At 69.5% G+C, this 49,832-nt stretch carries 40 protein-coding genes, 1 pseudogene and 1 riboswitch; of the genes and pseudogenes, 16 read left to right on the top strand and 25 right to left on the bottom strand.

The genetic code is table 11. From position 1 onward, the window contains the following. The 3 genes from WU80_RS09855 to WU80_RS09845 form a co-directional block, all read right to left on the bottom strand. Nucleotides 1–897 (bottom strand): hypothetical protein (locus tag WU80_RS09855; protein ID WP_055405753.1); only part of this gene is annotated, 897 nt, incomplete at its 3' end. After that, on the bottom strand, nucleotides 890–2,668 hold the full coding sequence (treS, locus tag WU80_RS09850) for a maltose alpha-D-glucosyltransferase (RefSeq protein WP_055403894.1): 1,779 nt from the start codon (nucleotides 2,666–2,668) through the stop codon (nucleotides 890–892). The genes WU80_RS09855 and treS, both read right to left, overlap by 8 nt. A 121-nt stretch (nucleotides 2,669–2,789) precedes the next feature. Beyond that, on the bottom strand, nucleotides 2,790–3,839 hold the full coding sequence (locus WU80_RS09845) for a S1C family serine protease (RefSeq protein ID WP_055403877.1): 1,050 nt from the start codon (nucleotides 3,837–3,839) through the stop codon (nucleotides 2,790–2,792). 142 nt (nucleotides 3,840–3,981) lie between these two features. Here WU80_RS09845 and WU80_RS09840 point away from each other — a divergent pair, with 142 nt between their 5' ends. Further along, nucleotides 3,982–4,398 (top strand): TIGR03668 family PPOX class F420-dependent oxidoreductase, encoded by a 417-nt coding sequence (locus tag WU80_RS09840; protein ID WP_055403878.1) that lies wholly within the window; start codon nucleotides 3,982–3,984, stop codon nucleotides 4,396–4,398. A gap of 130 nt (nucleotides 4,399–4,528) precedes the next feature. Continuing rightward, nucleotides 4,529–6,688: an elongation factor G-like protein EF-G2 gene (locus WU80_RS09835; protein WP_055403879.1), complete on the top strand. Its 2,160-nt coding sequence runs from the start codon at nucleotides 4,529–4,531 to the stop codon at nucleotides 6,686–6,688. Between the two features lie 4 nt (nucleotides 6,689–6,692). On the opposite strand, the gene WU80_RS09830 is transcribed toward WU80_RS09835, so the two are convergent. Further along, nucleotides 6,693–8,258, bottom strand: coding sequence for a FadD7 family fatty acid--CoA ligase (locus WU80_RS09830; RefSeq protein WP_055403880.1), 1,566 nt, complete (start codon nucleotides 8,256–8,258; stop codon nucleotides 6,693–6,695). Between the two features lie 252 nt (nucleotides 8,259–8,510). Here WU80_RS09830 and oxc point away from each other — a divergent pair, with 252 nt between their 5' ends. Then, nucleotides 8,511–10,235, top strand: a complete 1,725-nt coding sequence (gene oxc, locus WU80_RS09825; RefSeq protein ID WP_055403881.1) for an oxalyl-CoA decarboxylase — start codon at nucleotides 8,511–8,513, stop codon at nucleotides 10,233–10,235. A 3-nt stretch (nucleotides 10,236–10,238) separates the two neighbouring features. On the opposite strand, the gene WU80_RS09820 is transcribed toward oxc, so the two are convergent. Further along, nucleotides 10,239–11,171 (bottom strand): LysR family transcriptional regulator, encoded by a 933-nt coding sequence (locus tag WU80_RS09820; protein ID WP_055403895.1) that lies wholly within the window; start codon nucleotides 11,169–11,171, stop codon nucleotides 10,239–10,241. Between the two features lie 236 nt (nucleotides 11,172–11,407). Between WU80_RS09820 and WU80_RS09815 the strand changes: the two genes are divergently transcribed. Genes WU80_RS09815 through WU80_RS09805 form a run of 3 tightly spaced genes read left to right on the top strand, consistent with a single transcriptional unit; the run spans nucleotide 11,408 to nucleotide 13,993 of the window. Beyond that, the gene (locus WU80_RS09815; protein ID WP_055403882.1) at nucleotides 11,408–12,163 is read left to right on the top strand and encodes a L,D-transpeptidase family protein; all 756 of its coding nucleotides are present in this window, start codon (nucleotides 11,408–11,410) and stop codon (nucleotides 12,161–12,163) included. 31 nt (nucleotides 12,164–12,194) lie between these two features. Then, on the top strand, nucleotides 12,195–13,334 hold the full coding sequence (gene macS / locus WU80_RS09810) for a MacS family sensor histidine kinase (protein ID WP_055403883.1): 1,140 nt from the start codon (nucleotides 12,195–12,197) through the stop codon (nucleotides 13,332–13,334). Then, on the top strand, nucleotides 13,331–13,993 hold the full coding sequence (locus WU80_RS09805) for a response regulator transcription factor (protein WP_055403884.1): 663 nt from the start codon (nucleotides 13,331–13,333) through the stop codon (nucleotides 13,991–13,993). The genes macS and WU80_RS09805 overlap by 4 nt, the downstream gene beginning before the upstream one ends. A gap of 48 nt (nucleotides 13,994–14,041) precedes the next feature. On the opposite strand, the gene WU80_RS09800 is transcribed toward WU80_RS09805, so the two are convergent. The 4 genes from WU80_RS09800 to WU80_RS25810 form a co-directional block, all read right to left on the bottom strand. Beyond that, entirely contained in the window at nucleotides 14,042–15,358 is a 1,317-nt protein-coding gene (locus WU80_RS09800; protein ID WP_055403885.1) for an acyltransferase, read from the bottom strand. Nucleotides 15,359–15,495: 137 nt separating this feature from the next. Beyond that, on the bottom strand, nucleotides 15,496–15,786 hold the full coding sequence (locus tag WU80_RS09795; protein WP_055403896.1) for a YiaA/YiaB family inner membrane protein: 291 nt from the start codon (nucleotides 15,784–15,786) through the stop codon (nucleotides 15,496–15,498). Nucleotides 15,787–15,856: 70 nt separating this feature from the next. Beyond that, nucleotides 15,857–16,468, bottom strand: a complete 612-nt coding sequence (locus tag WU80_RS09790) for a hypothetical protein (protein WP_055403886.1) — start codon at nucleotides 16,466–16,468, stop codon at nucleotides 15,857–15,859. 94 nt (nucleotides 16,469–16,562) lie between these two features. Continuing rightward, entirely contained in the window at nucleotides 16,563–16,784 is a 222-nt protein-coding gene (locus tag WU80_RS25810) for a hypothetical protein (protein ID WP_156349594.1), read from the bottom strand. A 268-nt stretch (nucleotides 16,785–17,052) separates the two neighbouring features. Continuing rightward, nucleotides 17,053–17,230: riboswitch (M-box (ykoK) riboswitch) on the bottom strand. Nucleotides 17,231–17,342: 112 nt separating this feature from the next. On the opposite strand from WU80_RS25810, the gene WU80_RS09785 reads away from it, so the two are divergent. Continuing rightward, nucleotides 17,343–18,002, top strand: coding sequence for an O-methyltransferase (locus WU80_RS09785; protein WP_055403887.1), 660 nt, complete (start codon nucleotides 17,343–17,345; stop codon nucleotides 18,000–18,002). Here WU80_RS09785 and WU80_RS09780 read toward each other — a convergent pair. The 8 genes from WU80_RS09780 to WU80_RS09745 form a co-directional block, all read right to left on the bottom strand. Then, complete coding sequence (locus tag WU80_RS09780; RefSeq protein ID WP_055403888.1) at nucleotides 17,999–20,002, bottom strand: acyltransferase family protein; 2,004 nt, start codon at nucleotides 20,000–20,002, stop codon at nucleotides 17,999–18,001. The two genes, WU80_RS09785 and WU80_RS09780, sit on opposite strands and share 4 nt — an antisense overlap. 200 nt (nucleotides 20,003–20,202) lie before the next feature. Further along, complete coding sequence (locus WU80_RS09775; RefSeq protein WP_055403889.1) at nucleotides 20,203–21,639, bottom strand: aldehyde dehydrogenase family protein; 1,437 nt, start codon at nucleotides 21,637–21,639, stop codon at nucleotides 20,203–20,205. A 14-nt stretch (nucleotides 21,640–21,653) separates the two neighbouring features. After that, on the bottom strand, nucleotides 21,654–23,360 hold the full coding sequence (locus tag WU80_RS09770; RefSeq protein WP_055403890.1) for a thiamine pyrophosphate-binding protein: 1,707 nt from the start codon (nucleotides 23,358–23,360) through the stop codon (nucleotides 21,654–21,656). Between the two features lie 2 nt (nucleotides 23,361–23,362). Then, a complete protein-coding gene (locus WU80_RS09765) occupies nucleotides 23,363–24,547 on the bottom strand; it encodes a CaiB/BaiF CoA-transferase family protein (RefSeq protein ID WP_055403897.1) in 1,185 nt (394 codons plus the stop codon). Nucleotides 24,548–24,560: 13 nt separating this feature from the next. Continuing rightward, nucleotides 24,561–25,496 carry an SDR family NAD(P)-dependent oxidoreductase gene (locus tag WU80_RS09760; protein ID WP_055403891.1) on the bottom strand — a complete coding sequence of 312 codons (936 nt, stop codon included), beginning with the start codon at nucleotides 25,494–25,496 and terminating at the stop codon, nucleotides 24,561–24,563. Continuing rightward, on the bottom strand, nucleotides 25,493–27,352 hold the full coding sequence (locus WU80_RS09755; protein WP_055403892.1) for an NAD(P)/FAD-dependent oxidoreductase: 1,860 nt from the start codon (nucleotides 27,350–27,352) through the stop codon (nucleotides 25,493–25,495). The genes WU80_RS09760 and WU80_RS09755 overlap by 4 nt, the downstream gene beginning before the upstream one ends. 5 nt (nucleotides 27,353–27,357) lie before the next feature. Next, nucleotides 27,358–28,734, bottom strand: a complete 1,377-nt coding sequence (locus WU80_RS09750; protein WP_055403893.1) for an SRPBCC family protein — start codon at nucleotides 28,732–28,734, stop codon at nucleotides 27,358–27,360. Then, a complete protein-coding gene (locus tag WU80_RS09745; protein ID WP_055405752.1) occupies nucleotides 28,734–29,588 on the bottom strand; it encodes an SDR family NAD(P)-dependent oxidoreductase in 855 nt (284 codons plus the stop codon). The genes WU80_RS09750 and WU80_RS09745 overlap by 1 nt, the downstream gene beginning before the upstream one ends. A 214-nt stretch (nucleotides 29,589–29,802) precedes the next feature. Here WU80_RS09745 and WU80_RS09740 point away from each other — a divergent pair, with 214 nt between their 5' ends. Genes WU80_RS09740 through WU80_RS09725 form a run of 4 tightly spaced genes read left to right on the top strand, consistent with a single transcriptional unit; the run spans nucleotide 29,803 to nucleotide 34,564 of the window. Further along, nucleotides 29,803–31,422 carry an SMP-30/gluconolactonase/LRE family protein gene (locus WU80_RS09740; protein ID WP_055404702.1) on the top strand — a complete coding sequence of 540 codons (1,620 nt, stop codon included), beginning with the start codon at nucleotides 29,803–29,805 and terminating at the stop codon, nucleotides 31,420–31,422. Further along, a complete protein-coding gene (locus WU80_RS09735) occupies nucleotides 31,422–32,171 on the top strand; it encodes a GntR family transcriptional regulator (RefSeq protein ID WP_055404703.1) in 750 nt (249 codons plus the stop codon). Before WU80_RS09740 ends, WU80_RS09735 begins: the two co-directional genes overlap by 1 nt. Before the next feature lies 1 nt (nucleotide 32,172). Beyond that, the gene (locus WU80_RS09730; RefSeq protein WP_055404704.1) at nucleotides 32,173–33,789 is read left to right on the top strand and encodes an AMP-binding protein; all 1,617 of its coding nucleotides are present in this window, start codon (nucleotides 32,173–32,175) and stop codon (nucleotides 33,787–33,789) included. Then, nucleotides 33,782–34,564 (top strand): SDR family NAD(P)-dependent oxidoreductase, encoded by a 783-nt coding sequence (locus tag WU80_RS09725; protein ID WP_082459942.1) that lies wholly within the window; start codon nucleotides 33,782–33,784, stop codon nucleotides 34,562–34,564. The genes WU80_RS09730 and WU80_RS09725 overlap by 8 nt, the downstream gene beginning before the upstream one ends. A 6-nt stretch (nucleotides 34,565–34,570) precedes the next feature. Here WU80_RS09725 and WU80_RS09720 read toward each other — a convergent pair whose 3' ends face one another. From WU80_RS09720 to WU80_RS09710, 3 genes are read right to left on the bottom strand one after another with little or no spacing between them, the layout of a single operon-like run. Next, nucleotides 34,571–35,731, bottom strand: a complete 1,161-nt coding sequence (locus tag WU80_RS09720; RefSeq protein ID WP_255353605.1) for an NDMA-dependent alcohol dehydrogenase — start codon at nucleotides 35,729–35,731, stop codon at nucleotides 34,571–34,573. Continuing rightward, nucleotides 35,728–36,207 (bottom strand): SRPBCC family protein, encoded by a 480-nt coding sequence (locus WU80_RS09715; RefSeq protein WP_055404706.1) that lies wholly within the window; start codon nucleotides 36,205–36,207, stop codon nucleotides 35,728–35,730. Before WU80_RS09715 ends, WU80_RS09720 begins: the two co-directional genes overlap by 4 nt. Continuing rightward, entirely contained in the window at nucleotides 36,204–37,070 is an 867-nt protein-coding gene (locus WU80_RS09710) for a rhomboid family intramembrane serine protease (protein ID WP_055404707.1), read from the bottom strand. Before WU80_RS09710 ends, WU80_RS09715 begins: the two co-directional genes overlap by 4 nt. Nucleotides 37,071–37,169: 99 nt before the next feature. Between WU80_RS09710 and WU80_RS09705 the strand changes: the two genes are divergently transcribed. Together WU80_RS09705 and WU80_RS09700 are read left to right on the top strand one after the other, a co-directional pair. Then, a complete protein-coding gene (locus WU80_RS09705) occupies nucleotides 37,170–37,532 on the top strand; it encodes a nuclear transport factor 2 family protein (RefSeq protein WP_055404708.1) in 363 nt (120 codons plus the stop codon). Nucleotides 37,533–37,592: 60 nt separating this feature from the next. Continuing rightward, a complete protein-coding gene (locus WU80_RS09700; protein ID WP_055404709.1) occupies nucleotides 37,593–37,817 on the top strand; it encodes a hypothetical protein in 225 nt (74 codons plus the stop codon). 78 nt (nucleotides 37,818–37,895) lie between these two features. Here WU80_RS09700 and WU80_RS09695 read toward each other — a convergent pair whose 3' ends face one another. Together WU80_RS09695 and WU80_RS09690 are read right to left on the bottom strand one after the other, a co-directional pair. Next, on the bottom strand, nucleotides 37,896–38,633 hold the full coding sequence (locus WU80_RS09695; protein WP_055404710.1) for a DUF899 domain-containing protein: 738 nt from the start codon (nucleotides 38,631–38,633) through the stop codon (nucleotides 37,896–37,898). Nucleotides 38,634–38,664: 31 nt separating this feature from the next. Then, nucleotides 38,665–39,423, bottom strand: coding sequence for an SDR family oxidoreductase (locus WU80_RS09690; RefSeq protein WP_055404711.1), 759 nt, complete (start codon nucleotides 39,421–39,423; stop codon nucleotides 38,665–38,667). 123 nt (nucleotides 39,424–39,546) lie between these two features. Here WU80_RS09690 and WU80_RS09685 point away from each other — a divergent pair, with 123 nt between their 5' ends. Together WU80_RS09685 and WU80_RS09680 are read left to right on the top strand one after the other, a co-directional pair. Beyond that, a complete protein-coding gene (locus WU80_RS09685; RefSeq protein WP_082459943.1) occupies nucleotides 39,547–40,524 on the top strand; it encodes a sigma-70 family RNA polymerase sigma factor in 978 nt (325 codons plus the stop codon). 160 nt (nucleotides 40,525–40,684) lie between these two features. Next, a complete protein-coding gene (locus WU80_RS09680; RefSeq protein WP_055404713.1) occupies nucleotides 40,685–45,508 on the top strand; it encodes a cation-translocating P-type ATPase in 4,824 nt (1,607 codons plus the stop codon). Between the two features lie 14 nt (nucleotides 45,509–45,522). Here the strand turns inward: WU80_RS09680 and WU80_RS09675 are convergent, their stop codons facing one another. Together WU80_RS09675 and WU80_RS09670 are read right to left on the bottom strand one after the other, a co-directional pair. Continuing rightward, nucleotides 45,523–47,088, bottom strand: coding sequence for an AMP-binding protein (locus WU80_RS09675; protein ID WP_055404714.1), 1,566 nt, complete (start codon nucleotides 47,086–47,088; stop codon nucleotides 45,523–45,525). After that, nucleotides 47,085–47,975 (bottom strand): SDR family NAD(P)-dependent oxidoreductase, encoded by an 891-nt coding sequence (locus WU80_RS09670; protein ID WP_197281298.1) that lies wholly within the window; start codon nucleotides 47,973–47,975, stop codon nucleotides 47,085–47,087. Before WU80_RS09670 ends, WU80_RS09675 begins: the two co-directional genes overlap by 4 nt. A gap of 287 nt (nucleotides 47,976–48,262) precedes the next feature. Between WU80_RS09670 and WU80_RS09665 the strand changes: the two genes are divergently transcribed. Next, nucleotides 48,263–49,003, top strand: a complete 741-nt coding sequence (locus WU80_RS09665; protein ID WP_055404716.1) for a cutinase family protein — start codon at nucleotides 48,263–48,265, stop codon at nucleotides 49,001–49,003. Nucleotides 49,004–49,010: 7 nt separating this feature from the next. Here WU80_RS09665 and WU80_RS26090 read toward each other — a convergent pair. Beyond that, nucleotides 49,011–49,832: pseudogene (locus WU80_RS26090) on the bottom strand (aldehyde dehydrogenase); the annotation flags it as partial.

The following is a 49,832-nucleotide window of genomic DNA, read 5'->3' as shown; positions in this document are numbered from 1 at the left end:
GTCAGATGTGTATAAGAGACAGTACTCCTGCAGCTCGGGAACCTTCGCCACCGTCGCCGACAGCCGCGCCAGCACGGTGTCGACCGGGAAGGCCGACTGCGCCGTTCCCAGGGATTCGGCCAGGGTGGCGTGCACCGACGCCACGGCCTCGCCCAGCCGGTAGGACTCGCCCGCGAAGTCACCCCCGACTTCGTACGCGTAGAGGTCGGCCTCGGCGAACAGGTCGCGGACGCTGGCGGTGGCCATCGCCCAGCCCTCCGCGGCGTTGGCCGCGAACTCGGTCACCATGCCCAGCGGCCACGCCGCGTCGGGGGTCCCCGCCGAGCCGGGCATCTCGTAGGTGCCCAGCAGCCGGGCCACATGCGGGTTGCCGGCCCGGCCCAACACCCGATTCAGTTCGATGTCGGGGTTGATGCCGCCGCTGACCCGGCGAAACGCCTTGAAGATCGCGTCCCGGTCGAAGATGACGCTGGTGTTGCTCTGCTCGGCGTCGGAGACGTGCGGCATGGCCTCCAGTGGCAGGCCGACGTCGGGTTCCTTGACGAACCGCACCTCGGCGCCCGACGAACCGCGGACGGCCGATTCGTCGATCAACGACAGCAGGAATTTCGGCGCATCGGTGTCGTACAGGGCGTCGAAGCCGGTGCGGTCGCCGGCTGCGCCGATGGTGGCCACGGTGCTGTACTCGGATACCGGCGCGGCATCCCATCGCACGATCACCTGGTAGCGCTCGGACGAACCGTCGGCGTACTGGACGTCGACCAGAACCAGGTCGAGGTCGTCCCGGAGCGGGATGATCACGGCGGCTTCGGCTGAGGTCAGCTCCCGGTTGCGTCCGGCGTACCACCGTTGCTGTGGGAGCCAGTCCGACCACGGCAGTTTGGCTGGGTCAGTCACGCGAGTCCTCCTCACATGCGGTCAGCTGGAACCAATAGAACCCGTGCCCCGGCAAGGTCAGCAGGTAGGGCAGGTGCCCGATCCGCGGAAACTCGACGTGGCCGGTCAGTTCCACCGGCGTGCAACCGCTCCAGTGCTGCAGATTGAGTTCGATCGGCTGCGGGAAGCGCGACAGGTTGTTGACGCACAGCACCGTGTCGCCGCCGTCGCGCACCTGCCGCACGAACGCCAGCACCGACGGGTTGGAGCCGCCCAGCTCCTCGAACGAGCCGATCGCGAAGGCCTCGTGGCGGCGCCGCACGGCCAGCATCATGCGGGTGAAGTTCAGCAGCGACGTGGAGGTGTCCCGCTGGGCCTCCACGTTGACCGCCTGGTAGCCGTAGACCGAGTCCTGGCTGGCGGGCAGGTAGAGCCGGCCCGGGTTGGCCTTGGAGAACCCGGCGTTACGGTCCGGCGTCCACTGCATCGGGGTGCGCACACCGTCGCGATCACCCAGCCAGATCACGTCGCCCATGCCGATCTCGTCGCCGTAGTACAGCACCGGCGAGCCGGGCAGCGACAGCAGCAGCGCGGTGAACAGCTCGATCTGGTTGCGGTCGTTGTCCAGCAGCGGCGCCAGCCGGCGCCGGATTCCGACGTTCGCCTTCATCCGCGGATCCTTGGCGTACTCGGAGTACATGTAGTCGCGCTCTTCGTCGGTGACCATCTCGAGCGTCAGCTCGTCGTGGTTGCGCAGGAAGATTCCCCATTGCGCCATGTCGGGGATCTCCGGCGTCTGCGCCAGGATCTCCGAGATCGGAATGCGCGATTCCCGGCGAACCGCCATGAAGATGCGCGGCATCAGCGGGAAGTGAAACGCCATGTGGCATTCGTCGCCGCCGGTGCTGGTGTCGCCGAAGTACTCGACGACGTCGGCCGGCCACTGATTGGCCTCGGCGAGCAGCACCCGGCCCGGGAATTCGTCGTCGATCACCTTGCGGACGCGCTTGAGGAAGGCGTGCGTCTCGGGCAGGTTCTCGCAGTTGGTGCCTTCGCGCTCGAACAGGTAGGGCACGGCGTCCAGCCGGAACCCGTCGATGCCCAGGCCCAGCCAGAAGCGAAGCACGTCGATCATGGCTTCCTGCACGGCCGGGTTGTCGTAGTTCAGATCCGGCTGATGCGAGAAGAACCGGTGCCAGTAGAACTGGCGGCGCACCGGATCGAAGGTCCAGTTGGACTCCTCGGTGTCGACGAAGATGATCCGGGCGTCGGTGTAGCGCTCGCTGGTGTCGCTCCAGACGTAGAAGTCGCCGTACGGGCCGTCCGGGTCGTGCCGCGACTCCTGAAACCAGGGGTGCGACTCCGACGTGTGATTCATCACCAAATCGGTGATGACGCGGATGCCCCGCTCGTGCGCGGCGTTGAGCAGCGCGACGAAATCCTCGACCGTGCCGAACTCGGGCAGCACCTTGTAGAAGTCCCGGATGTCGTAACCGCCGTCGCGCAGCGGCGAGTCATAGAACGGCGGCAGCCAGATGCAGTCGATGCCCAGCCACTGCAGGTAGTCCAGGCGCGAGAGCAACCCCCGCAGGTCACCCGAGCCGTCGGCGTTGGCGTCGAAGAACGCCCGGACCAACACCTCGTAGAACACGGCGTGCTTGAACCACGTCGGGTCGGTGGGCAGGGCGGCGGCGTTGTCGAAGTCATCGGAGTCGGGGTGCTCGACCACGCCGTCCTGAACGTGACTGCCCCCCGCGGGATGGTGCTCGACAGCTTCTCTTGCGTCGTTCATCAAATCCACGATGCCACGGGTACCCGAGGCGCGACATTCGAAATCACGCCAACGCACATGTCGCGAAAAACGCCCGCTGGCAAGCCATTTGGCCGCCAGCCGGGGGTTATCGGCGCGGGTGTCAGGCCGGAGGTCCGTCCGCCAGCGTCACATTCGTGGTGCGGTCGCCGCCACCGGCGGAGCGGTAGTGGACCGCGATGTTGTCCCCGGGGTGGTGCGGGACCAGCACGTCCGTCATCGACGTGGCCCCGGTGATCGCGACGTTGTCGACGCCGGTGATGACGTCACCGGGTGAGATCCCGGCCGACGCGGCGGGGCCGCCGGTGACCACCCGCTCGACGCGCGCGCCGCTGCCGTTGCTGTCGGTCACGCCCAGGCCGAGGAAGGCGGTGGGGCCGATGTGCACGGTGTTCGAGCCGGCGCCCGACCGGATCTGGCCGGCCACGCCCATCGCCCGGCCGATCGGGATGGCGAAGCCCTGCCCGCCGCCCGACATCTTGTAGTTGTCGGTGGCGGCGGTGTTCACGCCGACGACCTGGCCGGCGTTGTTCACCAGCGGGCCGCCCGAGTCCCCGGGCCGGATCGGCGTGTCGGCCTGGATCAGCCCGCCCAACGACTCGTTCGCGCCGGTCAGGGTGTCGGTCGCCGAGACGGACTGGTTGAGCGCAATGACCTTGCCGGACACGGCGCTGGGCGTTCCGCCCTGGCCGCCGGCGTTGCCCATCGCGACCACCGGCTCGCCCACCGAGACCCCGCCACCGATCGCGGCGGTAGGCAGCCCGGCGGCCCCGCGAAGCTGCAGCACCGCGATGTCCTGACTGCGGTCGTAGCCGACCACGTCGACGGCGTACGTCTGCCCGTTGCCGACGTCGAACGCGCTGATGTCCGTCGCCCCGGAGATGACGTGGTTGTTGGTCAGCACGACGCCGTTGGGGTCGATGACGATGCCGGTGCCGGCGCCCACCGCGTTGTTGTAGCCGAACTTGGTGTTGATGTTGACCACCTGCGGCCCCACCTGGCCGGCCAATGCCGCCGGGTCGAGGGGCGCCTGCGGCGCGGTGAACGGCGACGCGGCCGCCGGTACGGTGCCCAAACCGAGGCCCAGTCCGACCGCCGCCAACACGCTGACCAACCATGACCACCGGACCGAGCGGTGGTGCGATTTGCTCATCCCGTCACCCTTCCTGCGTCGCGGTAACACCAAGCTGCCCCGGCCGTGCGATTCTGGGCGGCACAATTGTCTGTATATAACCGTAATGCAGGTAGCTATTCATGGCAGTGGGTAGGTTGCGTTCTGCGCCTAGGCTGACACGGTGGGCGAATTCGACCCCCAGGCCAGGTTCAGCCAATCCCCGGTGGCCCGGCTGGGCACGATCACGCCCGACGGTCTCCCCCACCTGGTGCCGGTGGTATTCGCGGTAGCCGGGGATCACCCCGAGGTGGTGTACACCGCCGTCGACGCCAAACCCAAGACGACGCGGCGGCTGCGCCGGCTGGCCAACATCGAAGAGAACCCGCACGTGAGCCTGCTGGTCGACCACTACGCCGATGACTGGACGCGGTTGTGGTGGGTTCGGGCCGACGGTGCGGCCACCATCCACACCGGCGGGGCGGCGGTGGCGGCCGCATATCGGCTGCTGCGCGCCAAATACCCGCAGTACCAAACTGTTCCGCTGGACGGGCCGGTGATCGCGATCGCGGTGCGCCGCTGGTCGAGCTGGCACGCCTGACAGCCGGCGCAATTGTGGCCGTCCCGTGGCCTTGTGTTGGGCCGCGGTTGGGGGAAAAGTTGCTTGTGGCCCTGTGAGCTAGCGCACACCGCGTCGGCGCACGGCGATGGCGGAGAACTGGAGGAACGGCATGGCGGACAAGGCGAATGCTTCCCAGGGCGCAGCGGCCGCTCCCACCGCGAACGGTCCCGGCGATGTGCGCAACATCGTCCTGGTCGGGCCCTCGGGCGGCGGCAAGACCACCCTGGTCGAGGCGCTGTTGGTCGCCGGCGGGGTGCTCACCAGGGCGGGCTCCGTCACCGACGGCAGCACGGTGTGCGACTACGACGAGGCCGAGATCCGCCAACAGCGGTCCGTCGGGCTGGCCGTCGCCTCGCTGGCGCACGACGGCATCAAGATCAACCTGGTGGACACCCCCGGGTACGCGGATTTCGTCGGCGAGCTGCGGGCCGGCCTGCGCGCCGCGGATTGCGCGCTGTTCGTGATCGCCGCCAACGAGGGCGTCGACGAGCCCACCAAATCGCTGTGGCAGGAATGCGATCAGGTCGGCATGCCGCGCGCCGTGGTGATCACCAAGCTCGATCACACCCGCGCCAACTATTCCGAGGCGCTGGCCGCCGCGCAGAATGCGTTCGGCGACAAGGTGTTACCGCTGTACCTGCCGACTCACCTACCGTCCTGTGAAGGCCTGATCGGGTTGCTGTCGCAGACCCGCTACCAATACGCCGGCGGCAAGCGGACCATGCAACCGCCCGAGGTGTCCGACGCCGATCGGATCGAGGAGGCCCGCGGCACCCTGATCGAGGGCATCATCGAGGAATCGGAGGACGAGTCGCTGATGGATCGCTACCTCGGCGGTGAATCCATCGACGAGGCGGTGCTCATCGAGGACCTGGAGCGGGCTGTCGCCCGCGGGTCGTTCTTCCCGGTGATCCCGGTCTGCAGCAGCACCGGCGTCGGCACCCTGGAATTGCTGGAGGTCGCCACCCGCGGATTCCCGTCGCCGATGGAACACCCGCTGCCGGAGGTGTTTACGCCGCAGGGCGCCACCCACGCGACCCTGACCTGTGACCCCGACGCGCCGCTGCTGGCCGAGGTGGTGAAGACGACGTCGGACCCCTACGTCGGACGGCTCAGCCTGGTCCGGGTCTTCTCCGGGACCATCAGGCCCGACACGACGGTTCATGTGTCGGGCCATTTCGCGTCGTTCTTCGGCGCGGTCAACGGGAACGGCCACACGCATCCCGACCACGACGAAGACGAACGCGTCGGAGTGCTGTCCTTCCCGCTCGGCAAGCAGCAACGCCCCGCCCAGGCCGTGGTCGCGGGCGACATCTGCGCGATCGGCAAGCTCAGCCGGGCCGAGACCGGGGACACCCTTTCCGACAAGGCCGAGCCGCTCGTGCTGAGACCGTGGACGATGCCCGAGCCCCTGCTCCCGGTGGCCATCCAGGCGCACGCCAAGACCGACGAGGACAAGCTGTCGGTGGGGCTGGGCCGGCTGGCCGCCGAGGACCCGACGCTGCGGATCGAGCAGAATCAGGAAACCCACCAGATCGTGTTGTGGTGCATGGGCGAGGCCCACGCCGGCGTGGTCCTCGACGCGCTGGCCAACCGGTACGGCGTCACCGTCGACACCGTGGAACTTCGGGTGCCGCTGCGAGAGACGTTCGGCGGCAAGGCAAAGGGGCACGGCCGCCATGTCAAGCAATCCGGCGGGCATGGTCAATACGCGGTGTGCGACATCGAAGTTGAGCCGCTGCCGGAGGGCTCGGGATTCGAGTTCCTCGACAAGGTGGTCGGCGGCGCGGTGCCCCGGCAATTCATCCCAAGCGTGGAGAAGGGTGTGCGCGCGCAGATGGAAAAGGGCGTGCACGCCGGCTATCCCGTCGTCGACATCCGGGTGACCCTGCTCGACGGCAAGGCGCACAGCGTGGATTCGTCGGACTTCGCGTTCCAGGCGGCGGGCGCGCTGGCGCTGCGGGAGGCCGCCGCGGCGACGAAGGTGAGCCTGCTCGAGCCCATCGACGAGATCTCGGTGCTGGTGCCCGACGACTTCGTCGGCGCGGTCATGGGCGACCTGTCGGGTCGCCGCGGTCGCGTGCTGGGCACCGAGACCGCGGGCAACGAACGCACGCTGGTCAAAGCCGAGGTGCCCCAGGTGGAGTTGACGCGCTACGCGATCGACTTGCGGTCACTGGCCCACGGGGCCGCGTCGTTCACTCGTGGCTTCGCCCGCTACGAACCCATGCCGGAGGCCGCGGCCACCCGCGTGAAGGCCGGCGTCTGAGGCGTTACGCCCCGCCGCCGAATCGCTGCGCGACGGCGCGACGGTCCAGCGAGCCCTTCGCGGTGTGCGGTAGCTCCGTAGCCTGCTGGAAGCTGGCCGGCACCTCGAAGGGGGCCAGCCGGTCGCCGGCGAACGCCGCGAGTTCCTCCGAGGTCGGCGCGGCGGAACCCCGCGGCACGATCACCGCCGCCACCGCCTCGCCGTACAGCTTGTCCGGCACGCCGAAGACGGCCACCTCCAGCACGTCGGGGTGGCTGCCCAGCACGCCCTCCACGCGTTCCGGGGAAATCTTCTCCCCGCCCCGGTTGATGAGTTCCTTGATCCGGCCGCGGATGACGAGTTCGCCCGCCGCCGAGAGCGTTCCGAGGTCGCCGGTGCGCAGCCAGCCGTCGGTGAAGTTGGCCGCGGTGATCGCCGGGTCGCCGAGGTAGCCGCGGACCACACTCGGTCCGTGCAGCCAGACCTCCCCGACCTCGCCCGCCGGCACCGGGCGGCCGTCGGGACCGACGATCCGAATCTCCGGTCCGGTCGAGCGGCCGACGAGACCCGGTGTGGCAGCCGGGTTTTCGGTGTGGCCGACCTCGGTCGTCGCGACCTGGTGGGTGGCTTCGGTCATGCCGAAGGCGCACACCACCGGGGCCGAGAAGGTGCCCTGCAGCGCCTGCGCCGTCTCGGCCGTCAGGGGCGCGCTGCAACTGCGGATGAACCGCAATGCCGCGTTGCCGGGTCGGTCGGTTTCGGCCCGCTCCAACAAGATCTGGTGGATGGTCGGGACGGCCGTGTACCAGGTGGCGCCGACCGCGCCGATGTCGTCCCAGAAGGTGTGCGCGGAGAACCGTCCGCGCGCCGGCAGCAGCACCGCGCCCCCGGAGGCCAGGGTCGCGAGCAGCGCGGCCAGCAGCCCGTGGCCGTGGTAGAGCGGCATCACGGCAACGGTGGCGTCCGCGGGCCCGAGCCCGTATCCGGCGATGATGGCCCGCACCGAGGCCGCGAGGTTGCCGCGGGTCCAGGGCACCATCTTCGGCACCCCGGTGGTGCCGCCGGTGAACATGATCATCGCGTCGTCGTCACGCAGGCCCTCGGGTGTCGAAAAATCTTGCGCGGGAGCGGCGTTCACGTCCACCCGCACCGTCGGGCCACCGACCGTCACCGCGAGCGGCCACCACGGCAGGGCCCCTTCGTCGTCGGGCGCGTCACCGTCGATCAGCACCGCCCGGGCACCCACCGCCTCGCTGCGGGCGAGCTGCTCCCCGACCGGCAGGGCCGGATCCAGCGGGACCGCGACCAGGTCGGCCCGCGAAGCCGCCAGCAGCCCAACGACGAATTCGGCGTTGCTTGCGAAGCGCAGCGCGACGCGGTCACCCGGCAGTAGGCCGCCCCGCATCAGCTGCCCGGCCAGGTCCTCCACCAATCGGAGTAGCTCGCGATAGCTGACCGGGATCCGATCGGCGCTGACGATAAGCGCGGGCGCCTCCGGGTATCGGCGTGCCGCGTCCTGGACAAGGTCGGCGATGCGGGGTCCCGCGATCTGCCTCGCCCCGTCGCCGCCGGTGATCGTCTCAGTCCCCATCGCCGCGCTCCTTCTCCGTCGTCACCATCATCTGCTCGAACCATGCCGGGCGGCGTGGCGGCGCGTCCAATATCGATTCACTCACGACCGATAACCGCCGGCTATCGACGGCCCGTAACCGCACTGAACAGCGCCGATAGATGGGATGAATCGCTGCATAGCGGCGCGGTCTTGGACACCGGCCGGGCGGGCGCGTCAGAGTAAGGGCCGACGCTCACTTCACCTGAAGACCACACGCGAGGAGCCGCCACCATGACCGCAGTTTCGGCATCTCCCGACCAGGCGCCCGAGTCCGCGCGTTTGATCGACGGCTTCCACCTGGTGGTGGAGGCGCTCAAGGCCAACGACGTGGACACCATCTACGGGATCGTCGGCATCCCGATCACCGACCTCGCCCGCGTCGCGCAGGCGTCCGGGATCCGCTACATCGGCTTCCGGCAGGAGACCTCGGCCGGTAACGCCGCGGCCGCGGCCGGATTCCTGACCCGCCGGCCGGGGGTCTGCCTCACCACGTCCGGGCCCGGTTTCCTCAACGGGTTGCCGGCGCTCGCCAACGCCACCGCGAACTGCTTTCCGATGATTCAGCTCTCGGGCTCCAGCAATCGCGCGCTGGTCGACTTGCAGCGCGGTGACTACCAGGACCTCGACCAGCTCAACGCCGCGCGGCCGTTCGCGAAGGCGGCCTATCGCATCAGCCGGATCGAGGACATCGGGCGCGGCGTGGCGCGCGCCGTCCGCACCGCGATCTCCGGCCGGCCCGGCGGGGTGTACCTCGACATTCCCGGTGAGGTGTTGGGGCAGGCCATGGACGCGGCAGCCGGGGCGCACACGGTGTGGCGGATCGTCGACCCGGCGCCCCGGCAGCCACCGGCACCCGAGGCGGTCGAGCGCGCCCTGCAGGTGCTGGCGCAAGCCCACCGGCCGCTGATCGTGCTCGGCAAGGGCGCGGCATACGCCCAGGCCGACAACGTGATTCGCGATTTCGTCGAGGTGAGCGGAATTCCGTTCCTGCCGATGTCGATGGCCAAGGGGCTGCTGCCGGATTCCCACCCGCAGTCCGCGGCGGCGGCGCGCTCGCTGGCGGTCGCACGCGCGGACGTGGTGTTGCTGGTCGGCGCGCGGTTGAACTGGCTACTCGGCCAAGGGGATTCGCCGCAATGGTCCGCCGACGCCAAATTCCTGCAAGTCGATATCGCCCCGTCCGAATTCGACAGCAATCAGCCGATCGCGGCTCCCCTGGTCGGCGACATCGGCTCGGTGATGTCGGCGCTGCGCGACGGCCTGGCCACCCATCGCATCACGGTGCCGGCGGATTGGACCGAAGAGCTGACCGAGCGCACCTCCCGCAACGACGCGAAGATGCGCGAGCGGTTGACCGAAGATCCCCATCCCATGCGCTTTTACAACGCGCTGGGCGCCATTCGCGCGGTGCTGCAGGAGAACCCGGGCGTTTATGTCGTCAACGAGGGCGCCAACGCGCTGGACCTGGCCCGCAACGTCATCGGCATGGAGCTGCCGCGGCACCGGCTGGACACGGGGACCTGGGGCGTGATGGGCATCGGCATGGGGTACGCCATCGCCGCCGCCGTGGAGACCGGTGAACCCGTGGTCGCGATCGAGGGTGACAGCGCATTCGGTTTCAGCGGCATGGAAATCGAGACCATCTGCCGCTACCGGCTGCCGGTGACCGTCGTCATTCTCAACAACGGCGGCGTCTATCGCGGCGATGAAGCCCCCAACGGAACCGACCCGGCGCCCACCGTGCTGAACGCGCGGGCGCGTCACGAGCTCATCGCGGAGGCCTTCGGCGGCAAGGGTTATCACGTCAGGACCCCGGCGGAGTTGCGGTCGGCGTTATCCGAGGCGATCGCGGCGCGCGCGCCGGCGATCATCGACTGCGAGCTCGACCCGGCGGCCGGGGTGGAAAGCGGCCACCTGGCGAGCCTGAACCCCACCAGCAAGGCGTCGGCTGGGTGACGGTCAAAGTCGATGGGTGATGCGCGATAGCTGCGCGTCGAAGAACTCGTCCAGCGATAGCCCCGCGGCGCATGCGGCGAGCGCGCGGGCGACCGGCGATCCGGGTCCGGCGGCGTTGGTGGCCAGGGCGACGTCGGCGGTGAGCACCGGATCCACCATCCGCACCGCGCGGACCTCCGGGCCCAGCGGCGAGCTCCACAACCAGGTGTGCGGAACGATGCATGCCCAGTTCCCCGCGGCGACCTGAGCGAAAAGCGAAGCGACGGAATCGGTTTCGACCTGCGGAGCGACTTCGATGGCGTGGTCGGCGAAGGCCTTGTCGATGATCTGGCGGTCCCGCATCTCGGGCGCGAGCAACGCCAGCGGTAACTGTGCGGCCTCGGGCCAGGTCATCGTCGGGGCGGCGGACCCCAACATGTCCGCCGGCGACAACAGCACATAGTGCTCCGTGTACAGCGGCACAAAATTAACGTCGTTGGCCTCGTCGGGCGCGGCGTGCACGATCGCGGCGTCCAGTTCGAATTCCCGCAGCCGCCGGTACAGTTCGCTGCCCGCCAGTCGGGAAAGGATGTGCACCTTCGCCAATGGGTGCGTCGAGCAGAACGCCGACAGCACCAACGAGGCCGTCGTCGACGCGGTGGGGACCGTGCCCAGCCGCAACATGCCGGTGATGCCCGACCGCACCGCGTGCACCTCGGCCTTGAAGGCGTCGTGCTCGGCGAGAATCCGCCTGGCCCACACCACCAACCGATCGCCTTCGGGCGTCAGGCCCTCGAAGCTGTGCCCACGATTGATCAGCGTGACGTTCAATTCCCGTTCCAGCTTCGCGATCGCGGCGGACAGCGCGGGTTGCGACACGAAGCACTTCTCGGCGGCCCGCGCGAAGTGGCGCTCCTGGGCGACCGCGACGAAGTACTCCAGCTGACGGAAGAGCACCCGCACCTCCTCGGGCTCCGGGATTTTGCTGAGGCTAGCGGGTCGGCGGCGCGCCAGCCAGTCCGGCGGCCCGCTCGGTTGCCAAAGCGCCCGTGCTGCACGGAACCCCCGGGAGGCCACGGTGATCGCGCCGAACTTGACCTGGCGAAGCCAAAAAAGTTTGCTGAAAGCGGTAACGGGGGAACAACCGGTAGAATACAGTCGTGTCAATCGCACCATCTCGAAGGGCGGGCGCTATGCGTCGAGGTGTTCGTTATCTATTTGTTATGGTCGCGATCACAGCAATGGGTCTGGTCGCATCGCCCGGCCGCAGCCACGCGTCGATGCCGGTACCGCAGCCCGCGCCCGTCGTTGCCTCGGTTTTGCCGGCTAACGGCGCGACCGTGGGCGTGGCGCACCCGGTCGTGGTGCGGTTCAGTGCGCCGGTCAGCGATCGTGCCGCCGCGGAGCGGTCGATCCACGTCACTTCGCCCAGCAACACGCCCGGACACTTCGAGTGGGTCGAGAACAACGTGGTGCAGTGGGTGCCGAACCAGTACTGGCCCACCCACACCCACGTCTCGGTCGGCATCCAGGCTCTGACGACGGGTTTTGACACCGGAGATGCGCTACTCGGAGTCGCCAGCCTGTCCGGGCACACCTTCACCGTCAGCCGCAACGGCGAAGTACTGCGCACCATGCCCGCCTCGATGGGCAAGCCGAGCCGGCCCACCCCGATCGGCAACTTCACCGCCCTGGAGAAGGAGCGCTCGGTGGTGATGGATTCGCGGACCATCGGCATCCCGCTGAGTTCGCCCGAGGGATACAAGATCACCGCCCAATACGCCGTCCGGGTCACCTGGAGCGGTGTCTACGTGCATTCGGCGCCCTGGTCGGTTGACTCCCAGGGCTACGCCAACGTGAGCCACGGCTGTATCAATCTCAGCCCGGACAACGCCGCCTGGTACTTCAACCAGGTGAACGTCGGCGATCCGATCCAAGTCGTCGCCTGACACCGGCCCGGCGGACTCCCGGCCTCCCGTGATGGCGAGAAACGGCCTGGATCCCACCACGCCGCTTTGGCGTGCGGCACAGGTGTTTCGGCTGCTGAGCTGTATCTACGCGACCGGATTTCAGATAGCCGTCAATCCCGATCTGCGCCGGCCCGCGCTGGGGTGGGTGCTGTTCGCGGTGCTGATCGGATGGAGCGCGGCCTGCGCGGTGGCCTACTTGCGCGGGTTCGGGCGCAGGCCCTCCTGGGTGCTCGCCGAGATCGTGATCGTCGTGCTGCTCATGTCGTCGAACACCATTGTCGCCGACCCGCACTGGGCGGCCGAGAACCAAACGTGGCCGACGACGTTGTGGGCCAGCAACCCCACGATTTCCGCCGCCATCCAGTTCGGTCCCGCGGGAGGGATGTTGACGGGATTGGTGGTGATGGCCACCAACTTCGCGGTCAAGAACTACCTCGCCCTCAACCTCGGTCATAACGCCACCGCCATAATCGAACTCGCCATCGGGATGGCGATCGGTATGGCCGCTCAGACCGCGCGGCGCGCCCACGACGAGCTGCAACGGGCGGCCCGGTTGACCGCCGCCGTGCAGGAACGGGACCGCTTGTCCCGCGAAGTCCACGACGGTGCTATCCAGGTGCTGGCCCTGGTGGCCAAGAGGGGCCACGAAATCGGCGGCGCCACAGCCGAACTAGCCGACCTTGCCAGCGAGCAGGAACGCGCCCTGCGGCGCTGGCTCGCGTGCACGGACATCGACCCGGACGCCGACGGCGCCACGATCGACCTGAGCAGCCTGCTGCGCCGCCGGGAGTCCGACCGGGTGTCGTTGAGCCTGCCCCCGACGCCGGTGCCCTTGCCGCGCTTCGTGGGTACCGAGCTCGACGCGGCCGTGGGCAACGCGCTGGACAACGTGCGCGCCCACGCCGGCCCCGGCGCCCGCGCGTTCGTGCTCGTCGAAGACCTCGGCGATTCGGTGCTGGTGAGCGTCCGCGACGACGGGGTGGGAATCGCCCCTGGCCGACTCGCGGAGGCGGCCGGCCAAGGGCGCCTTGGCATTTCCCAATCCATCGTGGGCCGGCTGGACTCGCTGGGCGGCACCGCCCAACTGCACAGCGAACCCGGGGAAGGCGCCGAGTGGGAGCTGTGCGTGCCGCGCAGAGGGACCCGATGACCGGTGCGGTGACCACGACGGTGATGGTCGTCGACGACCATCCGATCTGGCGCGACGCGGTCGCCCGCGACCTGGCCGACGAGGGTTTCACCGTGGTCGCCACCGCCGACGGTGTGGCCGCCGCCCAGCGGCGGGCGAGCGTGGTCAAGCCCGACGTGGTCGTGATGGATATGCAACTGCCCGACGGCGACGGCGCACAGGCGACCGCCGCGGTGTTGGCGGTCTCCTCGTCGTCCAGGGTGCTGGTGCTGTCGGCATCCGACGAGCGCGAGGATGTCTTGGAGGCCGTCAAAGCCGGCGCGACCGGATACCTCGTCAAGAGCGCATCCAAAGCCGAACTGACACAGGCGGTGACGGCCACGGCCGAGGGCCGCGCCGTGTTCACCCCCAGCCTGGCCGGGCTGGTGCTGGGTGAGTACCGCCGGATCGCCCAGAGTAAGGACGACGGTCCCGCCCGGCCCGCCCTCACCGCACGCGAGACCGAGGTGTTGCGCTTCGTCGCAAAGGGGTTGTCCGCCAAGCAGATCGCCCAGCGGCTCTCGCTCAGCCACCGCACGGTGGAAAACCACGTCCAGGCGACCTTTCGCAAGCTGCAGGTTGCCAACCGGGTGGAGCTGGCCCGGTACGCCATCGAGCATGGCCTCGACGAGGAGCCGTGACCCGCGCGGCGGCCGCCCGACTGCCCCGCGGGTCATCGGATCCCTCGCCTATCCACCAATTGTGCTGCGGCGCTGCGCCGGTGCCGCGGTAACCGCGCGGGCGGCAACCAGCGCGGTCACCATCACCGCCATGCAGACCAGGCCGTCGTCTTTGAGACCCCACCTGATGGCGGCCAGGATCGCGACGCCCGCCACGCACAACAGCACACCGATGACCGTCCCCCGCCCGCGGGCGGTGACCGTGGGGGCGCCGTCCCAACCGGACAGCGGGTTGTTCTCCAGCGGCCGCAGCGCGACGAACAGCACCGCCACCACCCCGACCACGATGAGCACCTGAGCCAGGCTCACGGCGAGGAAATCGTGCGCCCCCGGGTAACGAGGCCAACCGAGGTAGTCGAAGGCCAGGTGCACGCCCAGCAGCACGGGCATGTGCCACAAGTACAGCGTCATCGCGCCGGAGTTGCCGATCGCGGTCCACCACCACACCCGCGGTCGCTGGGCCCAGCGAGAGATCGCCGGCGCGGCGGCGATCGCCAAGGCGCTCAGGATGATTGCGTGCCCGGCCAGCAGCAGCGAAGGCGGGCTGGTGTTGGACAGCTGGTGATCACCGGTGCCCACCATGCTGATCTGGTACGGCCCCCACTGCACGAGGGCGACGTCGACGGCGAAGAAGGTGGCTGCCACGGCCAGTGCGGCGCGGCCGGTGAGCAGGCCACGGCGGTAGGCGATGCCGAACATGGCCGGGATCAGCCACACGGCCAGGTTGAGGTAGCCCAGGGGCATCAGCGCCGGCCAGTGCAACCGGCAGGCATCGATGACCGCGATCGTCACGTAGACGGCGGCCGCCCCCGCGGCCAGGCGCCCGGCGGTGGTGATGCGGTACAACAGCGGCATCGCGGCCAGCACCAGCACGTAGGCGCCCAGGAACCACAACAGCTGGGTGCTCACACCCGCGACCGGCTGGTAAACATGCTGCGGCACAAGGTGGTAAAGCACCGTCAACACCACGGCCCAGAAGGCCAGGTAGTAGAACACGGGCCGAAACAGGCGCGTGCAGCGTTTCAGCAGCCAGTCACCCCAATTGGTCCCGGGTGACCACGACGATGCGCAGGCCGCGGCGCCGGCGAAGAAGAACAGCGGCATGATCTGCAGGATCCAGGTCGCCGCCTGAAACCAAGCCGACGTGGTCAGCAGGTTGTCCCAGATCAACACGTGATTGCGAATGATGCTGATGGCCATCACGGTGTGGCCGAGGACCACACCGATCAGCGAGGTGATGCGAATGACGTCCAGGACGCGATCGCGGTCGGCCGGGGTGGCGGCCGCAACCTCGGCGACGTCGGGGAATCTTGCCAGCGCGGGCATGGAGCACAGACCTACCTTTCTCAAATATTGTTGGCGCCAAACGGTGTTCGTCGGTGCGCGGGAGCATGAACTAAGCATCACGGCTCGGGTGCGCCCGCGCCCGAGCGGTTCTACGCGTAGTGCGTGAGTAGTACTACTCAGGTCGCGGTGTTGAGGGGGTCGTAGTCGGCCAGCAGTTTCTCGATGCGCGCTTCGTCGAGACGCACCCGAACTGTCGCGGCTTCGTGCTGGTCGCGGATCACCTTGGCCAGGGTGAACGCGCTCGACACCAGGAACAGGAAGGTGATGCCGAGAAACAGCCGTTGCCAAGCATCAAGGGGAAGGAAGTAGATGCCGGCCAGGGCCGCGATGAAGCTGATACCGAAGGCGGCCGCGGCTTGCACGAAGAAGGCGGCGGTTGTCTTGGACATGCTGTTTGGAATGGTCATGCCACCCAGCATGCGCGGCGTACCGGCGGACCGAATCCGCAAAACTACTCAAATCCGTCCCGGCGTTCGGCTAGCCGGGCAGGCCCTTCCTGATGGCGGCGTCCTGCTTACGCCCGATATCGGTGGCAACCGCGGGATCGATCGGATCGCCTGCCGCGCTGTCGAATTCGAGGTTGACCAGCGCCCTGCCCTCGCTGAACAGCAGCACCGTCACCGCTTGGGCGTTGTCGGGCGATGTACCCGAGATCATCGTCCCGTTGGAGCCGACGTCGACCGGTTGCCACGTGCCGCTGACCTTGCCGCCGTAATTGGTCTTGGTGTTGTCGATTCCGGCGGCCGCCGTCGCGGGGTCGGCGACGATCAGGATGGTGTCACCGATCCGCCGGCTGTTGTCGGCGCTCGCGAACAACTGCGCCACCCCCGGTGCGTTGTTGGGGTTCAGCACCGGGGGCTGCGGGGTGGTCAGGTCCCCGCCGATATCGGTCACCTTGATCAGCAAAGCGCTGTAATCGGTGGGTTGTCCCGGTGCCGGGCTGGCCACGCTGGAACTGGTCAAGGGGGCGGCCGAACGCGAGGACGACGTCGGCGATGCGTTGTTGCTGCCGCCGCACCCGGCGAGGGCCGCGCCGGCCAGGACGGTCGCGAGTGCAACGCGGGCGACACCGATGCTGGCGACCTCCATGGGCTTTCCTTCCGCGTCCGCCGGACAGACCCATTCGAAGATACGCCTCACAGCGAGGCGGCCGGGCCCACGACGACCGCCTCGGGCGAGACCGTCATCGTGTTCTCGTGGAACCCGTGCCGGTCGACGGGTGCCCACCCAGCGACGCGGTCACCACCGCGATGGGCATCCGCGACACGTACAGGTTGGCCCGCTCCTGCGGAGTCAGGGCGCTGCGCGCGTGCAGCTTGGTGGCCAGCAGCCGCGCCGACCGGAGCAACGCCCGCCCACGCCCGCGGGTGCGACCGGTAACGCGTTGTGTGACAACAAAAGCCATGATCTTCTCCTTTTGAGGAGGCCCGATCGGCCCGGCCAAAAGCGCTCGCGCATGAGCGACAGCCCGCAAACTCCTGGTGAGTCGCCGGCGACGCCGAGGCTCAGGCGGCGGAAGGACGGCCGGAACCGGTTCGGGACAAAACGGATTTCGGATGTGGACTATCGCCCGGACTCATCTCGCCCTCACCTCCTCACGGCCACGACACACGCGGGTGTCCTCACATGTCACCTGAAACGGGAGGGCAGCGAATGCCGGCGGCGCGCCGCCGGTCGCACCCCTCTCGTCGGAGCTTCGGCACTGCACGGCGTATCCGGAGCCGATGGGCCCGGAAGCCACTTGGGCTCAACCCTTGGGTCCGGGAAGAGCTGTCCTGACCCGGGGCGTCTCTCGACGTTCGGGGTCAGTGGCCTGTGTCCATGCAGACGCCTCACCTACCGAGGTGCTTGCGAAACCTTTGTACACCGCGTCCCGTTGCCCGTCAAACCCATTCGCGAGGTCGTTGGGGCGGGTCGGGCCGCTCCTACCTGCGCGCGGACGCCGACGCCTACCCTCGAGGACATGCCCAATACTTTGCAGGATTCGAAGGTCGCGACCGTGCTCGACCGCATGTACACCGAGGCGAAGGAGCAGATGTCGCTGCTGCGGGAGAGGCGTGGTGACTTCGACCGGCCGATGACCGCGCGGGAGCGCGCCGACGCGATGAGCGAGTTCTACATCCCGGTCACGCCCGAAGCCGGCCGGCTGCTGTACGCCCTGGTGCGCGCGACCCGGCCGGCGACGGTCGTCGAATTCGGGATGTCGTTCGGCATCTCCGCGGTCCACCTGGCGTCCGCGGTGCGCGACAACGGTGCCGGCCGGGTGGTGACGACCGAGCTCAATGACACCAAGATTGCCGCCGCGCGAAAGACATTCGAGCAAACCGGTCTGGACGACGTGATCACCATCCTCGAAGGGGACGCGTTGGCCACGCTGGCCGGCCTGGATCAACCGGTCGACTTCGTGTTGCTGGACGGTTGGAAGGACCTGTATTTGCCGGTGATCGAGCTGCTCGAGCCGCGGTTGTCGACCGGCGCACTGGTGGTCGCCGACAACACCAGCGCCGCGGACACCCAGCCGTATCTCGACCGCGTGCGCGATCCCACAAACGGTTACGTCAGTTTCAACTTCGCGGTGCGGGACAGCGACAGCATGGAAATCAGCTGCCGCACCGGGGCTTAGCGCAGGGATTCCTCGAGCCACGGCGTCAACCACTTCACCCCTTCGGGCGTGAGGTGGACGCCGTCGCTGCGCACTTTGATGCCGTCGACCTTGGCGGTGTAAACGCCATCCGGGCAGAGCTTCTTGTTCAGATCCAGGATCTGCACGTTCGGATGGTGGCTGACCGTCTTGCGTAGCATGGTGTTCCACAGGTTGACCCGGTCGGGCTGGTCCTCCGGATACAGCCGGCCGTCCGGCTTTTCGCCGCCCCTGCTGTACGGCACGGTGGCCACCACCACGCGAACGCCGGTGGAACTCACGATGTTCAGCGCTCGCTCCAGCTCGCCGTTGAGGTACGCGTCGAAGGTGGGATCACCGATGTGGGTCCATTGGCCCTCGTTGACGCGGTCCACCGTTTCCCAACGGCCGATGATCAGCAGCGCGACGTCCGGCTGGTCCTGACCGACCTGCGTCGACCACCGGATCGGCCAGCCGTCGCATTCCGGTCGCTGCTCCAGGGTTTGACCGATGTAGCGGTACGGTGTGCCGCGCACCAGGCTGCAGCCGATGACCGTGTGGTCGAGGAACGCGAATCCCGGTGTGGGCGGCAGGTAATGCATCCACGTCCACCCGATGGAATCTCCGAACACCGAGACGGTGAACGGCCGATTGGGATCGCGCGGACCGGCCGGGTGGCCACCACCCGGCGGAGACGGAGACACCGCGGCGACCGCCGAGACGCCGGGCGGCAGCCCGACCTCGCGCAAGCCGGGCCCGGTCCCCACCGGAACCACCAGCAGTGTCACCGCCGCCGCGCTGGCCACCGTCGCCGCCGCCAGCGGCAACAGCGGCACGCGCGCCGGCCGCCAGCGCCGGATGGGTTGCTCGATCAGCCAGTAGGACAACGCGGCCAGCGCCACCGTCGCGCCGCACCGGGCGGCGAACAGTGGCAGCCCGGTCCATCCGGTGCGTTCGCCGTTGAGCACCAAGAAGATTGGCCAGTGCCAGAGGTAGACCCCGTAGGAGATGGTGCCCAGCCACACCAGCGGCGGCGCGGCCAGGAGGCGGGCGACCGCCCCGCGCTGCTCCAACGCCACCGGCGCCACCACGAAGACGGACGCGATGGCGACCCCGATGAGCAGGCCGTGGCGGAACTCGCCGCTGCTGCCGGTGGCGTAATGGGTCACCGCCGCGAGCCCCGCCAGGCCGGCGAGCGGCAGGATGCGGGCGACGCGCCGGGCCCACCGGGTCCGGATCAGGCACCAGCCGCGGTTGAGTGAGGGCCAGTCGCGCACCAGCAGGGCCGCCGCCGCGGCGCCGGTGAGCAACGCCTGCGCTCGGGTATCGGTGCCGAAATAGACGCGGTCGCGGGCGTTGTCGGACACCATCACCATGGCGACCGCCGCCGAGGCCAGCGCGCCGACGGTGGCGATGAGGAACGCGGTGAAGCGGACGCCGCCCACGGTGGCCCGGGTGAAGCGGCGCCTGGCCCGCGCGGCCAACGCCAGCGTCACCGCGATCAGCAGCACCGGCCAGACGAAGTAGTACTGCTCCTCCACCCCGAGCGACCAGGTGTGCTGCAGCGGTGACGGCGGGGCGCCCTGCGTGAAGTAGTCGGTCTTCTGGGCAACGAACCGCCAGTTCGCCATCCACAGGAACGCCGCGATCGCGTCGTCGCGCAGGCCGGTGAGGGACCGGTCGGGAAGCAGCTGGCGGGCCGCGGCGACCGTGAGCACCATCAACACCAGGGCGGGCAGCAGCCGGCGCGCGCGGCGAATCCAGAAGCCGGTCAGCTCGATACGGCCGGTGCGCCCCAGTTCGTCCAGGAGCAGCGAGGTGATCAGGAAGCCGCTGAGCACGAAGAAGACGTCGACGCCGATGAATCCGCCGCTCACCCCGGGGATGCCGCCGTGCCCGACCAGCACCAGCGCGACGGCTATCGCGCGTAATCCGTCGAGTGCGGGAATTCCGCTGCGCCGCTCGGGTTTATCCCAGATCGCCAGGCGACCGACTCTGCGCACGGGCGCGACCCACCGGGGCCGCGGAGCACGACGCGCCGGCGCGGGATGAGTCCCGCCCGGCTCAGCGCTCGCGGTTAGCGCGCCCTGACCTTCGTGTCGCCCGGCGCCATAGTTGATGCCGATACGTCGCTGCCCCTCCTCTTGATCGGAGCCAGCTTAAGGGCGGGGGCGCCGGATTCAGTGGAGGACACGCAACGGCGTCAGTGGGCGGCCTTGTCCGGCGCGTAGCCAAGCGTGCTCTTGACTTCCAGGTACTCGTGGAAGCCGAATTCGCTCCATTCGCGCCCGTTGCCGCTGTGCTTGTAGCCGCCGAAGGCCGCGTTCATGTCGAAGGCGTGATTGATCGTCACCCATCCGGCGCGGATCCGGTGGGCCACCTCGCGCGCCCGGTCGACGTCGGCGCCCGAAACATAGCCCGCCAGGCCGTAGTCGGTGTCGTTGGCGATTTCGACGGCCTGATCTATGTCGTCATAGCCCAGGATGCAGAGCACCGGCCCGAAGATCTCCTCGCGGGCGATCGTCATGTCGTTGGTGACGTTCGCGAAGACCGTCGGCTTGACGTAGTAGCCCGTCTGCAGCCCCTCGGGCCGTCCCGGACCGCCGGCGACGACGGTCGCGCCCTCGTCGATGCCCTGCTGGATCAGCCGCTGGACCTTCTCGAACTGCGCCTGCGACGCCACCGGACCGATCGCGGTCTTGTCGGCGGGGTCGCCCACCTTCACCTGTTCGGCAACTTCCCGCGCGATGGTGCTGGCCTCGGCCATCCGCGAGTTCGGGACCAGCATGCGCGACGGCGCGTTACAGCTCTGCCCGGAATTGGGCATCATGTTGAGCACGCCGGCACGGACGCTGTCGGCGAAGCCCGCGTCGTCGAGGACGATGTTGGGGCTCTTGCCGCCGAGTTCCTGGGTCACCCGCTTGACCGTCGTTGCGGCGTTGCGTGCCACCTCGACGCCGGCGCGCGTGGAGCCGGTGAACGACACCATGTCGACTCCCGCGTGGCTCGACAGGGCCACGCCGACGCCGGGACCGTCGCCGTTGACCAGGTTGTAGACACCGGCCGGCACGCCCGCCGCGTCGAGAATCTCGGTGAAGATGTAGGCCGAATACGGCGCGACCTCAGACGGTTTCAGGATCATCGTGCAGCCCGTCGCGAGCGCCGGATACACCTTCACCGCGATCTGGTTGAGCGGCCAGTTCCACGGCGTGATCAACCCGCAGACGCCGATCGGCTCCTTGGAGATCAGCGTGGCGCCGTGCTGCTCGGAGAACTCGAAGTTTTTCAGCACGTCGATCGCGGTCACCAGGTGCCCGAGCCCGAGTTGCACCTGGGGGCCCGCGGCCAGTGAGGGTGGGGCGCCCATTTCCTCGGTGACCGCGTCGGCGAGATCGCCCGCGCGTTTGCCGTATTCGGCGAGAATGGCCTCCAGCAGATCGAGGCGCTGCTCGCGACTGGTTTGTGACCAGCCGGCGAAAGCGCGCCGCGCGGCGGTGACCGCCACGTCGACGTCGGCGGCCGAACCGAGCGAGATCCTCCCCGAGACCTGCTCGGTGGCCGGGTTCTCGACATCGAATGTGTTGGGGCGCACCGGATCGACCCACCGGCCGTCGATGTAGAACTTGAGGTATTCGCGCATGACTGCTCCTTGTCTTATTGGGTGCCCTCGGCGTACCAGGTGCGGAACTCGTCGTACTTGGGCATCTCCTCGGAATTGGCCTTCGGATCGATGCAGACGTGGACGACGGCCGTCTTGCCGCTCGCGTAGGCCCGCGCGATCGCCGGGCCGATCTCCTCCTCCTTCTCGACGTACTCGCCGTGGCAGCCGAAGCCCTCGGCCACCTTGTCGAGGCGCACGTCTTTGCTCCAGTGCACGCCGGGTTGCGGCGACGGTTGCGGGAAGGTGCGCTTGTAGACGCCCACCTCGAGGCCCCACTGGTGGTCGACACCCACCACGCACACCAGCGGAAGTTGCTGGCGCGCGGCCGTTTCCAGCTCGGCGATGTGAAAGAGGAAGGCCGAGTCGCTGGTCAGCAGCATCACCGGGCGCTTCCCACCCTCGGCGACCGAGGCGCCGATAGCGTAGGGCAAGCCGGTGCCGAGGTGGCCGAAGTTCTGGTTCCAGATGACGTCGTGCGGCTTGGCCTGCGAATAGGTCCACTGGAAGATGACGGTGGCTCCCCCATCGCGGACCAGGATGCCGTCCTTCGGGAACGCCTTGGTCGCCTCGACGACGAAGCGCGCCGGGTGGACGGGCGTCCGGCCGGTCGGGGCGTTCTCGGCGAGCTGCGCCAGCTCGGCCGCGTCCTCGGAGATCCACCGGTCCAGATCGACCGATGCCTTCCGCGGGCTGCCCCGCAGCGCGTCCACCAGCTGGGGCACCACCCCGCGCAGGTCGCCGACCAGGGGCACGTCGATGGGCCGGTTGACGCCAACGGCGACCGGATCCTGCTCGACCAGAACCCATTTGCGCGTTGCGTCGTTCGGTGCCCAGTGCCGGGTCCTGCCGTAGTGGCTCGGTTCACCGAGCTCGGTGCCCAGCGCGACGCACAGGTCGGACTTCACCACCGCCTCGACGGCCGCCGGCGAGAAGCCGTAGGCGAAGGTGCGGTCCTCGAGGCCCTCGATGAACGAGGTGCCGCCGGAGGTTTGGATCACCGGGCAGGCCATCAGATCGGCCAGCTGCCTGACCGCCGCACCGGTGCGCGAGGTGTGCACCGCGTGCCCGACCAACAGGATCGGACTCTGGGCGGCACGGATCAGCTTCGCCGCCTCGGCCACCTCGCGCTCACCGGCGGTCTGGTTGACGAGCCGGTAGCGGTGCGGCGGCAGCGGATCCGGCACATCCAGTTCGGAGAGGATGACGTGCGACGGGTACTCGATGTAGGCCGGGCCGGGCGTGCCGGACATGGCCCGGCGGAGCGCCTCGCGGACGATCTCGTCGGTCTGGTCGGCGTATTCGATGGACGCGCTGTACTTGACGGACGCCGCGAAAAGTGGCTCCTGGCGGACGAATTGGATGCGCCCGCGCCGCACCCGGCGTTCGGTGACGCGGGCGCGCTGGCCGCCGAGGAAGATCACCGGCGAGTTCTCCACCAGCGCGCACTGGATCGCCCCGGCCATGTTGGCCATGCCCGGCCCCAGCGTGCCGATGCAGAGGCCGGGTCTGCCCGTCATCCGCGACGCCGCCTCGGCCATGAATCCCGCGCTCAGTTCGTGATGCGGAGCGACCACCGACCAACCGCGGGCGTCGGCCTCGGCGAACACGTGCACGAAGTTCGGGTCCGGGATTCCGAAGAGCGTGTTCACCCCCTCGGCCTCGAACAGGTCGAGCACGCGCTTGTAGACGGGCACGCCCATGGCTAGAGTTCCTTTCCGTCGCGGGCCGCGGCGAATTCGCCCTCCGGCACGGCTTTTCGGCGTTGTCTCGACCCGAGCTCGGCGAGCACTTCTTCGGTGTGGGCGCCGAGCTCCGGCGCCGGCCCCGCGACGCGGCCCGGCGTCTGGGAGAACCAGGTGGGTACGCCGGGGAAGCGCACCGGCCCGTGGGGGGTGTCCACCGTCTCGAACATGCCGACCGCGTTGAGGTGCGGATCGTCGAACAGTGCGCCGGGCGTGTTCAGCGGCGCGGCCGGTATCTCCAATTCGCGCAGGAGCGCCAACCACTGTTCGGTGGACCGTTCTTTCATCGTCTCGGCCACCAGTCCGTACACGGTGTCGATCTCGCGGGCGCGCTGTTCCAGCGTCGAGTACAGCTCGCTGGCCCACGGTGGCTGCACGGCCTTCATGAAGGCGTCCCAGTGTTTGTCGTTGTAGATCAACGCGGCGAGGTAGCCGTCGCTGGTGCGGTACGGGCGGCGGTTGGGCGCCACGGTGCGCGGATACACCGCCGGCCCCAGCGGGGGGTCGAACAGGGCGCCGTTGGCGTGTTCGACGAGCATGAAGGAGGCCATGGTTTCGAACATGGCGACCTCGACCTCTTGTCCCTGTCCGGTGCGCTCGCGGTGAAACAGCGCCATCATCGTCGCGTACAGCGCCGTCAGCCCGGCGATCTTGTCGGCCATGATGGTGCCGACGTAATCGGCCTCGCCGGTCAACTGCTGCTGCACCGCGGGCAGCCCGCACTCGGCCTGGATCGTGTCGTCGTACGCGGGGCGGTCGCGATCGGGTCCGCGGCGGGAGTACCCGTAGCAATTGGTGTAGATGATCGCGGGATTCAGCGCGGCGACGTCGTCGTAGCCGAAGCCGAGCTTGGCGATCGCCTTGGCGCGCATCGAGTGGATGAACACATCGGCGGTTTCGACGAGACCGCGCAACGCGCGCGTTCCGGCGTCGGTCCGCAAGTCCAGCACGACGCTGCGCTTGCCGCGGTTGACGTTGACGAACACCCCGCTCATGCCCGGCGCCGGGCCGACGGAGATGTAGCGGGTGTTATCCCCCTGCGGGGGTTCGACTTTGATCACGTCCGCGCCCAGGTCGGCCATGATCTGCGTGCAGTACGGTCCCATCACCATCGCGGTGAGGTCGATCACGCGCACCCCGGCCAACGGGCCAGCCGGGCTACCCATGCAGCGCTCCGTGATCCGTTGAGCGGCCAGCCAGCTCGAAGCTGTAACGGATGTGCCGGTCGTGCCCGTCCGGGACGACGGGGAAGATCAATGGCGCGTCGGCGTATCGGATCGCATCCAGATGGCCGCCGACATCCTCGATCGTCCACGCCGGCCGGCAGACCCCGGGGGTCTCCGCGACGACCGCCCGCGCGACGCGGCCCGCCAGCGCGATGAACACCTCACCGGTCACCGAGCAGGATTCGTGCGCGAGCCAACCCACCACGGGCGCAACCAGTTCCGGGCCCATCGGGGGGTAGGACGAGGTGTCGATGCCATCCGCCATGCGCGTCACCGCGGCCGGCACGATCACGTTGCACCGCACCCCCTCGGCGGCGCCTTCGAGCGCAGCGACGTTGGACAGACCGACCACGCCCGCCTTGGCGGCCGCGTAGTTGGCCACGTTGTGGTTTCCGTACAGGCCGCCGATCGACGACGTCAGCACGATGCGGCCGTAGCCCGCCGCGCACATGACCGGAAACGCCGGCCGGACCACGTTGAACGCGCCGCGCAGATGCACGTCGAGCACCGCGTCGAAGTCCTCGTAAGTCATCTGCTTCAGCGAGCCGCGCCGGACGTTGCCGGCGTTGTGGATCAGGATGTCGATACGGCCGTAGCGCTCGAGCGCGGTCGCGATGACGGCCTCGCCGCCTTCGCGGGTCGCCACCGATGCCGTTGATGCGACGGCGTGACCGCCGGCCCCGGCGATCTCCTCGACCACCCGCTCCGCCGGGCCCGCGTCGAGCCCCTCGCCGTCGACCCGGCCGCCGATGTCGTTGACGACCACCCTGGCCCCGCGGGAGGCGAGGAGTAGCGCGTACTCGCGGCCCAGCCCACGCCCGGCGCCGGTCACCACGGCGACGCGATTGTCAAACCTTGCGACCGTCATGCGCCCAAGACCAGACCTGCCAAGTCGCCCCGGGTACGCCACTCGGCGATCAGGTCGCCGAAAGCGTAGAAGCCCGGCGCGTAGAAGTCACCGAGGAACGCACCATTGTCTTTGGCGCCGCCCTGCCCCTCGTTGTTGTAATAGCCGGGGGTACAAGACATCTCGAATGCCGAGTTGTCGATCGCGAGTTCGGCGACCGTCCTGACCCAGCCATCCTGGCCCTCCTGGCTGGGCTCGACGGTCCTCGCGCCGCGTTTCTGCGCCTCGGCGATGATGTAGGCAATGTGCTCGGCCTGCTGCTCGAACATCGCGGTGGTGTTGGCCGAGACGCCGCCCTGGATGAAGCCCGTAAAGAACTGGTTGGGGAATCCGCGGGCGGTCATCCCGTGCAGCGTCCGGTATTTGTCGTGCCAGTAGTCGAACAGCGACAGCCCGTCTCGACCCTCGATGACGTCGACCGCGAAGCGCCGGCTGATCTCCGTGGAGATCTCGAATCCGCTGGCGAACACAACGCAATCGACTTCGTACTCAACGCCGTTGGCGACAATGCCCTTCTCCGTCAGGCGTTGCACGCCCTTGGCTTCCGACACGTCCACCAGCGTCACGTTGGGCAGGTTGAACGCCCGCAGGTATGTCTCGCTCGAGCACGGCCGCTTGCACATGAAGCGGTAGTACGGCTTGAGCGCCTCGGCGGTGCCGGGGTCGTCGACCAGTGCGGCCACGCGGCGCCGCAGCCGCTCCATGATCTTGTAGTCCTCTTCCTCCCGGATCGCCATGATCTCCTCGATCCCCAGCGAGGCGGGATCCGGGCTGGCGGCAATCCGGGCGCTCATGTTGCGGCCCAATTCCGTCCAGAAGTCGCACACCAGATCCGGTTCGCCGAAGACCACCCCTACAAACGGTGACCAGTTGTGGAAGTTGCGCTTGCGCTCCTCCTGCCAACCGGGCTGCAGGGCCGCGGCCCAGGCCGGGTCGGTGGGCGTGTTTGCGCGCATGTCCACCGACGACGGGGTACGCTGGAACACGAAGAGCTGTTTGGCGTCCCGACCGAGATGCGGTACCAGCTGCACGCCGGTGGCCCCGGTGCCGACGAGTGCGACCCGCTTGTCGGCCAGCTTGTGTAGGCCGCCGTTGGCATCGCCGCCGGTGTAGTCGTAGTCCCAGCGCGCGGAATGGAATGCGTGGCCGCCGGCGGCCAAATATTCTTTGATGCCGGGGATGCCGGGCAGCTTGGGCTTGTTGTAGGAGCCCTGCGCCATCACGACGAACCGCGCGCGAATGTCGTCACCACGGTTCGTGGTCAGCCGCCAGCGCTTAGTGTTGTCGTCCCAGCGCATGGCCTCGACCTGGGTCGAGAAGATCGCGCCGTCGTAGAGGTCGAAGTGTTTACCCATGGCCTGGCAGTGCGCGAAGATCTCGGCTCCGTCGGCGAACTTCTTGCTCGGCATGAAGCCGAGTTCCTCGAGCATCGGAATGTAACAGTAGGCGTCGTTGTCGCACTGGATGCCCGGGAAGCGGTTCCAGTACCACACTCCCCCGAAGTCCCCGGCCATGTCGATGACCCGAACATCCTGCACACCAGCCTTTTTCAGGTAGGCGCCCGACAACAATCCGGCGAAGCCGCCGCCGAGGACTACCACCTCGATGTCGTCGCGGATCGGGGGGCGGTCGGCCACCGGCGTGTATGGGTCTACCTCGTAGAGGTCGGCCAGGTCACCTTCCAGTTCGAGGTACTGCGCGCCGCCATCCTTGCGCAGGCGCTTCTCGCGCTCCTGAGCGTACTTCGCCCGCATCGCGTCGATGTCGACGTCCTGCGGTACGTCGGTGGGTCCGCACGGCGTGTAGGCGGTGGTCATCTATCTCAAAGCTCCTGGGGTTCGCCGGTGCCCATGTACTTAGCCAGCTGGTAGTGCAGGTTGACGGTGCTGCGTTCGCGGTACGGGTTCGGTTTGGTGCCGCCGAAGCCGAGCGACTTCATGCCTCGCTGCACGGCGGCCATGTTGGAGAAGTCCTGTGGCAGCACGGACCGCCACCTAGGGTCGCCGACGGGCGTGTACTCCCACTGCGTCTGCGGCTCTTCGCCTTTCGGGAACAGCTCGAACACCGAGACCTCGAAAATGCATTTGTCGGGGTTGTAGCTGGGGTGCGGGCGGGCGCCGTAGCACAGCGCGCTGGTCAGACCCTGCCCGATCTGGAAGTTCGGGAAGATCTGCCAGGCGGTGCCGGCCTGCCCGAGGATGTCCGGCGGGATCGTCGGCCAGATCACCCCGCGGGCCTCGTCGTCACGGCGGGCCGAGGCCAGCCAGTGCTCGAGAACCTTGTCGGCCGGCGTGCCTTCGGGCAATTCGTCGACCAGCCGCTTGGCGGCGTTCACCAGCGTCCGGGTGGTGGTGGCGTTGGTCTCCTCCATGGTGTACACCTGCATCTCGGCGGTCGACACCCGCGGGTCGGCGCCGGTGCCCAGGCGGATCTTGGACTTGGTGGCCTCGAGATCCTTAGGCGCGTCGTAGCCGATATTGCTGTGCCGCCCTTGCGCTTTGGCCCACCCCTTGAATTCGCCGAACTTATTGAACTCGGGATGGGTGGTGTAGACGTGGTAGGTCTCGTTGAAGGCCTCCAGCGCCACTTTCCAGTTGCAGTCGAACGACAGCCACTTGCGCCATTTGTAGCGCATGTTTTCCAGGCCGAACGGGTCGAGAATCTTGGCGGCGGGAAACAGATAGTCGGCCAGCGGTTCACAGTCGGGGTCCATGTTGATCCACAGCCAGCCGCCCCAGGTATCGACCCGGACCGGTCGAAGGTGCGTGTCGCCGGGCGTGAGCGCGCCCTGCCAGTCCTGTTGTTCGCGAATGTGAGTGCACGTGCCGTCCAGCCCGTAGGTCCAGCCGTGGAAGCCGCACACGAACGATTTCCGCGTTCTGCCACAGGCGTTCTTGGCGCCCTCTGGGGTGTCGATCAGCCGGCGGCCGCGGTGCATGCAGACGTTGTGGTGGGCACGAAATTCTCGTTCGGCGGTGCGCACCACGATGATCGAGTCGTCGAGAATGTCGTAGGTCAGGTAGCTGCCCACCTCGGGCAGCTCCTCGACGCGGCCGACCTGTTGCCAGACCCTGCGCCAGAGCTTGTCGCGTTCGGCGCGCGCGTAGTCCTGACAGATGTACGCCTCGACGCCGATGGTCATCGGCCTCGACAGTTCCTCGGCCCCTGCGGAATTCGCGCCGTTGGCGGGTTCGGTCATCACATCCTCCTGATCGCCGCGCGGAAGGACTCGTCGTGCAAGAACAGCGACGTGTTGTCGGCGCCGAGATGGCTCCACTTGAGGCCCAGCCCGCCGTCGACGAGCAGCGTCTGGCCGGTGATGTAGCTCGCCATCTGTGAGAGCAGGAAGAGGATGGCGCCGGCCTGCTCCTCGGGTCGCCCACGCCGGCCCATCGCGATCGCCCGCCGGTCCCGCTCGGGGTCCTCGTCGACGTACGTGCGCGAGGCCGCGGTCTCGGTGACGCCGGGCGCCACGGCGTTCACCCGGATTCCCGCCGCCGCCAGTTCGAGGGCCATCGTGCGGGTCATCGCCGCGATCGCGGCCTTGGCGGTGCCGTAGGCGATATGAAACGGCGCGGTGTTCATGCCGCTGATCGAGGAGATCGACACGATCGAGCCCGGCTGCCCGTGCGCGACGAGTTCTTTCGCCACGGCCTGGCTCATGAAGAACGCGGTTTCAAGATTGTCGGCGAAGATCTTGCGCCAGTCGCCGCGCGTCACCCGGGTCGAGGACATCCACGTCGACGGCTCGGCGCCGCCGGCGACATTGACCAATCCGTACAGGGTGCCGTCGGCGCGGCGGGCCTGATCGATCACGGTGGCGATGCCGTCGTCGGTCGACGCGTCGGCCGCGACCGGCACCACGGCCAGCCCCTGTTGCGCGAGTGGGGCGACGTGCTCGTCGAGGTTTTCCTTCGACCGGCTCACCGCGATCACGGTGGCCCCGGCCCGGGCGGTCATGGCGGTGACGGTCGTGCCGATGCCGCCCCCGCCGGCGCCGGAGACCACCACGACGCGACCGTCGAGCCCCAGACCGCGCCCGTGATCGTCCATGACCTGCTTTCGCCTCCCGCCAAGCGTGCGGAGCGGGTTTCCCGTGCCCATTTTTGTCCGGACAAAATATGGCATTCTGCCCGATGGAGAACACTATTCCGATCGGCGGACTTTGCTGTCAAGGCCGCGCCGGCGCCGTTTCGCGGCTATTGTCTGGACTAAGCGGAGTTGATAACGTCCAGCCCAGACGGCGGACGGAAGGACCTCGGCGAGCATGACCATTTCGCGGGCCATCTCCTCGCGGCCCTCGCGGTATGCGGCGCCGGATCCGGTCGAAGTCGCCGAGGGCTGGGGCGTCGAGCGGGTCACCGCCCCGAGCCGGCTGTACGGTGCCAACGGCTTGCGCACGGGGCCCGACGGGCGCATCTACATCGCCCAGGTGACCGGCAGTCAGATCAGCGCGCTGGATCACCGCACCGGCGAGCTGACGACCGCCAGCCCCAAGGGCGGCGACATCGTGGCGCCCGACGATGTCGCGTTCGACGCGAGCGGCAACCTGTACGCGACCGAGGTGATGGACGGCCGGGTCAGCGTGCGGGACACCAGCGGGCGAACGCGGGTGCTGCGCGACGACGTTCCGTCGGCCAATGGCATCACCTTCCACCGCGGCCGCCTGTTCGTCGGTGAGTGCCGTGCGGGCGGGCGGCTGCTGGAGTTCGATTTGGCGGGCGGGCCGCCGCGGGTGCTTCTCGAGAACGTGCCCTCGCCGAACGCCATGGAGGTGGGCCCGGACGGCCTGCTGTACTTCCCGGTGATGGGCGCCAACGAGATCTGGCGCGTCGACCCCGACGGCGGCGAGCCGCAGCGCGTCGCGGGCGATCTCGGCGTGCCGGACTCGGTCAAGTTCGACGGGCAGGGCCACCTCGTCTCGACCCAGGTGGCCAGCGGACAGGTGTTGCGCATCGATCCCCGCACCGGCGAGCGGCGGCTGCTCGCCCAGCTGAATCCGGGGCTGGACAACTGCACCTTCGTCGGCGACCGGCTGTTCGTCTCCAACTTCACCGGCGAGATCACCGAGATATCGCCCGACGGCACAACGCAGTCCGTGTTGGCGGGTGGGCTGAACTGGCCGATGGACCTGGCGGTGGGTGACGACGGCTTGCTCTACGTCGCCGACGGCACGTACTTCTACGTCGGGATGCCCGACGGCTCGTTGCACACCGCGGGCATGTTGTTCAGCCCCGGGTATCCGGGGTTTCTGCGCGGCGTGGCGGCGAGCGGCCCCGGCGAGTTCGTCGTCACCACGTCCGGTGGCCAGGTCAGCCGCTACCGCCCGCAGGCCGGCGAAACCGAGGTCCTGGCAGACGGTTTCGACCAGCTTTACGGCGTGGCCACGGCTCCCGCCGGGGTGGTGTTCGCGGAGTTGGGCACCGGGCGTTTGCTGTCGCTGCGGTCGGGCGGGATCGAGGTGCTGGCGAGCGATTTGCGCGAGCCCGTCGGTGTCGCGGTCGACGCCGACGGGGCGTGCCTGGTGGCGGAGGCCGGGGCCGGGCGGGTGGTCCGTGTCACCGGGTCGAGCGTCGACACCGTCGTCGCCGATCTAGAACGGCCGCAAGGCATCCTGGTGCGTGACGGCCTGCTCTACGTCGTCGACGCCGGTGCCAAGGCGGTGATCCGGTTCGACTTGACCAGCCACGCGCGCCATACCATCGCCTCGGGCCTGCCGGTCGGTCCCCCGCCGGGTGTCACGCCCAAGCCGCTGCGCGGGATGCCGCCGTTCTCCGGGCCGCAGGGGCCGTTCGCCGGTATCGCGGCCGCGGCCGACGGGACGCTTTACATCTCGGCCGACGGCGACGGCAGCGTGCTGGCGTTGCGCCCGACGGGCGGCCGCTGATGCCCCAGGCCGTCGCCGGTGATCACCGCTACCTGCAGATCGCGCGGACGCTGCGCAAGGAGATCGTCGACGGGGTTTATCCGGTGGGCTCGCAGCTGCCGACCGAGCAGCAACTGTGCGAGCGCTTCGCGGTGAGCCGCTACACCGTGCGCGAAGCGCTTCGCCGGCTGCGGGAGGACAACCTGGTCGCGTCCCGGCCGCGCGCGGGCACCCGAGTGGTGCCGCGCCCGGCGTCCAGTTCCTATGCCCAGGACGCGATGTCGATCAACGATCTCCTCGCCTTCGCGGCCGGCGCGCAGCTGACGATCGAATCCAACGCGATGGTCACGATCGACGAGGAACTGGCCGCTCGGACCGGGCTCGAGGTGGGCACCCAGTGGCTGTCGGTGCGCGGCTACCGGCGGGCCGACGGTGCGTCGGTGCCGGTCTGCCGCACGGAGTACTACATCAACCGGAGCTTCGCCGCGGTCGGCAGGCTGCTGCAACGCCATGCCGGCCCGATCTTTCCGTTGATCGAGGACCTGTTCGGGGTGAGCGTCGCCCAGTTGCACCAAGAGATCGCGGCCGTACTGCTGTCGCCCGAACTCGCCGACGGCCTCGGCGTCGAAGCGGGAACGGCCGCGCTGCAGATGCGGCGCACCTACACCACCTCCGACGGCGAGGTGGCCCAGGTGACGATCAACACCCACCTGTCGTCGAGGTTTCGCTACGCGATGACCATGCGCCGCGTCAGCGGCCAGGGCGGTTGACGTGCTCCCCTCGACCTCGTGGGACGCCGCGCACGCGTCGGCGGCATATCGGCGCGGCTTGTGGGTGCACACCACGCTGGCCGATTCGCTGCGGACCGCCGCGATCGAATCGCCCCGGCGAACGGCGCTGGTGGACAAGGATGTTCGACTCGACTGCGCCATGCTACATGCGCAGGCCGGCGCGCTGGCCACCGCGCTGTCGGCGCGCATACCGGCGGGCAGCGTGGTGTCGTTCATGCTGCCGAACTGGCACGAGGCCGCCGTCATCTATCTGGCCGCCACACTGGCCGGCATGGTGGTGAACCCGATCCTGCCCTCGCTGCGCGAACACGACCTGCGCTTCATCCTCGAAGACGCCGGCGCAGCCTTGATTTTCGTGCCACACCGATACGGCGGCCACGACTACGCGACGATGCTCGAACGCGTGGCCGCCGAGCTGGTCCCGGCGCCGGAGGTGGTGGTGGTGCGCGGCCCCGAAACCGGGCCCGCGGGCCCGCACACCCCGTACCGGGCCCTGCTGGAGCAGCCCCTCGATGACGCCGCGCTTCCGGCGCTGAATCCCGACGACGTGCGGATGATCCTCTACACCTCCGGCACTAGCGGCCGGCCCAAAGGGGTTTTGCACAGCCACAATTCGATGCACGCCCTGATCTGCCAGATCCGCGACCATTGGATGATCGATCCGGGCGACACGTTCCTGGTCCCGTCACCGGTGGCGCACATCGGCGGCTCGATATACGCGTTCGAATGCCCGCTACTGCTGGGCACCAGCGCGGTGCTGATGGACCGATGGGATCCGGCCGAGGCGGTGGCGCTGATGAAGTCCGAACGCTGCACGCACATGGCGGGCGCCACGCCGTTCCTGCAGCAACTGTTGTCCGCGGCCGAGCGCGCCGAGACCCGGCTGCCCGATCTGAAGGTGTTCATCTGCGGCGGCGCCTCCGTGCCCCCGTCGCTGATCCGCCGCGCCGCCGCCTATTTCGAGCGGGCGGTGGTCACCCGGGTGTACGGCTGCACCGAAGTTCCCGTCGCGACGGTCGGCGCGCCCCTGCCGGACGAAAGCGGACCCGCGGCCGACACCGACGGCAGGCCCGGCATCGCCGAGATCAAGCTCGTCGCGCACGAAGCCGCCCCCGCCGGGGACGGAGAGATCTGCGTGCGCGGCCCGCAGATGATGGCGGGTTACCGCCATTCCGACGACGAATCGTTCGACGCCGCCGGCTTTTTCCGCACCGGGGATCTCGGGCGCTGGGTCGACGAGACGTACCTCGTGGTGACCGGCCGGGCCAAGGACGTCATCATCCGCAGCGGCGAGAACATCTCGGCCAAGGAGGTCGAGGACCTGCTCGCCGACCATCCCGGCATCGCGGAAATCGCGGTCGTCGGCCTGCCCGATGCGCGCACCGGGGAGCGGGCTTGCGCGGTGATCGTGCCCGCGGACGGGGCGCAGCCGGACGTCGCGAGCCTGCTGGAGCTGTTGGTGAGCAAGGGAGTCGCCAAATTCAAGGCCCCGGAACAGGTCGTGATCACCGATGCCCTGCCGAAGAATGACGCGGGGAAGATACTCAAACATCGGATCCGAGCCGCGCTGATGCGCGCGGAGACTGAGGATGGCTGAGATGCAGGTCGCGATCGTCACGGGAGCAAGCAGCGGCATCGGCCTGGGTTGTGCGATCAAGCTCGCCGAGATGGGCATGGCCGTGGTCGGGACGGGTCGCGACTCCGGTCGCCTGGCCGAGCTCGAGGGGGCGATCGGCGATCCGGATCGCGTCGCGACGGTGGCCGTCGACCTGACCGCCGACGACGCGCCGCGGCGCATCGTGGACACCGCGGTCAGCCGCTGGGGTCACATCGACTTCCTGATCAACAACGCCGGGGTGGGCGGGCCCAAGCCGCTGCACGAAACCGACGACGAAACCCTGGACTATTCCCTGGGTTTGATGCTGCGGGCGCCGTTTCGGCTCGCTCGCGAGGTGTTGCCGCACATGGCGCCCGGGTCGGCGATCATCAACGTGACGTCGACCTTCGCGGTCGTCGGCGGCCTGCGCGGCGGCGCTTACTCCGCGGCCAAGGGCGGGCTGACCGCGCTCACCACCCACATCGCCTGCCAGTACGGCGCGGCCGGCATCCGCTGCAACGCCGTCGCGCCGGGCGTGACGGTGACGCCGATGGTCGAAAAACGGTTGGCGGACGAGCGATTCCGCCGGATCAACACCGAGATGACGCCGCATCAGCGGTTGGGCCGCGTCGACGACATCGCCAGCACCGTCGCCTTCTTGTGTTCGCCGGGCGGAAGCTTCATCAACGGCCAGACGATCGTCGTCGACGGCGGCTGGAGCGCGACGAAGTACCTGTCGGAGTTCGCGTTGACGTCGCAGTGGATCGAGCGCTGAGTTGACTCACCCGCCCGCGAAATCGATGATGCCCCGAATGTTGCGGCCCTCGCGCAGATCGGCGAACGCCTCGTTGATCTGATCGAGCCGGTAATGCCGGGTCACCAATTCGTCGAGCTTCAGTGCGCCCGCCCGATACATCGACAACAGCAGCGGCACGCTGGTGCGCGGATTCATCCCGCCGTAGAGCGCACCCTTGAGTTGTTTGGACGACAGCACCATCTCCTGCAGGATGAGCGGGACCACCGGCTCGGTGTAGGGGGTGATGCCGGTGACCACGCACGTCCCGCCCTTGCGCAGCAGCCGCATTCCCAACGGGATCAACTCCACGTGCAAAACGCCGGGCGTCAGGATGACGCGGTCGGCCATCACGCCCGCGGTGATGTCGGTGACCAGCGGGATCGCCTCCTGCGCGGACGCGGCGGTGTGCGTGGCCCCGAAGATTTTGGCCGAATCCCGCTTGGATTCAACGGGATCCACCCCGACGACGTAGGTCGCGCCGGCCGCGCGCGCGCCTTGCACGGCGTTCATCCCGACCCCGCCGGTGCCGATGACGACGACGGTGTCGCCGGGCTCGGTGCCCGCCGTAACCGTCGCGGAGCCCCAGCCGGTGCTGACACCGCACGACACCAGCGAGGCGGCATGGAAGGGGATCGGGTCGTCGATCTTGATGACGGACTTCTCCGTCAGCACCGCGTATTCGGCGAAGGTGCCGAGTTGGCCATAGGCCATGAGGTTTTCGTCGCCGAGGTGCCGCCGGCAGGTTCCGTCGGTGGGCATCTCCCTGGAAAACAAGCTGGCGCCGGCGTCACAGATGTAGCTCTGACCGTTCACGCAAAACCGGCAGCTGCCGCATGCGGGGATGAAGGACATCGCCACGTGGTCCCCCGGCCGCAGGGTCGTCACGCCCGGCCCGACCTCTTCGACCACACCGGCGCCCTCGTGCCCGCCGAGCATCGGGTACCAATCCGGCTCGGGTATGCCGGTTGAGGCGCGGACCTCCGGGGTGGGCAACACGTCGCCGGTGACGAGGTGGTCGTCGGAGTGGCAGATGCCGGCGACGGCCATTCGCACCAGAACCTCACCGGCGTGGGGCGGGTCGAGCCGCACCTCGCGAATCTCCCAGTCCTGTCCGACCCCCCGGATCACAGCGCCACGACATTTCATAGCGACCTCCTCGCTGTTCCCGATTCGAAGTGACTCCGGATGCCGGCCAGCATCTTGATGTGTGCCTTGACGCCCTCGCGGACGGTCACGCCGGCCAGCGGCCGCGGCGCGGCTATCCGGATTCGCTCGGTGACCCGGGTGCCGCCGTCGACCGGCTCGAAACTCACCACGCCCCGCAGGTGAACCCCCGGCGGCTGATCCGCCTCGGTCAGCACGTCGCCCGCCGCGGGCACCCGCAGCCGCGCCCGGTAGGCGGTCCGCAAGGTGAACGGCCCCAATGGGATTCGGTCGACGACCCGATATGTCTGCTGATAGCCGTCCGCGGTTTCGCTGCGCGACAACGGTTCCACCGACACGATCAACGGGTGGACCAGCTTGATGTTGTCCAGGTCCACGTAGAAGTCGCGAACCCGATGCGGCGGCGCGGGCACGTCCTCGGTCAGCGTGCGTTCCGCGTGGGTGATCCACCAGCTCATGCGGAGAACTCCGCGAGCAGTTGCGTCGTGCGCCACCAGATCAGCGCGGCGAACACCGCCAGCACGGCGACGGTCACGACGGCCTGGATCATGGTCCGGCGCTCCCTCGGCGGGTAAACGTAGGCCGCGGCCACGAGCGCGCCCGTGACCAGCCCGCCCACGTGCGCCTGCCAGCTGATGCGCTGCGAGCTGATCAGCGGCGCAAGGAAGGTGAAAAGCAGGTTGATCGCGATGACCGCGACCACCCCACGGACGTCGACGGACACCCGCTTGCCGACCACGAACATGGCGCCGAACAGCCCGAAGATCGCGCCCGACGCGCCCGCCGTCGCGGTGTCCAGCGGCGAGAGCAGGTAGACCAGCACCGAACCGCCCAGCCCGCTGAGCGCGTACAGCGCGCCGAATCGCAGTCGGCCCAGCCACATTTCGAGCGGCGGACCCACCACGTAGAGCGCCCACATGTTGAGCAGCAGATGCGCCGCCCCGTAGTGCAGGAACGCCGCCGTCGCCAGTCGGTAGAACTCCCCGCCGGCCACCGCCGGCGGCCAGAGCGTCAGCTGCTTTTCCAGATTCCCCGAGGCCATCTGAATCACGAACGCGACCACGTTGATCGCGATCAGGGCGTAAGTGAGCACCGGTGTGGCCGAGCGCTGCCGGCCGCCGAACCGGGTTCGTGGCTGACGGACCGTGCGCGCGCCCTCCCGGACACACTCGACGCATTGATGGCCCACGGCGGCGTTGCGCATGCAGTCCCCGCAGATGTAGCGCTCGCAACGGTTGCAGCGGACGTACGTCGGGCGGCCCGGATGCCGATAGCAACTGGGAACCGCGGGCGGCGAATCCGGAGCCATGGGTGCGCTCATCGCCCTATTCTGGCCCGCACCGGCGGGCCCGGTGCGGTGCTTGAACGAACCTGTCCTCTCCCCCTCCCGTTCGCCTACTGTGTTGTGCGTGGAGGCGACGTGACCGAGCCGGGGATCGTCGAGCGCTACCTGGAGTGTCTGGCAGCGCACGACTGGGACGGCCTCGCCGCGACGATCGCCGACGACGGGTTGGTCCGCGAGGGCCCGTTCTGCGATGTCGTCGAGGGCAAGCGGCACTACGTCGCCTACCTGCGCAAGGTCCTCACCAACCTCGACGGCCACCGGCTCGACGTGCAGCGGGTTTCGCACGTGGACAGCCACCTGTCCTACGTCGAGCTGACCGAGGCGTTCGAGATGGACGGGGCCACCAAGCGGTGGCCGGAATGCCTGCTGTTCGAGCGCGGCGACGACGGGCTGATCTCTCGTGTCAGCGTGTTCTTCAAACAGCCCGGCGCGCAGTGAATCGCCCGCGGCGCGGGCAAACTATTCCCTCACTCGTGAAATTGACCTAGCGTGTGACGGGTGGAATCAAACGGAACCCCGGAATTGGTGCCCGTCGAAACATTGCACTCAGGTGATCCCATCATGGATTGCGGCCAACGGTACATAGTCCTCGAATCGAAGGCCGTCGGCGACAGCTGCGTGGTCCTCGAACTCGAGTCCAGGGTGGACCACCAGCTGCAGGTCATCGAGAAGTCGTTTCCGGCGGGATACCACGTCAACAGGGCGAACCACCGCATTTTATAGCCCAAACAACTCAGCCGAATATTGCGCGCGTAGCCGTTGGACGGCTACCGCGCATTCGTGTTTATCGGGAATCGAAATTCAGCCGTCGCGGGCCGGGCGCGGATCGTTGGGATCGTCGGGATCCGGATCGCCGAACCACCGTGCCGGCGCGCTCTCGCCGTAGGCGTCGTGCCATTCCCACCACTCGTACGGCGCGGTTTGCGGGTACCCGTCCGGGGAGTCCTCCCAGTTCTCCTGGCGCCCGAGGGCGGTCATGTCGAGGTAGCTCCAGGTGTTGCCCAGCGCCTCGTCGCCGCGGTTGTTGATGAAGTAGGTCCGGAACACGCGCTCGCCGTCATGGATGAACGCGTTGGTGCCGTGCCATTGATCGACGTCGAAGTCGGCGTCGAATCCGTCGGTGAGCGTGTACCACGGCATCCGCCAACCCATCCGCGCCTTCAGCCGCGCGATCTCGGGCTGGGGCGCCCGCGACACGAACACCAGCGTGGTGTCGCGAGCGTTCAGGTGGGCCAGGTGCCCGACGTGGTCGGCGATCATCGAGCAACCGCGGCAGGCATGGTCGGGCCAGCCGTCCACGCCCGGCTCGAAGAAGGCCCGGTATACGACGAGCTGACGCCGGCCCGCGAACAGCCCCCGCAGGCTCACCCGGCCCTCGGGCCCGTCGAACGCGTACTGGTTTTCGACGGCCAGCCAGGGCATCCGCCGTCGCGCCGCCGCCAAGGCGTCGTGGGCCCGTAGCACTTCCTTCTCCCGCACCAGCAGCCGCGCGCGCGCCGCCGCCCAATCCTGGGCCGAGACGATGGGGGGTGTGTTCATTGGTGTTGTCCTCCTTATCAATTCGGCGTTCTCAGGCCACCGCGGACAGGCCGGCCGAGGTGAGCAGGTACGCGTCCTCGCGGCCGGAGTCGGCGGTGAGGATCGTCAGGATCGATCGGCCCACCTGCTCGGCGGTGAGCGGGGGCCCACCGGCCCGCACGAACGCCTCGACATCGACCCCCTGCCGATCGGCGTATGCCGCGACGGCCTTGGCGCCGAGTTCGGTGGCGGGCGTCAATCGGGGCAGGACCGACACGAAACGGATCCCCAGCCCGGCCCGCTGCGATTCGGCGGCGGCGTAGCCGGTAATGAACCGGACCGCCGCCTTGGCGCCCGCGTAGCCGCCACTGAGCGGCGACCCGGCCAGGGCGGCGCCGCTGGACATGACGATCACCGAGCTGCCCGGCGCCAGCGGGCGGCGCAGCGCGTAGCGGGTCCAGTGAAACGCTTGTGCCACATCCACATTCCAGTTCTGACTGAAGGTGTGCCAGCTCTGCTCCTGCAGGGGTGCCATGTGCGGGGCCGCCCCGGCGCTCAGGACCAGGATCCGCGGCCGGTATTCGTCGATGAGCCGGTGCGCCGTCTCGGGATCCGCGGCGTCGGCGACCGCCGGGGTGAAGCCGCCGCCCAACTCGTCGCGCACCTCGTCGAGGCCGGCCCGGCCGCGCGCCACTCCGACCACCGCCGCACCGGCCGCCGCCAGTGCGCCGGCGATGGCGCGGCCGAATCCGCGGCTGGCCCCGGTCACGATCGCCGGGGCGCCGGGCAGGTTCGTCAGGGGCTCGTTCATTGCGTCCTCGCTCTCGGTAGGTAAGGCGTCCACTAATTGAGATGCGGCGCGGCGCGCGAATTCATCGCCGGCGGACCGATGAATTCCCGCGGCCCGCTGTCTCTGTACTTGAGTAGCGTTCGGATGCAGCCGAGACGAGGAGAAGCCGTGCCGGCGAAAGAGGACTTCATCGCGCAGGCGGCGCCCTTCCGCGCCGAGCTGATCGCCCACTGTTACCGCATGCTCGGGTCGGTGCACGACGCCGAGGACCTGGTCCAGGAGACCTATCTCAACGGCTGGCGCGGTTACGAGGCGTTCGAGGAACGCGCGGCGCTGCGGACGTGGCTGTACCGGATCGCGACGACCGCCTGCCTGCGGGCCCTGCAGAACCGTGCCCGCCGGGTGCTGCCTGCCGGGCTGGGCGACGGATCGACCGACCCGGACGCCGCGCTCGACGCGGCCGGCACGCACGAGTGGCTGGAGCCCATCCCCGACGCGCTGACGTTCCCCACACCGGAGGACGACGTCACCGCGCGGCAAAGCCTGCGACTGGCGGTGATGACGGCCCTGCAAGAGCTCCCCGCCCGGCAGCGGGCGGTGCTCATCCTGCGCGATGTCGTGCAATTCAGCGCCGGCGAGGTCGCCGAGCTGCTCGAGACCACACCGGCCGCGGTCAACAGCTCGCTGCAGCGGGCGCGGGCCCGCCTCGCCGAGCTGTCCCCGGAAGAGGAGGCCCTGTCCGAGCCCGACGACGCCGAGCGCCGCGCGTTGCTCGACCGCTACTGCGCGGCGTTCGAGAACGCGGACATGGCGGCCCTCACCGCGCTGCTGCAGGCGGATGTGAAACTCGAAATGCCGCCGCTGCCTGTCTGGTTCGCCGGCCGCGACCCCGTGCTGCGGTTCCTTGCCGCGCGTGCGTTCGCCAAGGCCGGTGACGTCGCGATGATCCCGACCGCCGCGAACACCCAACCCGCGGTTGCCGAGTACCGCCGCGGGGCGGACGGGCAGTTGCGGGCGCATTCCCTGCACGTCCTCACCACCGGCGCCGACGGGATCGCCACGATCACCGTCTTCCTCGACCCAAGCCTGTTCGGCAAGTTTGGGTTTCCGCCGAGCCGGTAACCTGTCCGAAGGGGCAAGCGACTGCACCACCGGTCACCCAAGGAAGGCCCGACCCGCCGGAGTCATCGGTGCCGTCCCGCGGTCCACCGGCGCAAGTGTGGACAGGTCCCCAGCCCCCCAGGATCATTAGGCGCGGTAGTCGTAATCGAAGGGTGACCGAGTGAGGATTCCGGGCGTTGCCAGCGTGGTCGCCGGCGTGACCGACGGAGCCGCGCAGCTGGTGCGGGCCGGGGTGTCCACCGCCGCCGGCGCCGCGGACGCCCTGCAGTCGCTGGCCAGCCCGGTCGCCGAACTGGCGGTCCCGGTCGCCCAGTCGATGGCGCACACGACGGGCCGGGCGATCGGATTGACCGGTTCCGCCAATGGATCCGGACCCAGGGTCACTCCGCCGGTTCGGTGGCAGAGCGGGCGGCGGGTGCATCTGGACCTGGATCCGTTGCTCCCGTTCCCGGGATGGCACGAGCACGCGCCGGCGGTGGAAGAGCCGGTCCGCCGGATTCCGGGCGTGGCCTCGGCGCACGTCGAGGGCGCACTCGGCCGGTTGGTGGTCGAGTTCGGCAACGAAGCCGACGTCGACGCCGCCCTGGATCGGGTGCGCGAAACGGTGTGCGGCGTGGCGGCGGACCTGACGTTGGTCGCCCCCAAAGGGGCGACCCGGACCGCGCCGTTCGCCGACCCGGGAAATCCGCTGGCGATCCTCGTCCCGTTCAGCGCCGCCGCAATGGACGCGGCGGCCATCGGCGCCGCCGTGACCGGTTGGCTGGGCCGGCTTCCCGTCGCGCCGCGCAGCGCCCGCGCCGCCGCGGCGCTGCTCAACCACCAGCCGCGGGTGGTTGCCGTGCTGGAGTCGCGGCTGGGTCGCGTCGGCACCGATATCGCGCTCAGCGCGTCGACCGCCCTGGCCAACGGGCTGACGCAGGCCGTCGGCACGCCGCTGCTGGATTTGGCGCAGCGCAGCCTGCAGGTCTCCGAGGCCACGGCGCACCGCCAGCGGTGGCGCGACCGGGAACCGGAGCTGGCCTCGCCCAAGCGGCCGCAGGCCCCGGTGGTGCCGGTCATCTCGTCGGCCGGGCCCAAATCGCAAGCGCCGCGCCATAATTGGGCGGCCGCCGCCGCGGGAGAGGCCTCGCACGTCGTGGTGGGCGGGGCCATCGACGCCGCGATCGACACCGCGAAGGGTTCGATGGCCGGGCCGGTGGAGGAGTACGCCGACCAGGCCGCCAACGCCTCGCTGGTGGCCGCGGCGGGTGCGCTGCTGGCCGGCGGCGGCACCGAGGACGCGGCCGGCGCGTTGCTGGCGGGCGTGCCCAGGGCGGCGCACGTGGGCCGGCAGGCGTTCGCCGCCGTGCTGGGCCGCGGGCTGGCCAACGCCGGGCAGCTGATCCTCGACCCGGGCGCCCTGCGGCGCCTGGACCGGGTCAAGGTGATCGTCGTCGACGGGGCCGCGCTGCGGGGTGACAACCGGGCCGTGCTGCAGGCGCGCGGGGACGTGCCCGGGTGGGACGAGGACCGCGTCTACGAGGTCGCCGACGCGTTGCTGCACGGCGAGGAGGCCCCCGAGCCGGACCCCGACGAGCTGCCGGCCACGGGCGCCCGCCTGCGGTGGGTCCGCGCGCAAGGGTCGTCCGCGACGCCGGCGCAGGGCCTGGAGCACGCCGACCTGGTGGTCGACGGCGAGCGGGTGGGCAGCGTCGACGTCGGCTGGGAGGTCGACCCGTTCGCCGTCCCGCTGCTGCAGATCGCGAACCGGACCAGCTCACGAGTGGTGTTGCGGCACGTCGCCGGCACCGAGGACCTGTCCGCCAGCGTCGCCGTGAGCCACCCACCCGGCACGCCGCTGCTGCAGTTGGTGCGCGACCTGCGCACCGACCGCGGGCCGGTGCTGCTGATCACCGCGCTGCACCGCGACTTCGCGTCCACCGACACGCTGGCCGCGTTGGCCGTCGCCGACGTCGGGGTCGCGCTGGACGATCCGCAGGCGGCGACGCCGTGGACCGCGGACATCATCACCGGGACGGACCTGGCCGCCGCGGTGCGCATCCTGTCGGCGCTGCCGGTGGCCCGGGAGGCGACCGAGTCGGCGGTGCGCCTGGCGAAGGGCGGCAGCACCCTGGCGGGGCTGTTGCTGGTCACCGGCGACCCGCGCACCCTGAGCCCGTTCGCGGTGCAGCGCTGGCTCAACCCGGTCAACGCCGCCGCCGCGGCCGCGTTGATGCAGGGCACCTTCGCGGCCTCGCGCGTGCTCCGGCTGCCCGACCCGACCCCGCAGCCGCTGACCGCCTGGCACGCCCTGGACCCCGAGATCGTCTACTCCCGGCTGGCCAGCCGCACCCGGCCGTTGGCCGTCGAGCCCGGCACCGCGCCGTGGCGGCAGCTCCTCGACGACCTGTCCTACAACCCGGTGGTCGCTCCGCTGCGCGGGCCGGCGAGCCGGGTGGGACGGCTGCTGACCGCGACGCGGGCGGAGCTCGCCGATCCGCTGACGCCCATCCTGGCGGTCGGGGCGGCGGCCTCGGCGATCGTCGGCAGCAGCATCGACGCGCTGCTGGTGGCCGGCGTGATGACCGCCAACGCGGTCGCCGGCGGCGTGCAACGGCTGCGCGCCGAGGCCGCGGTCGCCGAGTTGTTCGCCGAGCAGGACCAGTACGCGCGGCGGGTGGTTCTGCCCGCGGTGGCCACGGCCCACCGCCGGCTGGAGGCGGCCCGCACCGTCGAACGGACCGTCTCGGTGAACGCCAAATCGCTGCGCCCCGGCGACATCATCGACCTGGCCGCCCCCGAGGTGGTGCCGGCGGATGCCCGCCTGCTGGTGGCCGAGGACCTGGAAGTGGACGAGTCGTTCCTCACCGGCGAGTCGCTGCCGGTGGACAAGCAGGTCGAACCCGTCGCGGTCGCCGACTCCGACCGCGCCAGCATGCTGTTCGAGGGCAGCACCATCGTCGCCGGGCACGCCCGCGCGATCGTCGTCGCGACCGGAGCGGGAACCGCCGCGCAGCGCGCGATCTCGGCGATCGCCGATGTCGAGTCGGCGGCCGGGGTGCAGGCCCGGCTGCGCGAGTTGACCAGCAAGGTGCTGCCGCTGACCCTGGCCGGTGGCGCGGCGGTGACCGGCCTGGCCCTGCTGCATCAGGGATCGCTGCGCCAGGCGGTCGCCGACGGGGTCGCCATCGCCGTCGCCGCCGTGCCCGAGGGCCTGCCCCTGGTGGCCACCCTGGCCCAGCTGGCGGCCGCCCAGCGGTTGTCACGGCACGGGGTGCTGGTGCGCACGCCGCGGGCCGTCGAAGCGCTGGGCCGGGTCCAGACGGTGTGCTTCGACAAGACCGGCACGCTGACCGAAAACCGCCTGCGCGTCGTCCACGGGGTCCCACACGAAACCGACCCCGATGCGGAGTTCCCCGACGTGAACGACCCGGCCTCCGCGGCCGTGTTGCGGGCCGCCGCGCGCAGCAGCACCCAGCCCCACAACGGCGGCGGCCACGCGCACGCCACCGACGAGGCGATCCTCACGGCCGCGAATTCCGTTGACGCCCAATGGGCCTCGAATTGGACCGTGGTCGCGGAGGTGCCGTTCGAGTCCAGCCGCGGTTACTCCGCCGCGATCGGCGCGACGACCGGCGACGGCGGGCCGATGCTCATGGTCAAGGGCGCCCCCGAAGAAGTCCTGCCGCGCTGCCGCTTCGCCGATTCGGCCGCCGACGCCGACCACGCGGAGGCGTTGGTGATGCGGCTCGCCGAGCAGGGCCTGCGGGTGCTGGCGGTCGCGCGGCGCCGCTGGGAGCTGGGCACCGGCGAGGAGGAAACCGACGCCGACGCCGTCGATGCCGCCGCGCGTGAGCTCGAGCTGATCGGCTTCGTCGGGCTGGCCGACACCGCCCGCCCGTCCGCGCGGCCGCTGATCGAGACGCTGGTGGAGGCCGGCCGGCGGGTGGTGCTGATCACCGGCGACCACCCGATCACCGCGCGCGCCATCGCCCGGCAACTGGGGCTGCCCGCGGACGCGCGCGAAATCACCGGCGCGGAACTCGCCGCCTTCGGGGAGGAGGAGCGCGCGAAGGTCGCCGCCGACGTGCAGGTCTTCGCGCGGGTCAGCCCGGAGCAGAAGGTGCAGATCGTTGCGGCGCTGCAGGCCTCCGGGCAGGCGGTCGCGATGGTGGGCGACGGGGCCAACGACGCCGCCGCCATCCGGATGGCCGACGTCGGCGTCGGCGTCAGCGGCCGCGGCTCCTCCGCCGCGCGCGGGGCGGCCGACATCGTGCTCACCGACGACGACCTCGGCGTGCTGCTCGACGCGCTGGTCGAGGGCCGCGGGATGTGGGGCGGCGTCCGGGACGCGGTCAGCATCCTGGTCGGCGGCAACGTGGGCGAAGTGCTGTTCACCCTGATCGGCACCGCGCTGGGCACCGGCCGCGCGCCGGTGGGCACCCGCCAGCTGCTGCTGGTCAACCTGCTCACCGACATGTTCCCCGCGCTCGCGGTCGCCGTCACCCCGCAATACCCCGAGCCGGAGGAGACCGAGGACGGGGTGGACCGCGACGCCGAGGAGCTGCATCGCGCCTTCCAGCTGGCGACGCTCTCCGGGCCCTCGCCCTCCCTCGACGCGCCGCTGATGCGCCAGATCGTCACCCGGGGCGCCGTCACCGCCGCCGGCGCCACCGCCGCCTGGGCCATCGGCCGCTGGACGCCGGGCACGCAGCGCCGCACGTCGACGATGGGACTCACCGCGCTGGTGAGCACGCAGCTCGCGCAGACCCTGCTGACCCGGCGCCACAGCCCGCTCGTGCTGGGCACGGCGCTCGGCAGCGCGGGGGTGCTGGTCGCGATCGTGCAGACCCCGGGCGTCAGCCAGTTCTTCGGCTGCACGCCGCTGGGCCCCGTCGCCTGGAGCGGCGTCATCGGCGCCACCGCGGGCGCCACCGTCATCTCGGTGCTGGCGCCCAATTGGCTGGCCAAGCAGGTCACGGCCCTGGAACCCAAGCGGGACTGAGGCTTTCGGGGCGGCTAGCCCGACAACTCCCTGCGCACGACCTTGCCCGCGGGATTGCGCGGGATGCTGTCGACGACGGTGATGTCCCGGGGCTGCTCGAAGCGGGAGACCCTGCCCTTGAGGTACTCCCGCAATTCGGCCGGGTCGGTGCCGCTGCCCGGCTGCAGCACCACGAAGGCGACCAGCCGATGACCGAACTTCTCGTCGGGAACGCCGATGACCGCGTTGTCGGCGATGGCGGGGTGCTGGGACAGCGCGTTCTCGACCGCGCGGGGATAGACGTTCTCGCCGCCGGAGATGATCATGTCGTCCTCGCGTCCGACGATGTACAGCCGGCCCGCGTCGTCGAGGTAGCCCATGTCGCCGGTGCTGGTCATGCCGTCGACGACGTCCTTGGCGCCGCCGCCGGTGTAGCCCTCGCTCGCCAGCTCGCCGCCGACGAAGATGCGCCCGGTGACGCGCGGGCCGACCGGCCTGCCGTTCTTGTCGAGGATGCGCACCGGGCAGCCGGCCACCGGCCTCCCGACGGTCTCGGGCGCGTCGCGGAGCTCCGCCGGGGTGGCCAGCGCCCCGATGCCGACCTCGGTGGAACCGTAACCGTTGTAGAGGATGTCGCCATAGGCGTCCATGAACCGCTGCCCCAGGGTGGGGTCGAGCCGGTCCCCGCTCGACATCACCACCCGCAGATAGGGCACCGGGTTGCGGGCCCGCACCCGCTCGGGCAGGTCGAGGATGCGGGCGAGCACGATCGGCACCGCCGTGAACGCGTCGGCGCGATGCAGCGACGCCTGCGCGAGCGCGGCTTCGGCGTCGAACTGGCGCTGGGTGAGCACCGTGCCGCCCAGGGCCACGGTGAGCATCAGCATGCCCAGCCCGAGCCCGTGGAACATGGGCATTGCCACCGAGATTCGCGACCCGGTGCGCAGGCCGGTGCGGTCGAGGATGGTCACCCACACGCCGACCGCGGAACGCAGCTGCGGGGAGCGCGGCACCCCCTTGGGTGTTCCGGTGGTGCCCGACGTGAGCAGGACGATCCGGCCGGGCGCGGCCACGTCGGGCCGCGGGCCACCCTCCTCGGCGGTGACCGTCGCCGGGTCGATCAGGACCACCGATTCGTCCGCGGCGCGGGCGCGTTCGCCGAATTCGTCGTCGGCGATCATCGTGGTGATCCGGTGGGCGCTCATCGCGGACGCCAGTGCGTCGCTGCGAAAGTCGGTGTTGACCAGAACCACGTCGGCGCCCGCCAGGGCGACCGCGAAGACCCCGGCGATGAACCCCCGTCCGTTGCGGCACATCACGCCCACCGCGTCGCCGGGTCCCACACCGGCGCCGGTCAACCGGCGCGCGAGCGCATCGGTGGCCGAGCGCAGCTCGCGATAGTCCCAGACGCCGTCGTCGTCGACGATCGCGGCGCGGTCGGGCCAGCGCGTCGCGGTCACGGCCAGCAGCGTGTAGGGGTTGGTGCCGCCCCGGCGCGCCTCACCGATCAGCCGCAGGGTGGCCAGCGGCGACGGCGGGGTCAGCAGCCGCGACCGCAGCAGCGCGCGGGCCGCGGTGCCGGCCAGGCCTTCCCCGCTCATCGCCCGGCCTCGCCGGCCCCGGAATCCGAGAAGAAGCGGCGGTACCACAGCCGGGCCGCGCGTTCGGCCGGCCCGGCCAACAGCACCGAGGCCAGCTCGGCGGGCAACATCCACGGGGGTTCGTTGCTGCGGGGCCGCTCGATGACCGCCTTGGCGATCGCGTCGGCGGCCTGGTCGGCCGACAGGCCGGGCAGCCGACCCAACAGGGGTGTGGGCGCGATCATCCGGGTGCGGACGAGGGCGAAGTAGACGGAGGTGACCTCCACGCCGTCGGCGTGCAGTTCCGGCGCCACGCTGCGCAGCCACCGGTCGAACGCGCCCTTCGACGCCTGGTAAGCGCCCCACTGCGGCCCCGGCACGACGCGCACGCCGACGCTGGAGACGTTCACGATGTGCCCGCCGCCGCTTTCGCGCATGGCCGGCAGCAGTCCCAGCAGCAGCCAGATGGGACCGAGGTAGTTGATGTCGATGGTGCGCTGAAAGTCGTGCGGCCGGTCGTACTGGTGATGCAGCGACCGGCGCAACGACTTCCCGGCGTTGCTCACCACGATGTCGAGCGCGCCGTGCTCCTCGGTGATCTCCTTGGTCAGCGCGTTGATGGCCGCCTCGTCGGTGAGGTCGGTCGGGTAGGCGACGGCCCGGCCGCCGGCGGCGTTGATCGACGCCGCGAGGTCGCCCAGCCGGTCCTCGGAGCGGGCCACCGCCAGCACGGTGGCCCCGGCGGCGGCCAGCCTGCGGGCGGTCGCCTCGCCGATTCCGTAGGAGGCGCCGGTCACCAGGGCGGTCTTGCCGCTGACCGCTCGGCGCAGCCTGTCGGGATCCGATACCCGCGCCGGATTGGCCACGTGGTCCGTGACCGCGTTGAGGGCCTGCACTATTGCGTTCAACTCTGCCGCCGCATTCACTCGTGTCGAGGACCGGCGGATGGCTTCACCGTGCGCTCGACTCGTCACAATTAGCAGACCACATCGCCGTCCCGGTGCACACCCCGCCCCGGCGTTCTGCGTCCCGCTCGGCCCGGGCGCCGCAGCGGCGGCCGTCGAAGCCGCGGATGAGGGTCGCGCGCAACGCTTCTCGGCCCGCGTCACCCGAGTTCGACGGGCTTGTGTGAATTCCCAGTAATTTCCAGGCTTTCTCCTGTTTAGTCGTGGGATCGGATGGGCACAATTGCGGCATGATCGCACGTCAAATAGCTCGTTTCCTTTCTCCGGCGGTGGCCGCGGCGTCCGCCCTCGGCGCCTCGGCCCTCGCCGGTTCCGTCATCCCCAGCGCCGCCGCCCAATGTCCGGACGTTCAGGTGGTATTCGCCCGCGGCACGGGTGAAGCCCCCGGCGTCGGCCCCACCGGGCAGGCCTTCGTCGACGCCCTGCACTCGCGGGTCGGGTCAAAGTCCTTCGACGTCTACCCCGTCAACTACCCCGCCAGCGACCAGTGGGACACCGGCATCGACGGTGTCAGAGATGCGGGCGCGCATGTCGTTTCGATGGCCCACGAGTGCCCCAACACCAAGATGGTGCTCGGCGGCTACTCCCAGGGCGCGGCCGTGATGGGCTTCGTCACCTCGCCCAGCGTCCCCGACGGCATCGACCCCAACACCGTGCCCAAGCCCCTCGACCCGTCAATCGCGAGCCACGTCTCCTCGGTCGTGTTGTTCGGCATGCCCAACGTCCGCGCGATGAACTTCCTCGGCGAGCCCCCCGTCGTGATCGGACCGACGTTCCAGGACAAGACGATCAAGGTCTGCGCCACCGAAGACCCGGTCTGCTCCGACGGGATGAACTTCTCCGCGCACAACACCTACGCCGACGACGGCGCCACGATCGACAAGGGCGTCGCCTTTGCGTCCAGCCACCTCGACGCGGGCACCAGCGGGGCCGCTTCGGTCGCCAGCGGTAGGGGCGGCTTCGGAAGCTGAGCCCCGGCTAGTCCCCGATGACCCCCTTGGTGCGCATTAGGGCGTCCGCCAGGAACCCGTCGTGCGGGATTCCGGGCGCCGCGTGCCAAGTGGGGTGGGGCCCGACGTACACGTTGGCGATGGTCGGCTCGGCGAGCAGCTCGTCGACCAGGCTGTCGTCGCCGGTGATCGCGGTGACCACCAGTGAGTGCCGCAACGGTTCCGGCCCGGCGCCCCGCGACCACGGCGCCACCCAGACGCACGGGAAGGGCAGCTCGACGTTGAGCGCGTCCGCCGGTTCGGGCAATAGGTGCACGGCCGGTCGCAGCGCGGCTTGGCCGTCGCCGAGGTCGGCGACCACCTGGTCGGCGCCCAAGAGCGGCGTCGATCCTTCGGCCCGGGCCGCCAGGTAGTCCGCCAGGGCCCGGGCTTGTTCGAGGGGCTGGGTGGGCAGGATCGCGCGCTCGTCGTCGGCGGGAAGCGGCTCGATCGCCGCCAGCCGCCGGGCGATGGCCGCGGCCAGCGGCGTGGGATCGCCCTCGTACAGCACGGCGGTGGTGTTCACACACGCCATGCCCCCGAGGCCGGCGATCGAGTCGACGACGACGTCGATGTGGTCGCGCCAATCGCGGTCGGCGGTGATCAGAATCTTTGCGCGTCCCGGCCCGTTCACGATCACCGCCGGGTCGTCGGCGTACTTGTCGACCACGGGCTGACCCCCGTACACCATCGCGAGGTCGGCCGACCGGATGAGCTCATCGGCGCCGGCATGGTCGGTCGGCAGGTACACGGCGTCCTCGGGCCGAAAACCCGCCCGCCGCAACGCATGCACCAGCCGGTGCGCGGTCAG

Source organism: Mycobacterium sp. UM_11 (genome assembly GCF_001414075.1).
Classification (GTDB): domain Bacteria; phylum Actinomycetota; class Actinomycetes; order Mycobacteriales; family Mycobacteriaceae; genus Mycobacterium.
The sequence above is the reverse complement of the archived record's forward strand: the minus strand, read 5'-3'. Positions and strand labels throughout refer to the sequence as shown.

Coding starts and splice junctions, on each gene's coding strand:
- treS (WP_055403894.1), bottom strand. CDS start 2,668: ATGAACGACGCAAGAGAAGCTGTCGAGCACCATCCCGCGGGGGGCAGT.
- WU80_RS09845 (WP_055403877.1), bottom strand. CDS start 3,839: ATGAGCAAATCGCACCACCGCTCGGTCCGGTGGTCATGGTTGGTCAGC.
- WU80_RS09835 (WP_055403879.1), top strand. CDS start 4,529: ATGGCGGACAAGGCGAATGCTTCCCAGGGCGCAGCGGCCGCTCCCACC.
- WU80_RS09830 (WP_055403880.1), bottom strand. CDS start 8,258: ATGGGGACTGAGACGATCACCGGCGGCGACGGGGCGAGGCAGATCGCG.
- oxc (WP_055403881.1), top strand. CDS start 8,511: ATGACCGCAGTTTCGGCATCTCCCGACCAGGCGCCCGAGTCCGCGCGT.
- WU80_RS09815 (WP_055403882.1), top strand. CDS start 11,408: ATGCGTCGAGGTGTTCGTTATCTATTTGTTATGGTCGCGATCACAGCA.
- macS (WP_055403883.1), top strand. CDS start 12,195: ATGGCGAGAAACGGCCTGGATCCCACCACGCCGCTTTGGCGTGCGGCA.
- WU80_RS09805 (WP_055403884.1), top strand. CDS start 13,331: ATGACCGGTGCGGTGACCACGACGGTGATGGTCGTCGACGACCATCCG.
- WU80_RS09800 (WP_055403885.1), bottom strand. CDS start 15,358: ATGCCCGCGCTGGCAAGATTCCCCGACGTCGCCGAGGTTGCGGCCGCC.
- WU80_RS09795 (WP_055403896.1), bottom strand. CDS start 15,786: ATGACCATTCCAAACAGCATGTCCAAGACAACCGCCGCCTTCTTCGTG.
- WU80_RS09790 (WP_055403886.1), bottom strand. CDS start 16,468: ATGGAGGTCGCCAGCATCGGTGTCGCCCGCGTTGCACTCGCGACCGTC.
- WU80_RS25810 (WP_156349594.1), bottom strand. CDS start 16,784: ATGGCTTTTGTTGTCACACAACGCGTTACCGGTCGCACCCGCGGGCGT.
- WU80_RS09785 (WP_055403887.1), top strand. CDS start 17,343: ATGCCCAATACTTTGCAGGATTCGAAGGTCGCGACCGTGCTCGACCGC.
- WU80_RS09775 (WP_055403889.1), bottom strand. CDS start 21,639: ATGCGCGAATACCTCAAGTTCTACATCGACGGCCGGTGGGTCGATCCG.
- WU80_RS09770 (WP_055403890.1), bottom strand. CDS start 23,360: ATGGGCGTGCCCGTCTACAAGCGCGTGCTCGACCTGTTCGAGGCCGAG.
- WU80_RS09760 (WP_055403891.1), bottom strand. CDS start 25,496: ATGACGGTCGCAAGGTTTGACAATCGCGTCGCCGTGGTGACCGGCGCC.
- WU80_RS09755 (WP_055403892.1), bottom strand. CDS start 27,352: ATGACCACCGCCTACACGCCGTGCGGACCCACCGACGTACCGCAGGAC.
- WU80_RS09750 (WP_055403893.1), bottom strand. CDS start 28,734: ATGACCGAACCCGCCAACGGCGCGAATTCCGCAGGGGCCGAGGAACTG.
- WU80_RS09745 (WP_055405752.1), bottom strand. CDS start 29,588: ATGGACGATCACGGGCGCGGTCTGGGGCTCGACGGTCGCGTCGTGGTG.
- WU80_RS09740 (WP_055404702.1), top strand. CDS start 29,803: ATGACCATTTCGCGGGCCATCTCCTCGCGGCCCTCGCGGTATGCGGCG.
- WU80_RS09735 (WP_055404703.1), top strand. CDS start 31,422: ATGCCCCAGGCCGTCGCCGGTGATCACCGCTACCTGCAGATCGCGCGG.
- WU80_RS09725 (WP_082459942.1), top strand. CDS start 33,782: ATGGCTGAGATGCAGGTCGCGATCGTCACGGGAGCAAGCAGCGGCATC.
- WU80_RS09720 (WP_255353605.1), bottom strand. CDS start 35,731: ATGAAATGTCGTGGCGCTGTGATCCGGGGGGTCGGACAGGACTGGGAG.
- WU80_RS09715 (WP_055404706.1), bottom strand. CDS start 36,207: ATGAGCTGGTGGATCACCCACGCGGAACGCACGCTGACCGAGGACGTG.
- WU80_RS09710 (WP_055404707.1), bottom strand. CDS start 37,070: ATGAGCGCACCCATGGCTCCGGATTCGCCGCCCGCGGTTCCCAGTTGC.
- WU80_RS09695 (WP_055404710.1), bottom strand. CDS start 38,633: ATGAACACACCCCCCATCGTCTCGGCCCAGGATTGGGCGGCGGCGCGC.
- WU80_RS09690 (WP_055404711.1), bottom strand. CDS start 39,423: ATGAACGAGCCCCTGACGAACCTGCCCGGCGCCCCGGCGATCGTGACC.
- WU80_RS09685 (WP_082459943.1), top strand. CDS start 39,547: ATGCAGCCGAGACGAGGAGAAGCCGTGCCGGCGAAAGAGGACTTCATC.
- WU80_RS09675 (WP_055404714.1), bottom strand. CDS start 47,088: ATGAGCGGGGAAGGCCTGGCCGGCACCGCGGCCCGCGCGCTGCTGCGG.
- WU80_RS09665 (WP_055404716.1), top strand. CDS start 48,263: ATGATCGCACGTCAAATAGCTCGTTTCCTTTCTCCGGCGGTGGCCGCG.